At 56.3% G+C, this 48,822-nt stretch carries 48 protein-coding genes; 14 read left to right on the forward strand and 34 right to left on the reverse strand.

All coding sequences use genetic code 11. From position 1 onward, the window contains the following. From QRD42_RS16405 to cmoB, 4 genes are all read left to right on the forward strand, one after another. On the forward strand, positions 1 to 735 hold a 735-nt coding region (locus tag QRD42_RS16405; RefSeq protein ID WP_321987632.1), incomplete at its 5' end, for a DUF72 domain-containing protein. A 54-nt stretch (positions 736 to 789) separates the two neighbouring features. Continuing rightward, positions 790 to 1,185 (forward strand): MAPEG family protein, encoded by a 396-nt coding sequence (locus QRD42_RS16410; RefSeq protein WP_072568851.1) that lies wholly within the window; start codon positions 790 to 792, stop codon positions 1,183 to 1,185. Positions 1,186 to 1,225: 40 nt separating this feature from the next. Further along, positions 1,226 to 1,969 carry a carboxy-S-adenosyl-L-methionine synthase CmoA gene (cmoA, locus tag QRD42_RS16415; RefSeq protein ID WP_072568852.1) on the forward strand — a complete coding sequence of 248 codons (744 nt, stop codon included), beginning with the start codon at positions 1,226 to 1,228 and terminating at the stop codon, positions 1,967 to 1,969. Continuing rightward, a complete protein-coding gene (gene cmoB / locus QRD42_RS16420; protein ID WP_321987633.1) occupies positions 1,966 to 2,937 on the forward strand; it encodes a tRNA 5-methoxyuridine(34)/uridine 5-oxyacetic acid(34) synthase CmoB in 972 nt (323 codons plus the stop codon). Before cmoA ends, cmoB begins: the two co-directional genes overlap by 4 nt. Before the next feature lie 273 nt (positions 2,938 to 3,210). Here the strand turns inward: cmoB and cutC are convergent, their stop codons facing one another. Then, complete coding sequence (gene cutC / locus QRD42_RS16425) at positions 3,211 to 3,957, reverse strand: copper homeostasis protein CutC (RefSeq protein WP_321987634.1); 747 nt, start codon at positions 3,955 to 3,957, stop codon at positions 3,211 to 3,213. A 23-nt stretch (positions 3,958 to 3,980) separates the two neighbouring features. After that, entirely contained in the window at positions 3,981 to 4,541 is a 561-nt protein-coding gene (locus tag QRD42_RS16430) for a VOC family protein (RefSeq protein WP_321987635.1), read from the reverse strand. 245 nt (positions 4,542 to 4,786) lie between these two features. Here QRD42_RS16430 and argS point away from each other — a divergent pair, with 245 nt between their 5' ends. Then, complete coding sequence (argS, locus tag QRD42_RS16435) at positions 4,787 to 6,520, forward strand: arginine--tRNA ligase (RefSeq protein ID WP_321987636.1); 1,734 nt, start codon at positions 4,787 to 4,789, stop codon at positions 6,518 to 6,520. Positions 6,521 to 6,622: 102 nt separating this feature from the next. On the opposite strand, the gene QRD42_RS16440 is transcribed toward argS, so the two are convergent. The 28 genes from QRD42_RS16440 to QRD42_RS16575 all read right to left on the reverse strand — a co-directional run bounded on the left by QRD42_RS16440 (position 6,623) and on the right by QRD42_RS16575 (position 38,647). Next, on the reverse strand, positions 6,623 to 7,762 hold the full coding sequence (locus QRD42_RS16440; protein WP_321987637.1) for a glycoside hydrolase family 105 protein: 1,140 nt from the start codon (positions 7,760 to 7,762) through the stop codon (positions 6,623 to 6,625). Next, entirely contained in the window at positions 7,763 to 9,349 is a 1,587-nt protein-coding gene (locus QRD42_RS16445) for an MFS transporter (protein WP_072568858.1), read from the reverse strand. A 273-nt stretch (positions 9,350 to 9,622) separates the two neighbouring features. Further along, the gene (gene flhE, locus QRD42_RS16450) at positions 9,623 to 10,015 is read right to left on the reverse strand and encodes a flagellar protein FlhE (RefSeq protein WP_072568859.1); all 393 of its coding nucleotides are present in this window, start codon (positions 10,013 to 10,015) and stop codon (positions 9,623 to 9,625) included. Next, positions 10,015 to 12,093 carry a flagellar biosynthesis protein FlhA gene (gene flhA, locus QRD42_RS16455; RefSeq protein WP_072568860.1) on the reverse strand — a complete coding sequence of 693 codons (2,079 nt, stop codon included), beginning with the start codon at positions 12,091 to 12,093 and terminating at the stop codon, positions 10,015 to 10,017. Before flhA ends, flhE begins: the two co-directional genes overlap by 1 nt. Beyond that, positions 12,086 to 13,234 (reverse strand): flagellar biosynthesis protein FlhB, encoded by a 1,149-nt coding sequence (flhB, locus tag QRD42_RS16460; RefSeq protein ID WP_321987638.1) that lies wholly within the window; start codon positions 13,232 to 13,234, stop codon positions 12,086 to 12,088. The genes flhA and flhB overlap by 8 nt, the downstream gene beginning before the upstream one ends. Before the next feature lie 212 nt (positions 13,235 to 13,446). Next, positions 13,447 to 14,091: a protein phosphatase CheZ gene (gene cheZ, locus QRD42_RS16465; protein WP_072568862.1), complete on the reverse strand. Its 645-nt coding sequence runs from the start codon at positions 14,089 to 14,091 to the stop codon at positions 13,447 to 13,449. Between the two features lie 13 nt (positions 14,092 to 14,104). Next, positions 14,105 to 14,494, reverse strand: coding sequence for a chemotaxis response regulator CheY (cheY, locus tag QRD42_RS16470; RefSeq protein WP_072568863.1), 390 nt, complete (start codon positions 14,492 to 14,494; stop codon positions 14,105 to 14,107). Positions 14,495 to 14,510: 16 nt separating this feature from the next. Further along, positions 14,511 to 15,560 carry a protein-glutamate methylesterase/protein glutamine deamidase gene (gene cheB, locus QRD42_RS16475; RefSeq protein ID WP_321987639.1) on the reverse strand — a complete coding sequence of 350 codons (1,050 nt, stop codon included), beginning with the start codon at positions 15,558 to 15,560 and terminating at the stop codon, positions 14,511 to 14,513. Further along, complete coding sequence (cheR, locus tag QRD42_RS16480) at positions 15,557 to 16,423, reverse strand: protein-glutamate O-methyltransferase CheR (RefSeq protein WP_072568865.1); 867 nt, start codon at positions 16,421 to 16,423, stop codon at positions 15,557 to 15,559. The genes cheB and cheR overlap by 4 nt, the downstream gene beginning before the upstream one ends. A 19-nt stretch (positions 16,424 to 16,442) precedes the next feature. Next, complete coding sequence (gene tap / locus QRD42_RS16485; protein ID WP_318364206.1) at positions 16,443 to 18,041, reverse strand: methyl-accepting chemotaxis protein IV; 1,599 nt, start codon at positions 18,039 to 18,041, stop codon at positions 16,443 to 16,445. 39 nt (positions 18,042 to 18,080) lie between these two features. Continuing rightward, positions 18,081 to 19,742 (reverse strand): methyl-accepting chemotaxis protein II, encoded by a 1,662-nt coding sequence (gene tar, locus QRD42_RS16490; protein ID WP_321987640.1) that lies wholly within the window; start codon positions 19,740 to 19,742, stop codon positions 18,081 to 18,083. A 92-nt stretch (positions 19,743 to 19,834) separates the two neighbouring features. Beyond that, positions 19,835 to 20,803: a spore coat protein U domain-containing protein gene (locus QRD42_RS16495; protein WP_321987641.1), complete on the reverse strand. Its 969-nt coding sequence runs from the start codon at positions 20,801 to 20,803 to the stop codon at positions 19,835 to 19,837. Beyond that, positions 20,803 to 23,196 (reverse strand): fimbria/pilus outer membrane usher protein, encoded by a 2,394-nt coding sequence (locus QRD42_RS16500; protein ID WP_415877719.1) that lies wholly within the window; start codon positions 23,194 to 23,196, stop codon positions 20,803 to 20,805. Before QRD42_RS16500 ends, QRD42_RS16495 begins: the two co-directional genes overlap by 1 nt. Further along, positions 23,172 to 23,930, reverse strand: a complete 759-nt coding sequence (locus QRD42_RS16505; protein ID WP_321987642.1) for a molecular chaperone — start codon at positions 23,928 to 23,930, stop codon at positions 23,172 to 23,174. Before QRD42_RS16505 ends, QRD42_RS16500 begins: the two co-directional genes overlap by 25 nt. A gap of 15 nt (positions 23,931 to 23,945) precedes the next feature. Next, complete coding sequence (locus QRD42_RS16510) at positions 23,946 to 24,416, reverse strand: spore coat U domain-containing protein (protein ID WP_318364203.1); 471 nt, start codon at positions 24,414 to 24,416, stop codon at positions 23,946 to 23,948. A gap of 95 nt (positions 24,417 to 24,511) precedes the next feature. Then, positions 24,512 to 25,081 (reverse strand): spore coat U domain-containing protein, encoded by a 570-nt coding sequence (locus QRD42_RS16515; protein WP_318364202.1) that lies wholly within the window; start codon positions 25,079 to 25,081, stop codon positions 24,512 to 24,514. 477 nt (positions 25,082 to 25,558) lie between these two features. Then, on the reverse strand, positions 25,559 to 26,062 hold the full coding sequence (gene cheW / locus QRD42_RS16520) for a chemotaxis protein CheW (RefSeq protein ID WP_072568873.1): 504 nt from the start codon (positions 26,060 to 26,062) through the stop codon (positions 25,559 to 25,561). Positions 26,063 to 26,083: 21 nt separating this feature from the next. Further along, positions 26,084 to 28,117, reverse strand: a complete 2,034-nt coding sequence (cheA, locus tag QRD42_RS16525) for a chemotaxis protein CheA (protein ID WP_072568874.1) — start codon at positions 28,115 to 28,117, stop codon at positions 26,084 to 26,086. Between the two features lie 4 nt (positions 28,118 to 28,121). Beyond that, positions 28,122 to 29,051, reverse strand: coding sequence for a flagellar motor protein MotB (gene motB / locus QRD42_RS16530; protein WP_072568875.1), 930 nt, complete (start codon positions 29,049 to 29,051; stop codon positions 28,122 to 28,124). Continuing rightward, positions 29,048 to 29,935 (reverse strand): flagellar motor stator protein MotA, encoded by an 888-nt coding sequence (motA, locus tag QRD42_RS16535; protein WP_072568876.1) that lies wholly within the window; start codon positions 29,933 to 29,935, stop codon positions 29,048 to 29,050. Before motA ends, motB begins: the two co-directional genes overlap by 4 nt. A gap of 122 nt (positions 29,936 to 30,057) precedes the next feature. Beyond that, positions 30,058 to 30,636 carry a flagellar transcriptional regulator FlhC gene (flhC, locus tag QRD42_RS16540; RefSeq protein WP_072568877.1) on the reverse strand — a complete coding sequence of 193 codons (579 nt, stop codon included), beginning with the start codon at positions 30,634 to 30,636 and terminating at the stop codon, positions 30,058 to 30,060. A 3-nt stretch (positions 30,637 to 30,639) separates the two neighbouring features. After that, positions 30,640 to 30,993: a flagellar transcriptional regulator FlhD gene (flhD, locus tag QRD42_RS16545; protein WP_199775931.1), complete on the reverse strand. Its 354-nt coding sequence runs from the start codon at positions 30,991 to 30,993 to the stop codon at positions 30,640 to 30,642. Positions 30,994 to 31,825: 832 nt separating this feature from the next. Beyond that, positions 31,826 to 33,250, reverse strand: coding sequence for an alpha,alpha-trehalose-phosphate synthase (otsA, locus tag QRD42_RS16550; RefSeq protein ID WP_318364201.1), 1,425 nt, complete (start codon positions 33,248 to 33,250; stop codon positions 31,826 to 31,828). Continuing rightward, a complete protein-coding gene (otsB, locus tag QRD42_RS16555) occupies positions 33,225 to 34,034 on the reverse strand; it encodes a trehalose-phosphatase (protein WP_321987643.1) in 810 nt (269 codons plus the stop codon). Before otsB ends, otsA begins: the two co-directional genes overlap by 26 nt. A gap of 162 nt (positions 34,035 to 34,196) precedes the next feature. Further along, positions 34,197 to 35,177 carry an L-arabinose ABC transporter permease AraH gene (gene araH, locus QRD42_RS16560; protein WP_072568881.1) on the reverse strand — a complete coding sequence of 327 codons (981 nt, stop codon included), beginning with the start codon at positions 35,175 to 35,177 and terminating at the stop codon, positions 34,197 to 34,199. Between the two features lie 14 nt (positions 35,178 to 35,191). Continuing rightward, positions 35,192 to 36,706, reverse strand: coding sequence for an L-arabinose ABC transporter ATP-binding protein AraG (gene araG, locus QRD42_RS16565; RefSeq protein ID WP_072568882.1), 1,515 nt, complete (start codon positions 36,704 to 36,706; stop codon positions 35,192 to 35,194). Positions 36,707 to 36,780: 74 nt separating this feature from the next. Beyond that, positions 36,781 to 37,770 carry an arabinose ABC transporter substrate-binding protein gene (locus tag QRD42_RS16570; RefSeq protein ID WP_072568883.1) on the reverse strand — a complete coding sequence of 330 codons (990 nt, stop codon included), beginning with the start codon at positions 37,768 to 37,770 and terminating at the stop codon, positions 36,781 to 36,783. A 319-nt stretch (positions 37,771 to 38,089) separates the two neighbouring features. Then, the gene (locus tag QRD42_RS16575; protein ID WP_321987644.1) at positions 38,090 to 38,647 is read right to left on the reverse strand and encodes a DJ-1/PfpI family protein; all 558 of its coding nucleotides are present in this window, start codon (positions 38,645 to 38,647) and stop codon (positions 38,090 to 38,092) included. Positions 38,648 to 38,846: 199 nt separating this feature from the next. On the opposite strand from QRD42_RS16575, the gene QRD42_RS16580 reads away from it, so the two are divergent. Next, a complete protein-coding gene (locus QRD42_RS16580) occupies positions 38,847 to 39,350 on the forward strand; it encodes a non-heme ferritin-like protein (protein ID WP_321987645.1) in 504 nt (167 codons plus the stop codon). Positions 39,351 to 39,531: 181 nt separating this feature from the next. Beyond that, entirely contained in the window at positions 39,532 to 40,875 is a 1,344-nt protein-coding gene (locus QRD42_RS16585) for an anaerobic C4-dicarboxylate transporter (RefSeq protein WP_321987646.1), read from the forward strand. Positions 40,876 to 40,975: 100 nt separating this feature from the next. On the opposite strand, the gene QRD42_RS16590 is transcribed toward QRD42_RS16585, so the two are convergent. Together QRD42_RS16590 and azuC are read right to left on the reverse strand one after the other, a co-directional pair. Then, positions 40,976 to 41,227 carry a DUF2766 family protein gene (locus QRD42_RS16590; RefSeq protein WP_072568888.1) on the reverse strand — a complete coding sequence of 84 codons (252 nt, stop codon included), beginning with the start codon at positions 41,225 to 41,227 and terminating at the stop codon, positions 40,976 to 40,978. Positions 41,228 to 41,344: 117 nt separating this feature from the next. Then, positions 41,345 to 41,428, reverse strand: coding sequence for a stress response protein AzuC (gene azuC, locus QRD42_RS16595; RefSeq protein ID WP_088218881.1), 84 nt, complete (start codon positions 41,426 to 41,428; stop codon positions 41,345 to 41,347). Between the two features lie 214 nt (positions 41,429 to 41,642). On the opposite strand from azuC, the gene QRD42_RS16600 reads away from it, so the two are divergent. Further along, the gene (locus QRD42_RS16600) at positions 41,643 to 43,064 is read left to right on the forward strand and encodes an MFS transporter (RefSeq protein ID WP_321987647.1); all 1,422 of its coding nucleotides are present in this window, start codon (positions 41,643 to 41,645) and stop codon (positions 43,062 to 43,064) included. A 33-nt stretch (positions 43,065 to 43,097) separates the two neighbouring features. Here the strand turns inward: QRD42_RS16600 and QRD42_RS16605 are convergent, their stop codons facing one another. Continuing rightward, the gene (locus QRD42_RS16605; RefSeq protein ID WP_072568890.1) at positions 43,098 to 43,736 is read right to left on the reverse strand and encodes an RpiB/LacA/LacB family sugar-phosphate isomerase; all 639 of its coding nucleotides are present in this window, start codon (positions 43,734 to 43,736) and stop codon (positions 43,098 to 43,100) included. A 248-nt stretch (positions 43,737 to 43,984) separates the two neighbouring features. Here QRD42_RS16605 and yecR point away from each other — a divergent pair, with 248 nt between their 5' ends. The 3 genes from yecR to tyrP all read left to right on the forward strand — a co-directional run bounded on the left by yecR (position 43,985) and on the right by tyrP (position 46,375). Next, positions 43,985 to 44,320 carry a YecR family lipoprotein gene (gene yecR / locus QRD42_RS16610; protein WP_072569470.1) on the forward strand — a complete coding sequence of 112 codons (336 nt, stop codon included), beginning with the start codon at positions 43,985 to 43,987 and terminating at the stop codon, positions 44,318 to 44,320. A gap of 199 nt (positions 44,321 to 44,519) precedes the next feature. Further along, the gene (gene ftnA, locus QRD42_RS16615; RefSeq protein WP_321987648.1) at positions 44,520 to 45,017 is read left to right on the forward strand and encodes a non-heme ferritin; all 498 of its coding nucleotides are present in this window, start codon (positions 44,520 to 44,522) and stop codon (positions 45,015 to 45,017) included. Between the two features lie 146 nt (positions 45,018 to 45,163). Further along, positions 45,164 to 46,375 carry a tyrosine transporter TyrP gene (gene tyrP / locus QRD42_RS16620; protein WP_321987649.1) on the forward strand — a complete coding sequence of 404 codons (1,212 nt, stop codon included), beginning with the start codon at positions 45,164 to 45,166 and terminating at the stop codon, positions 46,373 to 46,375. Between the two features lie 61 nt (positions 46,376 to 46,436). Here the strand turns inward: tyrP and QRD42_RS16625 are convergent, their stop codons facing one another. Further along, the gene (locus QRD42_RS16625; RefSeq protein WP_321987650.1) at positions 46,437 to 47,102 is read right to left on the reverse strand and encodes a YecA family protein; all 666 of its coding nucleotides are present in this window, start codon (positions 47,100 to 47,102) and stop codon (positions 46,437 to 46,439) included. Positions 47,103 to 47,256: 154 nt separating this feature from the next. Here QRD42_RS16625 and QRD42_RS16630 point away from each other — a divergent pair, with 154 nt between their 5' ends. The 3 genes from QRD42_RS16630 to QRD42_RS16635 are packed head-to-tail and all read left to right on the forward strand — an operon-like array spanning position 47,257 to position 48,821. Further along, on the forward strand, positions 47,257 to 47,847 hold the full coding sequence (locus QRD42_RS16630; RefSeq protein WP_321987651.1) for an AraC family ligand binding domain-containing protein: 591 nt from the start codon (positions 47,257 to 47,259) through the stop codon (positions 47,845 to 47,847). A gap of 22 nt (positions 47,848 to 47,869) precedes the next feature. Further along, positions 47,870 to 48,088 (forward strand): helix-turn-helix transcriptional regulator, encoded by a 219-nt coding sequence (locus QRD42_RS19625; RefSeq protein WP_199775933.1) that lies wholly within the window; start codon positions 47,870 to 47,872, stop codon positions 48,086 to 48,088. Then, on the forward strand, positions 47,982 to 48,821 hold the full coding sequence (locus tag QRD42_RS16635; RefSeq protein WP_321987652.1) for a LysE family translocator: 840 nt from the start codon (positions 47,982 to 47,984) through the stop codon (positions 48,819 to 48,821). Before QRD42_RS19625 ends, QRD42_RS16635 begins: the two co-directional genes overlap by 107 nt. Position 48,822: the final 1 nt, after the last annotated feature.

Genomic DNA, 48,822 nt, shown 5'->3' on the forward strand with positions numbered 1-48,822 from the left:
GTCAACTGCGTGGAGGGTAACACCACCCTCTACGCCCTGCCGAAAGCGGAGATTGTCGCCCGCTGGCGCGAGCAGACTCATGATGATTTTCGCTTCTGCTTTAAATTTCCGGCCACCATTTCCCACCAGGCGGCGCTGCGCAACTGCGACGATTTAACCCAGGAATTCTTCACCCGCCTGTCCCCTCTTGCCGATCGTATGGGACAGTTCTGGCTGCAGCTTCCGGCGACTTTTGGCCCGCAGGCATTACCTGCCCTGTGGGAATTTCTGGATGGCCTGCCGAAAACCTTTACCTATGGCGTGGAAGTGCGGCATGGGGAATTTTTCGCCAAAGGCGAAGCAGAAACGCAGCTTAACCGTGGCCTGCATATGCGTGGCGTTAACCGGGTGATTTTAGACAGCCGACCGGTGCACAGCGCGATCCCGAGTAACCAGGCGATTATTGACGCCCAGCGGAAAAAGCCAAAGCTGCCGGTGCACGCGGTAGTCACCGCGCAGGATCCCATGGTGCGCTTTATCGGCAGCGACGACATGGCGCAAAACCGCGCGCTGTTCGACGTCTGGCTGCAAAAGCTGCCGCTGTGGGAGCAAAGCAGCACGCCCTGGCTGTTTTTACACACGCCGGATATTGCCCAGGCCCCGGAACTGGTGGACATCCTCTGGTCGTCTCTGCGCGCGGCCATGCCGTCCGTCGGCGCCGCGCCCTCAATTCCACAACAATCCTCTCTTTTCTGAAGCAGTCGCGCTATCATAGAGGTGTGCCATCTTTGTACCTTTAACGGAGTTGTTATGGTTAGCGCGCTGTATGCCGTGCTGAGCGTTTTGCTGTTGATGAAGTTTTCCATGGATGTTGTACGGTTACGCATGCAGTACCGCGTCTCTTTGGGTGACGGCGGTTTTAGCGAACTGCAAACGGCGATCCGTATTCATGGCAATGCGGTGGAGTACCTCCCCGCCGCCCTGATCCTGCTGCTGTTTATGGAAATGAACGGCGCAGAAACCTGGATGGTACATTTTTGCGGCCTGCTGCTGGTTATCGGGCGGCTGATGCATTACTACGGGTTGCACCACCATCTGCTTTTCTGGCGTCGTTCTGCCATGAGCGCCACCTGGTGCGCGCTGATCCTGCTGGTGCTGGCTAACCTGTGGTATATGCCCTGGGAGTTGGTTTTCTCCCTGCATTAGCGCACAATACGCCACTTTTGTTTTCTCGGATTTTTACGTTATGCCTCACCGCGACACGCTTTTTTCTGCGCCAATCGCCAGCCTGGGCGACTGGACATTTGATGAACGGGTAGCCGAAGTCTTCCCGGATATGATCCAGCGCTCCGTTCCGGGCTACTCGAATATCATCTCCATGATCGGCATGCTGGCCGGGCGTTTCGTCACGCCGGATACCCAGGTCTACGATCTGGGCTGTTCTCTGGGCGCGGCCACCTTGTCTGTCCGCCGTAATATCGCCCATGAGGGCTGCAAAATCATTGCCGTGGATAATTCACCGGCGATGATCGAACGCTGCCGCCGCCATATTGAAGCCTTCAAAGCGCCGACGCCGGTAGAGGTTGTGGAAGGCGACATCCGCGCGGTGCGTATCGAAAACGCCTCAATGGTGGTGCTGAATTTCACCCTGCAATTCCTTGAACCTGCTGAGCGCCAGGCTTTGCTGGACAACATTTATCAGGGCCTCGTCCCTGGCGGCGCGCTGGTGCTGTCGGAAAAGTTCAGCTTTGAAGATGCCCAGGTCGGCGAGCTGCTGTTCAATATGCATCACGACTTCAAGCGTGCTAATGGCTACAGCGAGCTGGAAATCAGCCAGAAGCGCAGCATGCTGGAAAACGTCATGCTGACGGACTCGGTGGAGACGCACAAAGCACGCCTGCGCAAAGCCGGTTTTGAACACAGCGAGCTCTGGTTCCAGTGCTTTAACTTTGGTTCGCTGGTGGCGCTGAAAGCCGGGGATGCGCAATGATCGACTTCGGCAATTTTTATCAGCTTATCGCCAAAAATCATCTCTCCCACTGGCTGGAAACCCTGCCCGCGCAGATCGCCAGCTGGCAGCGCGATGCCCTGCACGGCCAGTTTAAACAGTGGAATAACGCCGTTGAGTTTCTGCCGGAAATGACCCCTTACCGGCTGGATCTGCTGCACAGCGTCACCGCCGAAAGCGAGACGCCCTTAAGCGACGGTCAAATCAGACGCATCGAAACGCTGCTGCGCAATCTGATGCCGTGGCGCAAAGGGCCATTTTCCCTCTACGGCGTGGATATCAATACCGAATGGCGCTCCGACTGGAAATGGGATCGGGTACTGCCGCATCTGTCGGATCTGACCGGGCGCACCATTCTGGATGTCGGCTGTGGCAGCGGTTATCACCTGTGGCGCATGATCGGCGCGGGGGCGCATCTGGCGGTGGGTATCGATCCGATGCAGCTCTTTTTATGCCAGTTCGAAGCGGTGCGTAAACTGCTGGGCAACGATCAGCGCGCACATCTGCTGCCGCTGGGCATTGAGCAGCTACCGGCGCTGAACGCTTTTGACACCGTGTTCTCGATGGGCGTGCTTTATCATCGCCGCTCCCCGCTGGAGCATCTGTGGCAGCTGAAAGATCAGCTGGTGAAAGAGGGCGAGCTGGTGCTGGAAACCCTGGTCATCGAAGGGGATGAAAACGCCGTGCTGGTGCCGGGGGATCGTTATGCGCAGATGCGTAACGTCTACTTTATCCCGTCGGCGCTGGCGCTGAAAAACTGGCTGGAAAAATGCGGCTTTGTGGATGTGCGTATCGCCGACGTCAGCGTGACCTCCATTGAGGAGCAGCGCCGCACCGACTGGATGATCACCGAATCCCTGGCGGAATTCCTCGATCCTCGTGATGTAAGCAAAACGGTGGAAGGTTACCCTGCGCCGCAGCGCGCGGTATTGATTGCCCGCAAACCGTGATCTTGTGTCGGACGCTTGCCCGGCGGCGCAGGCTTGCCGGGCCTACACGTTAACTTTACATCTTTTTCCAAACGGGTTCGGTTTGCAACAAGGCGGCGACGCAGCAAATCCCCGGGAGCTTACATAAGTAAGTGACCGGGGTGCGCGAGGAAAGCCAACGCAGTGGCAGGCCGAAACAGGCAGGAAAAAGATAAAAAAAGGCCCCTGTTGAAATTGCAGGGGCCTGGTACAAGCAAGCATCACATTGGGCGACATGATGCGCGGTAAAAAGGGTTAACGAAGGCGATGACGGGCGATCATCGCTTTCATCTCAGAAACCGCGTCGCCATCAACGCCATAACGGGAATACTCATCCGCGCTGGCATCCGAAGACATCGACAATCCTGAATGACGATAACGCATTGGTGACGGCGTCCATCTTCCCGCTGAACTGTGAACCTCCGCGATACCCGCGTCGAGAAACAGTTCAAGGTTGGAAGGGCGAACGCCAGCACCGGCCATAATGATTGGAACACGGGAGTGTGCTTTTAGTTCCGTAATAAATGAAAGTCCTTGCTCCGCCGACGCCTGCTGACCCGACGTAAGGACGCGCGCCACGCCTGAATCCGCCAGCTTTTCAAAAGCTTCGATGGGGTTCTGGCACATATCAAATGCACGATGAAAAGTTACCGCCATCTCTCCGGCAGCAGCCATTATTTGCCGCATCCGCGGCAAATCGACGTTGGCGTCCTCGTCCAGCACGCCGGTGACCACGCCCGGATAGCCCAGCGATTTGATGAAACGGATGTCTTCCAGCATGGCGCTGAATTCCGCCTCGCTGTAGCAAAAATCCCCGCCCCGCGGACGCACAATCGGATGCACCGGAATAGACACGCTTTCCCGCACGCGTTTTAACACGCCGTACGAGACGGTCAGCCCGCCCTCTTTCGGCGCGGCGCACAGTTCAATACGATCCGCGCCGTGCTGTTCGGCAACGATCGCGCACGCCTCGCTGTAACAACAGATTTCCAGTAATGCCACGGTTTTCTCCTTAAACGCTGTGATTAATGCTCGCTGGCGACGATCTCCTCAATCGACCAGGGATGGAATTTGATCGTCACCTTGCCGTCGCTGACCGCCAGCGTCGGATTCGGCAGACGCTCGCGCTCCCCTTTTGGCGAACTGGTTTTCACAACAATGCCCGGCTGGCTCAGGCCCTCGTCCGCCAGTAGCGCCAGCGCACGGGCGTTAAGGCTTTGCGGATCGCCGGGCAGGACGATTTCGATATGCTCCCAGCCCTCATGGGGATAGCGTTTTTCGCCGGGCCACGGCAGCTCCACCACCTTAAACTGCCAGTGCGCTACCGTCATCGGTTCGTGCAGCTTAAACAGGCAGATGGGGCGTCCGTTGATCAGCGTTTCGCTGAGTAACTCGCCGCACTGCTCAAGGCCCGTCCGCCAGCGTTCAGCAGTGGCGTTCTGATGACAGCGCAGGGAAATGTGATCGGCATCAAGGGGGGCGATATCCAGACCGAGCCGGGTGGCAAGTTCTGTTAACGCCAGGGTGAAGCGCGGTAAATCCGCGGAAATATCATGCAGTTCATCAATTGTCTGCCAGTGTGCCATCGTCAGTGCCTTTCACGGGTCGCAAAACCGCTAATTTACCCTGTTGCCGCTGGCTTACCAACCGCTGATTCACAGCAGGCGCAACTGAATGATTATTCATGGATCTGCGGCGATTTATTTGCGCATTCCGCACCCGGTCGCAGGGCTGACGGCACGGGCCAATTGCAGTATACTCCCGCCTTTGATGATCAACATCCGGGCGCAGCCAGCCCTTACGCGCTGCGCCATTAACCAAAGGTATCACGGTGAATATTCAGGCTCTTCTCTCAGAAAAAGTCAGTCAGGCACTGATTGCCGCAGGCGCGCCTGCGGATTGCGAACCCCAGGTTCGTCAGTCAGCAAAAGTACAGTTTGGCGACTATCAGGCTAACGGCGTGATGGCAGTTGCTAAAAAACTGGGTATGCCCCCACGACAAGTTGCAGAGCAGGTGCTGACTCATCTCGATCTCAGCGGCATTGCCGGCAAAGTGGAAATCGCCGGACCTGGCTTTATCAACATTTTCCTTGAGCCTGCGTTTCTGGCGGCCCAGGTGGATCAGGCGCTGGCCTCCGATCGCCTCGGCGTTTCCCGCCCTGAGCCGCAAACCGTGGTGGTCGATTACTCCGCGCCTAACGTCGCCAAAGAGATGCACGTCGGTCACCTGCGTTCAACCATTATCGGCGATGCCTCGGTGCGCACGCTGGAGTTCCTCGGCCATAACGTCATTCGCGCGAACCACGTCGGCGACTGGGGCACCCAGTTCGGCATGCTGATCGCCTTCCTGGAGCTGAAGCAGCAGGAAAACGCCGGTGAAATGGCGCTGGCGGATCTGGAAGAGTTCTACCGCGCCGCCAAGACCCATTACGACGCCGACGCCGCCTTTGCCGAGCGCGCGCGTAACTACGTGGTGAAGCTGCAAAGCGGCGATGAATACTGCCGTGAGATGTGGCGCAAGCTGGTGGACATCACCATGACGCAGAATCAGATCACCTACGAGCGTCTGAACGTGACCCTGACCCGCAAAGACGTGATGGGCGAAAGCCTGTACAACCCGATGCTGCCGGGTATCGTGGCCGATCTGAAAGAGAAAGGTCTGGCGGTGGAAAGCGAAGGCGCAACCGTGGTCTTCCTTGACGAGTATAAAAATAAAGAAGGCGAGCCGATGGGCGTCATCATCCAGAAAAAGGATGGCGGCTACCTCTACACCACCACGGATATCGCCTGCGCGAAATACCGCTATGAAACCCTGCATGCGGATCGCGTGCTCTATTACATCGACTCCCGTCAGCACCAGCACCTGATGCAGGCGTGGACCATCGTGCGTAAAGCCGGTTACGTGCCGGACAGCGTGCCGCTGGAACACCATATGTTCGGCATGATGCTCGGCAAAGACGGCAAGCCGTTTAAAACCCGCGCGGGCGGCACGGTGAAGCTGGCGGATCTGCTGGATGAAGCGCTGGAGCGCGCGCGTCGTCTGGTCGCGGAGAAAAACCCGGACATGCCGGCGGACGAGCTGGAAAAACTGGCCAACGCCGTGGGTATCGGCGCGGTGAAATACGCGGATCTCTCCAAGAGCCGTACCACCGACTATATCTTCGACTGGGACAATATGCTGGCGTTTGAGGGCAACACCGCGCCCTACATGCAGTATGCCTACACCCGCGTGCTGTCGGTATTCCGTAAGGCCGGTCTGGATGAAAGCACGCTGAGCGACGCGCCGGTGATCCTCACTGAAGATCGCGAAGTGCAGCTGGCCGCCCGTCTGATGCAGTTTGAAGAGACGCTGACCGTGGTCGCCCGCGAAGGTACGCCGCACGTGATGTGTACTTACCTGTACGATCTGGCGGGGCTGTTCTCCGGCTTCTATGAGCACTGCCCGATCCTGAGCGCGGAAAACGAAACCACGCGCCAGAGCCGCCTGAAGCTGGCGCTGCTGACGGCCAAAACCCTGAAGCTGGGTCTGGATACCCTGGGTATCGAAACCGTAGAGCGGATGTAATAAAAAACCCCGGTTCGCCGGGGTTTAATTTTTGCAGGTCTGATAAGCGAAGCGTCATCAGGCGTTTTCCCCGGCGGCGCGTGGCTTACCGGGGCTACAACCTCAGAAGTATTTCCGCAAATACTCCGTCAGGCATAACATCGCCATCGCCTGGCCGTAGGGCATGGAGGTGCGCGGAATATTGCGGTAAAAATCCAGATCCGATCCCATTCCGGTACCAAACGACGTCTGCAACAGCTCCCCTTCCGGCGAAATGTTATTCACGATACCTTTAATGGCCTTCTCCGCCACCTCTGCATATTCCTGGCTGATATAACGCTTACGTACCGCCTTCAGAATGCCGTAGGCAAATCCTGCCGTCGCTGACGCCTCCAGATAAGAGTGCGGATCGTCGAGCAGCGTATGCCACAGGCCGCTGTCATCCTGGCATTTCGCCAGCGCCGCCACCTGCGCGTTCAGCACCTGCACCAGATAACGACGCACGGCGTTGTTTTCCGGTAGATCCACCAGCTCCAGGAAATCCGGGATGACGATGGTCAGCCAGCTGTTGCCCCGCGCCCAGCGCGCTTTCGCAAAGTTATGGTTGCCTTCGTAATTCCAGCCGTGGAACCACAGCCCGGTTTCCCTGTCCATCAGGTTCTGCACGTGCAGCAGGAACTGATACACCGCCTCTTCCACATAGGCCGGGCGATCCAGCAGCTTGCCGATTTTCGCCAGCGGCAGCACGGTCATCATCAGCGTGTCATCCCACATCTGCTGATGATTTTCCTCTGCCAGGGTGATGTGCTGCATGCCGCCGTGTTCCGTACGCGGCATGTCGTGCATCGCCCACTCCGCCCAGCTTTCCAGCCACGGCAGATAGGCCGGATTACGGTTTTCCTCATAGCGGTACGCCAGCGTCAGGAACGGCGCCATGGTGTTGACGTTTTTGGTGGTCGCCCCTTCCGCAAAGCGGTCGGCAAACCAGGCATCGATAATATCGCGCATCGCCAGATCGCCGGTCTGCTGGTAGTACTGCCAGATCCCGTACAGACCGACACCGTGCGTCCACTCCCAGCCCGCCCAGCCTTTGGTATCAATGACGCGCCCGTCATCTAATCGCAGTAAAAACTCACCGGATTCATCCCGAATGTTGACCAGGTTATGGGTCACTTTCTGGATCAGTGCCTTCAGCTCATCCCGGGCGATAAAACGCTCCGGCTGTCGCAGTAAAGGGCTATATTTGACAGGATAAACAATCATTTACTTCACCTCCTGAGTATTGTATTCAGTCGCTGCGCGGGCTTTAAGAGAGCCCGGGGCTGGCTTATTGCGATTCAGATAGCCAATGTTGTTATTGCCCCACAGGGATTCGAACGGCATACCCGCCAGCATTTCCACGGTTGCACGCGCCTGCGGGGTGACGGTTTCCGGCATCACGCGGCCTGTCTGGCGCATTTTTTCGGTTTCTTCCCGCAGCACGCTATGGGTTTTCAGATTCAGTTTGAAGCGCAGTGAGACCAGGAAGCCGCACAGCAGCACCGCCACCGTACCGAAGCAGAGGATCATCAGAATGGTATGGCTGACAGATTCCACCTGGGTCTTCTGACCAGAAACAAAGCCGGACGCCTGCATGATGATCCCCACCAGCATAATCGCACCCGCCTGGGAGGCTTTACGTGTCAGGGTCATGATGCCCGCGAAGATACCTTCACGACGCTGCCCGGTGATCACCTCATCCACGTCAGCGATGTAGGTATAGGTGTTCCACGGCACGTAGTTGATGCCGCCACGTCCCAGACCAGCAATCGCAGAAATCAGCAGCAACAGCGAATAAATGTCGCTCATCCCGGCGTAATAAAGCACGGCGTATGAAACAGAGCTGAGACCGAACAGCACCACCACCATGCGATAAGACGGCGCCGGTCCGAAACGGATACACAGCGGGATCATCATGATGACCGCGATGAACTGGAAGATCGCCATGGTGCCCAGCAGGTTCGACGCCATTGACGCATCCTGCATCAGCACGAACACCACATAGTAAGTAAAGACGGCGTTGAAGACGTCCTGCGCGATATAGCCGCCCAGGTACATGCCCAGGTGCTGACGGAAAATCTTGATGCGCAGGGTGGAGCTTAACTCCGTAAACAGACGGCTCATGCTCTGGCCGAAAGTAAGGTGTTTTTTCTCCTCTTCTGCACGCAGCGCCGCTTCGGTCCAGTCTTCACGCGGCCGTTCCCAGGTGAAGAACCAGACAAAGGTGAGCATCAGCGCGCACAGCACCGAGAACACCAGGCTGGCGTAAAAGAAGGAAACCGGATTGTCTTTACCGAAATGGGTTAACAGAATGCCCGGCAGGAAGGAGGCCAGAATAGCGGACATCTGCGCCATACCGATACGCGCGCCGGAGAATTTGGTTTTCTGTTTGAAATCGTCGGTCATCTCCGGCACCAGGGTTTCATAAGGCACGAGGATCATGGTGTAGACGATGTCGAAAATCAGGTAGGTCAGCAGGTAGTACCAGAATCCCATGTCGCCGACCCACATAATGGAGTAGCTGAACACGGCGGGTATACCAAGCAGGATAAAGAACTTGCGACGACCGAAGCGTTTACCCAGCCAGGTCGAACCAAAGTTATCGGTTAAAAAGCCCATCAGCGGACTGATCACCGCGTCCAGTACCCTTGCGGTGGCAAAGATAAAGGTGGCTTCGATAGGCGTTAAGCCGCAGAAGGTGGTGTAGAAGTACAGAAGCCAGGCCGCAGTCAGCGCTGTGGTGCCCGCCCCAAGAAAGTCACCCGAGCCGTAGGCCAGGTAGTTTGCCAGTCCAATTTTACGTGTCTTCATTGCCGCAAACCCTTTTTGTTATTGGGAGCTCTCAGGCAATTGGCGTAGCCTGAAAGGAACATTACACGGCTAAAGTAGAATTATGTGATGAGAGAAACCTTTCTGTTTCTGCCAGGGTACTGACGCAACTGGCAAAAATGCAAAGAGTCTCATCATGCGTGTCACTGATTTATAAAACAGTGTTTCTCGCGGTTCAAAAGGCGGGGCCAAAATATGAGAGCCAGCCACCGGATTGCGGAAGAAATCACCAGTGGCGGGTTAAAAGACGGGCATTTAGCGGTAGTTAACAATCACTTCGTTGCGGCTGACTTTCAGCGCCGGGATTAGCCTGCCGCCGCCGGGCACTTCCCAGATAAAGCGTAACGGCTCGGCCGCCGGAACATTGGCGAAGCCCATGGTCGTACCGCTTTCGCCGTCCAGCTCCACGCAGCGCGATTGCGAACACAGGCGCACCAGCAGGCCCGCCGGGGTCGGGCCGTTAAGTTCGTAGCGCCAGGCCACCAGCGTCATCAGACCGCTGGCAGGCTGCGGGGCGGACAGCGGCTGCGATGACGCCGCCTGCCCACGGTGACTGAGCGTGATGCCGATACTGCTGGCCTGCCACGCCCCCTCACCCGCCGCCTGGGCGAACAGCGGCAGGGCGATTAACCAGGCAAGATGACGCATTATTTGCCTCCGATGGTGGCGGTCATGCGGATGCTGCGGTTATCCGACAGCTCCATGTTGGACAGCACCACCAGCTGCGGCAGACTGCGGCGCAGGAAGCGCGACAGCAACGGACGCAGGGCATGGTTGACCAGCAATACCGGCGGCGCGCCAAGCATCTCCTGACGCTGCAGGGCTTCCTGGGTTTGCGCCAGCAGGCGATCCGCCAGACCCGGCTCCAGACCGCCGCCGCCCTGCAGGGCCTGCAACAGCAGACGTTCAAGGGGCGTATCCAGACCAATCACCTGCACTTCCCCGCTGCCGGGGAACCACTGCTGGGTAATGGCGCGACCCAGCGCCACGCGCACGACCGTCGTCAGCTCATGGGGATCGTTCTGTACCGGCGCATGTTCCGCCAGGGTTTCCAGAATGGTGCGCATATCGCGGATCGGCACTTTTTCTTCCAGCAGATTTTGCAGCACTTTATGCAGCGTGGTGAGCGTGACCACGCCCGGCACCAGATCTTCCGTCAGCTTAGGCATCTCCTGGGTAACACGATCCAGCAGTTGCTGCGCTTCCTGACGGCCAAACAGCTCAGATGAATATTGTCCGATCAGATGGTTAAGGTGAGTTGCCACCACGGTGCTGGCTTCCACCACGGTATAACCCTGGATCTGCGCCTGCTCTTTCAGGGCGCTTTCGATCCAGATCGCCGCCAGGCCAAAGGCCGGATCGACGGTCTGCTCGCCCGGCAATGTGCCCGCCGCGGTGCCAGGGTTAATCGCCAGCCAACGGCCCGGATAGGCGTCGCCGCTGCCGATCTCCACCCCTTTCATCAGAATACGGTAACGCGCGGGCGGCAGATCCATGTTGTCACGGATATGCACCACTGGCGGCAGAAAGCCCATATCCTGCGCAAATTTCTTACGGATACTGCGGATACGGCCTAACAGCTCGCCATCCTGCTGCATATCCACCATCGGGATCAGGCGATAACCCACCTCCATGCCCAATGGATCTTCCAGTTGCACATCGCCCCAGGTTGCTTCCACCGCCTGAGTATTTTCCGGCAGCTTCACAGGCGCGGCTTCCACCGGTGCCTGCTGCTGGCGGCCGCGCAGCCACCAGGCGAGACCCAGTAACGCGCCGGTAAACAGCAGGAAGACAAAGTTCGGCATCCCCGGCACCAGGCCCAGCAGACCCAGCACCGCGGCGCTTAACACCATCACGCTCGGATTGGTGAACAGCTGGCCCACCATCTGCTGGCCCACATCTTCATCCGTAGCCACGCGGGTCACAATGACACCCGCGGCGGTGGAGATCACCAGCGCCGGGATCTGCGCCACCAGGCCATCACCGATGGTCAGCAGCGTATATGCTTCCGCCGCATGACCGACATCCATACCGTGTTGCAGCACGCCCACCAGCAGGCCGCCGATGACGTTAATCACCATGATCAGGATGCCCGCGATGGCATCGCCGCGCACGAATTTACTCGCACCGTCCATTGAGCCGTAAAAATCCGCTTCCTGGGTAACTTCAGAGCGGCGCTTTTTCGCCTCTTCTTCGCCAATCAACCCGGCGTTCAGATCGGCGTCGATAGCCATCTGTTTGCCCGGCATCCCGTCCAGTACAAAGCGCGCGCCCACTTCTGCAATACGCCCGGCACCTTTAGTGATAACCATAAAGTTGATGATCACAAGGATGATAAACACCACGATACCGATGGCGAAGTTACCGCCCACGAGGAAGTGACCGAAGGCTTCAACCACTTTACCCGCCGCCGCGCCGCCGGTATGTCCGTCCATCAGGATGATACGGGTGGAGGCGACGTTCAGCGCCAGGCGCAGCAAGGTGGTGAACAGCAGGATGGTCGGGAAAGCAGCGAACTCCAGCGTACGCTGGGTGAACATCGCCACCAGCAGCACCATGATCGACAGCGCAATGTTGAACGTAAATAACAGGTCAAGAATGAACGCCGGAAGCGGCAGCACCATCATCGACAAAATAAGCATGATGAGGATCGGTCCGGCAAGGATCTGCCATTGAATCGACTTCATGTTGCCAGGCAAACGCAACTTTGCCACCAGATTATTCATCAGTGTCCTTCTCGTTCATAAAATCCAGCGCTTCAGGCACCGGAAGATTTGCAGGTTTAACAGGTGCAGTACCCCCCGCCAGACGCCAGCGTTTCAGCTGCCATACCCAGGCCAGCACTTCCGCCACGGCGGCATAAAGCTGGCCGGGGATCTGCTGACCAATTTCCGCATGGCGATAGAGCGCACGCGCCAGCGGAGGGGCTTCAAGGGTGGGAATTCGGTTTTCGTTGCCAATTTCACGGATGCGCAGGGCCACCAGCCCTGCCCCTTTGGCGATCACTTTCGGCGCGCTCATTTTGTTTTCGTCATACTTCAGCGCCACGGAGTAGTGCGTCGGGTTGGTGACGATGACATCAGCCGTCGGCACATCAGCCATCATGCGACGACGCGCGGCGGCGCGCTGCATCTGCCGGATGCGCCCTTTCACATGCGGGTCGCCTTCGGTCTGTTTGTACTCATCGCGAATATCCTGACGGGACATGCGCAGTTTCTTAAAGTGGCTGTAGAGCTGGAAGCCCACGTCAAAGCCGACCATCGGGATAATGCTCAGCACCACCAGCAGCACGCACATGCCCACCAGATCGAGGGCATTGTTCATCGCCGTGGTCGGCGCTTCGCTGACCAGACGCATAATTTCTGGCCACTTATTCCATAAATAGAGTGCGGCGACCCCGCCCATCAGCACTGATTTAAGGACGGCTTTCAGCAGCTCGGCCCCGACCTGCGCGGAAAACAGGCGTCCGATACCGGTAATAGGATTGAGTTTGGAAAATTTAAACGCCAGGGATTTGGTGCTGAAAATCAGCCCGCCGAGCAGCACCGGCGACACCAGCGCAATGATCACCACCCCGGTGATCAGCGGCAGCAGCGCATAAATCGCCTCTTTCACCAGCAAAATCACCTGGCCCAGGATCAGCTTCTGGTCGTTAATGATGCCGTGGTCAAACCGCAAGCCTGACGCCAGTAGCCCCGCCAGCCGTCGGGCGATCGACTCTCCGCCAATCCACACGATACTTACGCCCACCACTAAAATCAGCAGTGACGTCAGTTCTTTGGATCGGGGGATCTGCCCTTCCTCACGCGCCTTGTCCAGTCGTTGGGGTGTGGGGGCTTCTGTTTTGTCGTCGCTATCTTCTGACACAGCCGAAGTTCCGGAGATATAGGTTTGTAGCATGATGCCAGAGACAGGCCGCCGCAATGGGCAGATAAACGCGACTAAAAGGCGGTTTTTTCAGGCGATAAGAACCCTGCGGCGTGTCACGCAGCATTGGGATAATGCAGAGGGTGGAGGGCAAATCCATTAACCCCACTGCCCGCCTGCCGGAGTGCGCAGGCGGAAAGCGGGATTGTCGATCAGAAACCGAGGCTGTCCAGCAGGTCGTCGACCTGATCCTGGCTGGCGACGACGCCTGCTTTGGTGGTGTCCAGTTGCGGACCGTTCAGCAGGCTGTCGTTTTCACGTTTGGCGCGTGCTGCCGGTTCCGGCATGTTATCGAGCAGCACCATCAGCAGCTGACGCTCGATTTCCTGGATCACATCCATCATGCGCTTGATCACCTGACCGGTCAGATCCTGGAAATCCTGCGCCATCATGATGTCGAGCAGCTGGGCGTTGGTGAAGCTGGTATGACCCGGCACGTCGCCCAGATACTGACGTGTATCTTTCACCAGTTCTTTGGCATCCGTCAGCTCGATAGGATTCTCGAACCACTCATCCCAGCGTTTGGTCAGGGATTTCGCGCCGGATTCCATCGCGTCCTGGTGCGGCTGCGAGGCTTCAACGCTGTTCAGCGCACGTTCGGCGGCCTGGGCCGTCATCTGCACAACGTAGTCAAGACGGTCGCGCGCATCCGGAATGGCTTCTGCCGCTTCGGCAATCGCCTGGTCCAGACCCAGCTCACGCAGGCTGTCACGCAGCATACGCGTCAGGCTGCCGATGCGGGCGATAATGTCTCCGGCAGCGTTTTCGTCTGCCGGTTTAATCTGCGATTGATGCATCATTATCCTGCCCTCACATGCCAAGTTTCTCGAAGATCTTGCCAAGTTTCTCTTCGAGTGTTGCAGCGGTGAACGGTTTCACCACGTAGCCGCTGGCGCCTGCCTGCGCGGCCGCAATGATGTTCTCTTTTTTCGCTTCCGCCGTGACCATCAGCACCGGAAGCGACGCCATGTTACCGCTGGCACGAATGGTTTTTAACAGTTCCAGACCGTCCATGTTCGGCATGTTCCAGTCAGAAATGACAAAACCGAAACCACCCGCCTGCAGTTTATTCAGCGCGTCAACGCCATCTTCTGCTTCTTCGACGTTGTTGAAACCCAGCTCTTTCAGCAGGTTGCGCACGATGCGACGCATGGTGGAAAAGTCATCCACAACCAGAAACTTGAGCTCTTTGTCCGCCATAAAACTACACTCCTCTTTAAATACGTATTGCCTGTCCGGCACTGATTTTTGCCAGCATCTGCTGGCTTACCTGGCTAAGATCGACCACTTCGCTAACGCCACCCATATTGATAGCCTCGCGCGGCATGCCGAACACCACACAACTTGCTTCGTTTTGTGCAATGGTCCAGGCGCCCGCCTGGTGCATCGCTAACATACCGGCCGCGCCGTCGTTGCCCATACCGGTGAGGATCACCCCCACGGCATTACGACCCGCGAACTTCGCCGCCGAATGAAAGAGTACGTCCACCGACGGGCGATGGCGGTTAACCGCCGGGCCGTCGTGGATCTTAATTTGATAGTTTGCCCCACTGCGCGACAGCTCCATGTGCCGATCACCGGGCGCAATATAGGCGTGTCCTGGCAATACACGCTCGCCGTCCTCTGCTTCTTTCACGGTGATCTGGCACAGCTTGTTCAGACGCTCGGCAAAAGAACGGGTAAAACCCGGCGGCATATGCTGGGTAATGAGTACCGCCGGGCTGGAAAGCGGCAGCGGTTGCAGCACATGACGGATCGCCTCGGTGCCGCCGGTGGATGCGCCGATCACCAGCAGTTTTTCCGAACTGAGCAGCGGCCCGGCTTTTAAGGTGGCAGGCGCTGCCGTCGGCGTATGCGCCGCCAGTTTCGCCCGGGAAGCGGTACGCACTTTTTCAGCGATCATTTCGCTGTAGGCCAGCATGCCTTCGCGGATCCCTAACTGCGGTTTGGTGACGAAATCAATCGCCCCCAGCTCCAGCGCACGCAGCGTCACTTCTGAACCCTTACCGGTTAATGAGGAAACCATCACCACCGGCATCGGACGCAGACGCATCAGCTTTTCAAGAAAATCCAGCCCATCCATGCGCGGCATTTCAACATCCAGCGTCAGGACATCGGGGTTAAATTTTTTGATTAAATCCCTCGCCACCAGCGGGTCCGGCGCGGTTGCCACCATCTCCATATCGCTGTGACTATTGATGATTTCCGTCATTATCTGGCGCATCAGTGCGGAATCATCAACGGACAATACCCTGATTTTACTCATGCTTTTTCCTTACTCAGCGCATAAACAGTCTGCCCACGGAGGGTGAACTCACGCGCGAGGTTGCTAAAATTCTCCGAGTGCCCGGCAAAGAGTAATCCGTCGGGCTTAAGCAAGGGTGCAAACCGACGCAGAATGTCCTGCTGAGTCGTTTTATCAAAATAAATCATTACGTTACGACAAAAAATCGAGTCGAACGGCCCCTGCACGTTGTACTGTTTGGCGAGCAGGTTAAGCGGGGTGAATTCAATGTAATTCGCCAACTCCTGACGGACGCGCACCAGCCCTTCATGCGGTCCGGTGCCGCGCATGAAATAACGCTGTAGCTGCTGGGGCGACAGCGTTTTCAGTTCGTCCACGCGGTAGATGCCGCTTTTGGCTTTCTCCAGCACTTCGGTATCGATGTCGCTGGCGATCACTTTAAAGCGCCCCGGCGCCATACCGAGCGAATCCGCCAGGGTGATGGCAATGGAGTACGGCTCTTCCCCGGTGGAGGCCGCCGCGCACCATACGCGATACTCCCCGCTGCGTTTGCGGGCGTGGTCAGCCAGCACCGGGAAGTGGTGAGCTTCCCGGAAAAAAGCCGTCAGGTTGGTGGTCAGGGAGTTAATAAACGCCTGCCACTCAGCATTACTCTGATTCGCCTCCAGCATGCTGAGATAGCGACCAAAATCATCCAGGCCCAGCGCGCGGAGGCGACGGACGAGACGGTTGTAAACCATGTCACGCTTATGATCAGCCAGTACAATCCCTGCACGCTGGTAAATCAGTTCACATATCCGACGAAAATGCGTGTCGGACAACGCCAGACGTTGTGTCATCTGTAACAGCAGCGATGTTTGCCCGGTGGGCGTGGATGAGGTCATAGCGCCTTCTTAATTACTCTCAGGTTACAACGGGCACGGCTTCAGCCAGTGCACCAGCAGGTGTTGAATGGTGTTCATCGAGCTTAAATACGGCGACCAGCGATGTCAGATGGTCAGCCTGGTTAGCCAGTTGTTCGGTGGCGGCGGCCGCTTCTTCTACCAGCGCGGCGTTCTGTTGTGTCACCTGATCCATCTGGCTGACAGCAAGGGCGACCTGCTCGATCCCGCGGCGTTGTTCATCCGACGCGGACGCGATTTCGCCCATGATGTCGTTTACCTGGGTAACGGATCGGACAATGTCCGTCATGGTCTGCGCGGCGGTACCCACCAGCCCGGAGCCTTGCTGTACGCGGGAGACTGATTCTTCAATCAGGCCTTTGATCTCTTTTGCCGCCTGCGCGCTGCGGCTTGCCAGATTACGGACTTCTCCTGCCACCACGGCAAAGCCGCGGCCCTGTTCCCCTGCTCTCGCGGCTTCGACGGCGGCGTTCAGCGCAAGGATATTGGTCTGGAAGGCAATACCATCAATCACGCTGATGATGTCGCCGATTTTCTGCGAGCTGGCGGCAATATCCTGCATGGTTTGCGCCACACGGGACGTTTGCTCGCCGCCTTTACGCGCGGTTTCTGCCGCGCTGGACGCCAGTCCTGACGCCTGACGGGCGTTGTCGGCGTTCTGCCCGACGGTGGCGGTCAGCTGTTCCATACTGGCGGCGGTTTCCGCCAGCGACGCGGCCTGCTGTTCCGTACGCGCCGAGAGATCGTTATTACCGGCGGCGATCTCCGCGATGCCGGTGTGCATGGCGTTGCTGCCGTGACGCACTTCGGTCACGGTGCCGCGCAGCGCGGTCTGCATGTTTTTCAGGCTGGCAAAAATTGCCGAGATTTCGTTACGGCCATACACCATGACCGGTCGCGCCAGATCCCCTGCGGCGATGCTGTCGAAATGGCTGCTGATGATCGCCAGCGGTTGCACGATCATTTTGCGTGACCAGAACAGCGCGCTGGTGGTCAGCATCGCGGCGATGATCACCACGGCGATAAAGATCGCCGCCGACATATGGTAATTTTTCTGCCCGTCGACGCTCGCGGTCTCCACGAAGCTGTCGATATGCTTCTGCCAGGCCATAAAGTTGTTATCAAAAGCCGCCTGAGAGGTCTCAACCGGCGCGGTCATAAAATCCGACAGCTGGTTATTTTCAAGCCAGGTGGCCTGATGGCTTAAATCGTCATGCCATGCCGCAAACGCAGTTTTGGTCTGCTCTTTCAGCGCCTTGCCGTCGGCTGACAGCGTGTCAATCGCCAGGAAGGTTTTCAGCTGGTCCTGCGCCTGTTGCAGACTGTTATGCGCCGTAACCATCAGCCCTTTAATATCTTCCGGCGGATAGGCCAGCGCGGTCAGCGTGCCCGCTTTGTTCAGCGCGATACCCGCCTGTAACATCGTGGTGCGCATTTGCGCCAGGGTGTTACGTTGCAAATTACTCTTTTCGAGCTGTTCCAGATGCTGATAGCCATCGCGAAACGCCCAGAACGACAACCCGTTACTACCGACCTGCAAAATGCCGCAAACAATCAAAATCAGAAAAAGTGTGGTCGAGATACGAATACGATTAAACATTCACGCTCCCATCAGGTGGCATTGCCACATTGCTGTCACTTAAAAAGTTTCCCAGTTAGCATCTTGTCCGGTGTGGGTCTGACGCGGAACTGCCGCCTGCGGGATCGCCGGCGACGGCGCAACGCCTGGCTTTGCCGGTATGCCGGGTACAGTGGCAAGACGGAAAGCGGATACGGCCATATTCAGTCGACTGGCTTGTTCTTCTAATGCCGCGGCAGCTGCCGCAGACTCCTGTACCAGTGACGCATTCTGCTGCGTGACGCGATCCATCTCGGAAATCGCCAGCGCAACCTGATCGATCCCGCGACTCTGTTCATCAGACGCGGAAGCAATTTCACCCATGATGTCGGTCACGCGGGTCACCGCGTTGACGATCTCGTTCATGGTTTCCCCGGCGCTTTCCACCAGCACCGAGCCGGTATCCACGCGCGCCACGGAGTCTTCAATCAGCGCTTTGATCTCTTTTGCCGCCTGAGCGCTGCGGCTGGCGAGATTACGCACTTCACCTGCCACCACGGCAAAGCCCCGACCCTGCTCACCGGCGCGGGCCGCTTCCACCGCCGCGTTCAGGGCGAGAATATTGGTCTGGAAGGCGATGCCGTCGATCACGCTGGTGATGTCAGCAATTTTCTTCGAGCTGCCGGCGATGTCCGACATGGTTTTCACCACACGATCCACCACCTGGCCGCCCCGCCCGGCGGTATCCGAGGCGCTATGCGCCAGCTGCGACGCCTGACGGGCATTGTCGGCGTTCTGCTTCACGGTGGCGGTCAACTGCTCCATGCTGGCGGCGGTTTCTTCCAGCGCCGACGCCTGCTGTTCGGTACGGGAGGAGAGATCATGGTTACCGAGAGCGATTTCGCTGGTGCCGCTGTAGATGGCATCCGAGCCCTGACGCACACGGGTCACGGTATCGGTCAGCGACTGCTGCATGTGGTTCACGCTGTCCGCCAGATCAGTCATTTCGTTGCGGCCTTCCACTGCCAGGGTTTGCGTCAGATCGCCCTGGGCGATCTCGCGGATATGGCGGATCACGCGATTAAGCGGATCGAGCAGGATTTTACGAATGCCGAACCACACCACCGCCAGCACCAGCACTAACGCCAGCGCGAGGGTCGCCATCTGCCATTTGGCAAACTGGTAGTCGCTGACGCTTTGGGTAAAGGCATCCTGATACAGCGACGCGCTGAGCGCCGCGTACGCTTTCATGGCATCGCCCATGCCGTTCTGCATGCCCTGGGTCGGCTGCGCGAAATAGGCATCCATGTTGCCGCTCTCCAGGAACTGGATCAGCTCATTAAGCGCTGCCGCGTAGGCGCGGTATTTCTCATCCAGCGTCAGGCTGGCCTGTTCCATGGACGGCAGCGTCGGCAGGGCTTTGTAGGCGTCGTAGTGTTTCGCCGCGTCTGCCAGCGAGGCATGGGCGTTTTTCAGCAGATCCGTTTTGGCGCTGCTTTGTTGATTATTCGGATCCATCATCATGCGCGCCGCCGAGCGGCTTAAGTTGATGCGCGTTTGCAGCATCAGCTCCCAGGCGCTGGTCAGCTCGGTCTGTTGCGAGCGGAGATCGTTGGAAACGGCGAAGCTCTGCTGGTTCTCTTTCAAGGAAGAAAAAAGCAGACCACCGGAAACCAGCTGCAAAAGTGCGAAGACCACCAGCACCATCATCAGCATGGTGACAACACGGATACGGTTCAACATGCAACAACACCTTATTGATGACTTATTAACGGTGTTATCGGCACGCCTTAAGGGAACTTTACATTTGCGAAAAGTAAAAAATCAGCGCAGTCCTAAAAAGCGACGTCAACGATCACCGTATCTTCATAAGTCCCGCCAGGGGGCGTTGCCTGGGTGGTGAGCACTTTGGCGGTGTAATTGAAGGTGCGCGTCAGGGCATCGGCGCTGATCAGTGATGAGGCGCTGCTTGCCCAGCGCTCGGTGCCGGTGCTACCCCAGCGGCTGGTGGTGTTGCCTTTATAGATCTCATAGCTCAGGCGGTTATTGCCGCTCGCCATGTTGCGCACCGTGCCGTTCGCGTACAGCCCGTTGTTCAGCCCGACGGTATAGGTGCTGCCTTTGGTACAGGTCAGCGTCACGGCCTGGGAGATGGTCGGGAAGTTCTGCACCAGCGGCGAGCTGCCAAAATTGACCGCCGGGGCGGTGATGGTAGAACAGTCATTGGTGACGGTGCCGTTGACCTGCAGGGTGGTGGTCAGGGTGCCGCTTTGCGGCGTTCCGCACAGCCCGAGCGCCCCCAGCGCACAGATGTTGTAGTTGATGCTCAGGTTCAGGGTGACCTGATACGGCCCCGCAGAGACGTTTTGCCCGGCGACGGTACGCAAATAGATCGGCAGCGTATAGCGCTGTGAGCCCAGTAATCCCAGCAGCGCCGAGGCGTTCCAGGTATAGGGCGTGGCGTTGATGGTCACTTCGCTGTTGTTATTGCAGCCGGACTGCCCGCACACGCGAATGGGGATGAGATCGCTCACCGTCAGGTTATCGGTGCGCCTCATGGCCGCGCGGTTACTGGCGGAGGACGAGGCGGTGGGCATGCTCACGGTGATGGAGTCGTTAGTAAGCAAACCCAGCACGCGATCGCACTGCACGATCAGTTGTCCGGTGGTGGCCTGCTCGGTACTGTTGAGCGCAAAGGACGTCACCGGGCCAAAGGAGGCCGCCACAGTGCTGGCGGAACAGGCCGCCAGCGCCTGTGGACTGAAGGCCATAAATAAGATCAGTAACAGACCGGCGCGTAGCATCAGCGTTTCTCCTGACAGGTGAGAGGCCCAAAGGTTTGCAGTTTATGGCCGGGGTTGTCCCCTACCTGCAAAGTCGTATAACAGGTTTTGTTGTCCGGGGTGGTGACGCGCAACGGGTTGACGCCGTCGAGGTTTTCCAGCCAGGCGATCCCGTCGTAGCCGACGATGGCGGTCGGTTTGCCGTCGCGCCACACCTGGCTTGCCAGCGGCAGCGCCTGGCCTTGTTCATCGTGCAGAATGACGCTGGCCACCCGCTCCTGCACCATCGGGAACTCCACCAGATAACCGCTCTGACGGCGCAGGGCCACCCGCCGCTCCGTCTCTTTCAGCCGCGTATCTGCGGGTAAATTCAGCGTATTGATGCTGTAACTGGCCGGATAATATGCGGACACGCCGCTGATCAGCAGATAGCCGTTTTCATCCGTGGTGCCCACCGGCTGGTTTTCATAGTTGACCGGCACGCCGCCATTACCGCTGGTGCTGATCACCACAAAAGCATCGTTGATTTTGTTGGCGGCAAACACCTGGTTGTCCATCAGCACCAGCGACCCCATCGCCTCGCCCCACCAGGTGAACATATCGGTTTCGCCATAGCCGCCGCCCTGAAGTTCCACATGATTATTACGCCAGCCGAGAGTGGCCTGTTGATAGCTGTCTGCCTGAGACTGACGGGCATACGCCATGTTCCAGCTGAAGCCGCCATCGGTCGGCATCGCATGGCTGTAGTTCACCCGCTGCGAGTTGCCCGACCAGGGCCGGTTTTCAATGCTGACGGCGGCGCTGTCGCGTTCGCCCAGCGGGATTTGCAGCGACAGGCCGAAGGTCCAGTCACCCTGCTGATTATCCCGGCTGGCGGCGAGGTTAACGCTGCTGCTGCCCCAGAGGTTGCGGCTCCACGACAGGTTTAACAGTTCGGTTTTCTCATTGTCGAAACTGCGCACGCCAATCCACGCCGCGCCGACGTTGCCGAAATCCCCGAGGTTGAAGGTCAGCGAATACTGATCGGTGTTACGACTGAGCGAGGCGACCGGCTGGCGATTGTTATCATCATACTTATAGAGCGCCGTCTGGTCGTAAAGCGCCAGGTTGCCAAAACCGCGCTCGCGACGGCTGTGCTGGGTGGCGATGCTGAACTGGCTGGTGCTGTACTGATAGCCCCAGTTAAACTGGCTGCCGCTGTTGCCGCGCATCCGGCTCTGCGTCCAGGCGGAATTGACCACGCCGAACTGCCCCAGTTTTAACACCGTCCCCGCCCCGCCGAGCGCCAGCTCCTGGGCGGCTTCCGTATGGCCTTCCAGCGTCAGGTAATCGGTCAGGCCGTAGCGCAGCGTGCCGCTTCCCGCCGCCGGGCCGTAATCAAAATTGTCGATACCGTAATCACGTCGCAGGCTGCCGACGGAGAACGCGCCATCGCTGAGACCGCTTTTCAGCACTTCGCTGGCGACATAAAACGGCAGCGTGGTGCTGACCTGGCGGCCGAGCGCATCGGTGGTGACCAGCACCGCGTCCCCCGCGCCATTGACGTAAGGCAGATTGGTCAGGGTGAAGGGGCCGGGTTGCAGACGGGTGTTTCCGGCGCGATAGCCGTTGATAAAGACGTCCACTGAAGTGGGTACCGCCGCCTCGCCGGAAAACTGCGGCAGCGGCCAGGTGACCAGATCCGGGCGCACGGAGAAATCGCGCCCGTAGCGGATCCCGCCGAGGCGCACGCTGTTGCTCCAGCTCAGGGAATCGGAAATCACATCCCCGACGTTCCACACGGTGGCGTCATCTTCATTGACCAGGGTTAAGGTGGTGTCGTAGCGGATATAGCCCTCCTTTTGCTGTAAATCGCCGGAGAGATTCTGCCGCTGGGTGCCGGTGGAGCTGAGTACAGCGTTTTGTTCAAAGAAGCGCAGCTCATGCCAGAGGGCGATCTGGCTGCCGATATTTTCCGTCTGGCTGGTATAGATGTCATAGTTCAGTAGCGCACCGCGCCCGTACATCGGCTCGCTGCGCTCGCTGTCGCCGGTAAAGGAGGTGCTGCTATCCCCTACCCATTCGCGCGGCACAAACAGCAACAGCCGCTGGCCGCTGCTGTCATAGTCAGCGCGCACCTCCGGCAGGGTCGACAGGTTAACGTCTCCTGGCGGTAATTTATCCGCAGGCAGTCCGGCGCGCTTAAGGTTTTCGCTGTCGATAAAAAACGCGTTCTGGCGGCGGATCACCGGCACCACCTGATTCGTGTCACGGTAGTTCACCACCAGCGCCAGGTGGAAGGTCGCCTCGTCGTTCAGCGCCCGGGCATCAGGAGGCGGCGGCAGGGCGTCGTCCCCGTCGGCAGCCTGCACGCTGCCTGTACTGCCGAGGCTCAACATCGCCATGGCGATCAGCGCGCGGGGGCCGACTGCCATGTCGTATCCCTGGCGTTAATGGTTGCCGTCATGGCTGAAGGGGACGTCACGCCCGCCGGCAAGGGCCAGCTGCGGGTGCTACCGGGCAGAACATAGCCCAACAGCCCCTCCGCCAGGGTGCGCCTTTGCCCGCCCTGCTGCACTTTCACATCGCTTAAGCGCACATGCACATCGCTGCGGTTAGTGACTTCCAGGGCCGGTTTGCCACCATCGCGGGTAGTGCGCCAGCTCAGATCGCGGGTTTCCACCAGGGCATGATTCGCCCCTTCGCGGTAAGTGGCAACCCCCTGTCCGTATGCAAAGAGTGGGATGGAATAACGCATCTGGATCTTGAGCCCGATTTGCGGGGTGTTATCACCCTGCGGCTGGGGGATCTCATCGACGATAATGCGGTAGGCCTGCTCGACGCCCGCGGGTACCGTGGTCTGTTTGATCAAACGGATCAGCTGCTTACTGCCCTTCTCGATGCGCACGATGGGCGGACTGGCGACCACATCCTGTTGGGCCTGGTAGCGCTCATTACCGCCATCCTGACGCCAGCGCACAATACGCACCTGCATAGTGGTCGGGGTGTCGCCCTGATTCTGGATCCACAGTTCAGTGGCCGGGGTATCCGCCGCCAGCCAGGGATCGATAGGCCATAATAAAATGGAGGCCGCCGCCTGTGCCTGCGGCGCGCTGATGGTCAGCGCGGAGGCGAACAGCAGCGCCGCCAGACGAGAATTTACGCTCATATACTTCTCCCTGTCTCACCAGGTAAGGGTCACGGTGAGTTGATCGCTATAAGTGCCTGCGGGACTGAATCCCGTCAGCTGCGCCGCGCCAAACAGCGAAAGCGCAATGTTATTACTGTTGCTGTAGGTGACCGAAACTGACTGGTTCTGGGCGATCTCCGTATTGGCAGCCAGCGTGCTGCTGCTGTACAGGCGATACGGCACGACCTCGGTGCCACCGCTGCGGCGCATATTACGCACGCTGGTATAATTCAGCCCGCCGTTGATGCTCATGGTCAGCGCCACGCCGGGGGTACAGGCCAGCAGGAATGAAGAGTTGGGCACAAAACTGGTGGATACGCGCCCGCTCTCCACGCCGGTACGGGTGCCGAAATTCAGCGTCCCGAGTACGCCGCCGGTGCCGCTGGTGACCGAGCAGCCCGGCGTTATCGTCGCTCCCACCCTGAATGACTGGCTGGTGACAGCCAGGGCAGTTCCCTGCATCATGAGCCCTGCCAGCGCCAGCCAGAAAATTGGGCGCAGGGCTCCCCGGCTTCCCCGCAGGGAAGCTGGCGTTCCTTCAGATTTCATCGTGAGGGGCGTTAGTAAATAACGCTCACGTTTATCGTATCGGTATAGGTACCCGGCACGACCGTCACGCTGTTACCGCCCCCCTGAATACGACCATAAAGGGTATAGTTATTGACGCCGCCGGTGGTTGAGGCGATAGGCAGCGGCGCGTTGTTGGCCACCACGTTACTGAAGCCGCTGTCGCTGTAGAGGCTGTAGGCCACGCCCTGCGCGGTATTGGTGGTATTCACCAGAAAGCGCGCGGGCGTCCCTGTGGTCCCGACCACTGTTGCCGGTGGGGTGGAGTTGGTATTGCCGGTGATTTGCACGGTATAGCTGTCGGTGGTGCACTGAATGCCGAAGCTGTTACCGCCGCCCACGCCGGTAAGCTGGGTGGTCAGCGTAGAGAAGGTTGCCGGGTGTTCACCAAAATTCAGCGTACCGAAATTGATACCGTTCTGGTTGGGAGATCCGTTAATCAGGCAGCCGTTGGTTAACGTGAGGGTTGCGCCAATAGTACCGTTACTGGTTACCGCCTGAGCATTCTGCCCGGCGAATAACAACGCGCTACCCGCGAGGATAATACGTAATTTTCTGTTCATGTTATCGCCTCCAGTAAATAAGCATTCCGCTTATTGCGATAATGGTTTAGCCGCCGTAAACATTCTCCTGCTGATGAAATAACAGGATTAACAGAAATTTAGCTCAGGGAAAGGGAAAGAACTACCAGGCGAGGCGCGGGTCATCAGGGTGCCTGATTGACATAAATTATCATTAATTTTCAATGCATTAAAAAATAAATCAAGATGTAAATAAACGTATCAACAAAGGATATATTATGTTGCGCGTGATCTACATCACAATAAATCATTAGCGTTGCTGTTGTTTCATTTATTTTCCGTTAACCGAAGTTAACCGCACCTTAATTATTACGGTCGGCGATAATAATATATTTGAGCTATTTTGTTTTTTGGGCGGGAATTTATTTAAAAGCGGGCGGGGAAATTAAAACGCTCTCGCGAGGGAGAGCGTTTTTTGTTTGCCGGGTGGCGCTGACGCTTACCCGGCAAGGTGAAGCATCAGGCGACGTGCGTGGCCGCCACGTCGAGCAGCGCCATTTCTTCGCTGTTCAGCAGTTTTTCGATATTCACCAGGATCAGCATACGGTCGCCGAGCGCGCCGAGGCCGGTCAGGTATTCAGTGGACAGCGTGACCGCAAATTCCGGCGCGGGGCGGATCTGATCCGCCGCCAGCGACAGTACGTCGGAAACGCCGTCAACCACGATCCCCACCACACGCTGACCGAGATTCAGCACGATCACCACGGTGTTTTCGTTGTACTCCACGTCCATCTGGCTGAACTTCACGCGCAGATCGACGATAGGCACAATCACGCCGCGCAGGTTAGTCACCCCTTTAATGAACTCCGGGGTGTTAGCGATGCGGGTGACCTGATCGTAACCACGGATTTCCTGCACTTTCAGAATATCGATCCCGTATTCTTCACCACCGAGAGTGAAGACCAGGAATTCCTGACCTGATGGCTCGCCAGCCAGTTTCGTTACATTACTCATACCGGTCATGTTTATACCTTCTTACCTAAATCAGGCGGCTGTATGCGCCATACGTTGTTCACGGTTTAATCCCTGTAACGCCGAAACATCCACGATCAGCGCGACACTGCCATCGCCGAGGATGGTCGCAGCGGATATGCCCGGCACTTTGCGATAGTTGCTTTCGAGGTTTTTCACTACCACCTGATGCTGACCGATCAGCTGGTCAACCAACAGGGCGTAACGACGTCCCGCGCTCTGCACGATCACCACGATACCGGCGGTGGCTTCGGTTTTCGCGCCCTTGACGTCAAAGACTTTCCACAGTTCTACCAGCGGCAGGTACTCGCCACGCACTTCCAGAACGCGCTCGCCGCCGGCCAGCGGGTGCAGATCTTCTTCACGCGGTTGCAGCGATTCCATCACGGCATTTAGCGGCAGGATAAAGACTTCTTCGCTGACCTTCACGGACATGCCGTCGAGGATCGCCAGCGTCAGCGGCAGCAGGATACGAATGGTCGTGCCCGCGCCCTGTTTGGATTTGATTTCGACGTGGCCGCCCATCTCCTGGATGTTACGTTTCACCACGTCCATACCCACGCCGCGGCCCGACACATCGGTCACCTGCTCGGCGGTGGAGAAGCCCGGCGCGAAGATCAGCATGCCGACTTCTTCGTCAGACATGTTTTCGCTTACCGCCATGCCCTGCGATACGGCTTTGGCGAGGATGCGTTCGCGGTTCAGACCCGCGCCATCGTCGGTCACTTCAATACAGATATTGCCGCCCTGATGTTCGGCGGACAGCACCAGATTACCCACGGCGGATTTACCGGCGGCGACGCGCACGTCCGGCAGTTCGATACCGTGGTCGAGGCTGTTACGCACCAGGTGCGTTAATGGATCGATAATGCGTTCGATCAGGCTCTTGTCCAGCTCGGTCGAGCTGCCGACCAGCGTCAGTTCGATCTGCTTGTTCAGTTTGGTGGCGAGATCGCGCACCAGACGCGGGAAGCGGCTGAAGACATATTCCATCGGCATCATACGGATGGACATCACCGATTCCTGCAGGTCACGGGCGTTGCGCTGCAACTGGCCCATGCTGGTGATCAGATCGCCATGGGTGACCGGATCCAGTTCGTTGGAACGCTGGGCCAGCATCGACTGGGTGATCACCAGTTCGCCCACCAGGTTAATGATCTGGTCTACTTTTTCCACCGCCACACGGATGCTGGTGGACTCGCTGGCGCGCGCCGGTTTTTCACGTTCCTGACGGCCTGCGGCGGCCTGCTCTTTCGGTACGGCTTTCAGTACCGGGGCGGCGGCTACTGCCGGCGGCTGCGGTGCGGCCTGGGCTACCACTTCTGCGGCCGGTTCGGCTTTAGCCGCGGCGGGCGCGGTTTCGAAAGCAATCTGATCCGGTTCAACCACGAAGCAGAGTACGGCAATCAGATCGTCCTGGCTCACGCCGCCATCGAGGGTGGCGCTGAGGGAGTCGCTGCCTTTGACCACGTCACTTAAGGTGGCGAGGTTTTTGAGTTCATCTTCCAGCAGGCCGACTTCGTTCTCTTTCAGACGCGAAATCACGATGCGCAGCTTATCGTTGTTTGCCGGGGCGGCAGCAACGTCAGCCTGTTCGTCCTGCGCCTCGACCACCGTCAGTTTTGCGCCGCTGGTTGCAGGCACCACTTCGCCTTTCGCTTCCAGCGCCAGCTGACGCAGGGCATTGCAGATATATTCAAAGCTGGCGGCATCGGGCTCCTGAGAGCTTTTATAGGCGTCGAGCTGTTCCTGCATAATATCTTTAGTTTCCAAAAACAGATTGATTATATCGGTATTGAGCTGCATCTCTCCGCGCCGGGCTTCATCAAGCAGGTTTTCCATGAGGTGCGTGGTTTCCTGCAAAATGGTGAAGCCAAACGTACCTGCGCCGCCTTTTATGGAGTGCGCTGCACGAAAGATGGCATTCAGTTGTTCGGAATCCGGGGCTTCAGGCACCAGATCCAACAAATGCTGCTCCATGTCGGCCAACAACTCGTCAGCTTCATCAAAAAACGTCTGATAAAAATCGCTAATATCCATGCTCACGCTATCACCTCGGATCGGGTTGTGGCGATGTGGGAACTGTCGCCTGGGGCAACGCCTCTGGCTGTTTTAATAAACTTACTGGCTCGTTCTGGCTCTCGGCATTTTCGTGCAAAATTGCCTGTTCCGCCTGCCGGTTGAGAACCAGGAGACTGATGCGGCGGTTAATCGCATCATCAGCGCCTTTGTCGCTAAGGCGCATGGTCGCCGCCATGCCCACGACACGCAGGACTTTACCGTCGTCCAGGCCGCCGATGACCAGCTCGCGACGCGATGCGTTTGCGCGATCCGCGGAGAGTTCCCAGTTGCTATAGCCGCGTTCGCCATTAGCATAAGGGTAATCATCGGTATGGCCTGACAGACTGACTCTGTTAGGAATGCCGTTCAGCACCGGGGCAATGGCGCGTAAAATATCGCGCATATACGGCTCTACTTCGGCGCTGCCGGTCTTGAACATCGGGCGATTCTGGCTGTCGATGATCTGAATACGCAGCCCTTCCTGCACGAGGTCGATCTTCAGATGCGGACGCAGGGCGCGCAGTTTCGGATCGGCTTCAATCAGCTGGTCGAGATCGCCGCGCAGTTTGCTCAGGCGGTTCTGTTCCATGCGTTTACGCAAATCTTCCACGTTCGGCTGACGCTGCACTTCCCCCTTCTGCTGGGTGAAATCATCACCGCCACCAGGGATTGGGCTGTCGCTGTTCGAAATACGCGGTCCGCCGGTCACCGCCGTCGCCAGCGGTGTGCGGAAATATTCTGCGATCTGAATAAGCTCTTTAGGACTGGAGATGGAAATCAGCCACATGACCAGAAAGAACGCCATCATTGCCGTCATAAAATCGGCGTAGGCAATCTTCCACGATCCGTGCGAGCCGCCTCCGTGTCCTTTATGTTTACGTCGTTTGACGATGACAATGGGATGGGCCTGGTTTTTCATGCGTCCTCAGTCGTGGTCTGCTGGTTTGGGTTTCTGACCGCGCGCACGTGCTCTTCCAGTTCCACGAAGGAAGGACGTTCGCTGGAGTACAGGGTTTTACGACCAAACTCAACGGCAATCGGCGGTGCATAGCCGTTCAGATTAGAGAGCAGCGTGATCTTGACGCACTGCATCATCTTGGTGGTTTCGGCGCTCTTCTGCCGCAGCACCGTCGCCAGCGGCGAGATGAAGCCGTAGGCCAGCAGGATGCCGAGGAACGTCCCCACCATCGCATGGGCAATCAGCGCCCCCAGTTCAGCCGCCGGGCGATCCGCCGAGGCCAGGGCGTGAACAACGCCCATTACCGCCGCCACGATCCCGAACGCGGGCAGTGAATCACCGACCATCGCCAGGCTGTTGGCGGGCACTTCCGCTTCGGCTTCATGGGTTTCGATTTCTTCGTCCATTAGCGCTTCGATTTCGAAGGTGTTCATGTTGCCGCTGATGATAAGACGCAGATAATCCACGATAAATTCGAGCATCACCGGATCGGCAAGGATACGCGGGTAGCTGGCGAAAATTTCGCTCTCTTTCGGACTTTCAATATCACGCTCCAGCGAGAACATGCCCTGTTGACGCGATTTCGCCATCAGGCGATAGAGCAGCGCCAGCAAGTCCATGTACATGCTTTTGGTGTATTTTGAACGGCGAAACAGCAGAGGAAGCGCTTTCAGCGTTCCTTTGATGGCTTTGCCGTTGTTGCCCACAATAAACGCACCTACGCCCGCACCACCGATGATAATAAGTTCGGCAGGTTGATAAAGTGCCCCAAGGTGTCCGCCGGTCATCATATAACCGCCGAAGACTGTACCGAGAACAACCAGGTAACCTAATAAGATCAGCACGACATCATCCTTCACTGTTGACTAAGGCGAGGAGAAACAGATTTGCGTTTGGCGCGGCGGCGGGGCAAAAAAAAGCAGCGGTAATCGCTTACCGCTGCTGGAGTGTTGCTCACACCGTTCGGTCAAACAGCCTGATTAATCTGTTCATCCAGCAGTTGTGAATTACTATCGGCAACTTCCGGGGAAAGTTTACGTCTTTTTACTGCCCTGGAAGGCGGCTGACACAAACTACAGGCGAAGCTTCCCACGGGCTGGTGCGCATGGGTAATAAAATTGCCGTCGCAGCAGTTACAGCGTGAAAGCTGCAGCATTCCGCTTTCGACGAAACGGACCAGCGTCCAGGCGCGGGTCAGGGCCAGCAACGGCCCCTCTTCCTGTTGCGGACACTGTTCTAAATAGAGACGGTAAGCTTTGATCACGGCGTCAACGCCGCTGCAAAGGCCCGTTTTCAGTAAAAACTGCCAGGCGTTACAGAACATGGAGGCGTGGATATTCTGCTCCCACGTCATAAACCAGTCGGTCGAAAACGGCAGCATGCCTTTCGGCGGCGGGCTGCCGCGCAGTTCTTTATAGAGTTTGATGAGTCGACCACGGCTGAGCTGCGTTTCGCTTTCCAGCATTTGCAACCGCGCGCCGAGCGTAATCAGTTCCATGGCCAGCTGAATATCACGCGCTTCCTGAACAATGCTTTTACCGGTCATAAATCAGGCCCTTTTCTTCCGGGCAGGCGTATCAACAGTCTGACCAGCATCGCTGAGTAAACGTGTCGACAGCAAAATACCCGTATGCACCTGCTGCAAATCGTCTACACGGGATTCCTGCGTCAGACGGGTGATCGTCTGGTGGCTGTCAAAGCGGAACTGGCAAATCAGCTGATTGGTTTCAGCCAGTTTTACCATTTGCGGCAATGTCAGCTCGACCATGGTGGATGCCATTTCTTCACTCATCCCCAGACGAAACATGGCTGAGGCTTTGTCCTGACTAATCAGACGCTGTGCAAGAAGGAGATATGACAAATTGATGTCATAAACGTGTTTCAGCAACTCGGATGTATGCATTTTTCCCATCCAGAATAACCAACGAAAATCTTAAGCGGTCAGACCGCACCCCGTGATGTCGCCGGGAAAAAACCCGGTAGAATAAAAAGAAAAGGCAAAATGCAATACTACGATTCAGGGATGTGACGCGGAGGCCTTCGCCTCTTTGGGCGACCTGGTCCTTCGCACGCTGCCATCATTTCTTACGCTAAACTAAGATTTTTCCTAAATCGAGGCAACTGTACTCGCGGACACTCAGACATACAATGTGAGCAAGTAGTATTTTGAAAATAATGTGATCGACGTCACATAATTTAAGCGAATATTCCGAATAAATCCATCAATAAGACTATTGCTTTGCGTCTTTTTTGTTCTATTGAATCTGTTTTCTATTCCTTTCGCACGAATAGACATGCAAACACCTCTGACCTGTGCGTGAAAAGAATGCACTGCTTTTCAAAGCAACGGCTTAGCGTAAATGATCGATCTCTATTGTAGAGACAAATTAATAATAATCTTATAAAACAACACATTATGCAGGAAGATAAAAAGCCCGGTCGCTTTTGTTAACGATTACAAAATTACTAATCCTCAGGATTATTAAAACAGCAGCCAGGGTTTTTTATCGCGAAGATTTGGGTTAAGAAGCGGTATTTTTGCAAAATGGTTACGTTGTGAACTATTCCAGTAGTAAGAATAATTAATGAATATTTATTAACTCTGTCATAAAACTAACATCTTTTGTAGTTGCACTGAAACATAAAAAAGAGTATGGGAGTGGCAAAAACGAGGAAGCGGGAGGCGTATCGGGCAATAAAAACACGTGCTCCCGCCTGCGCGGGAGCACGTGTTATCAGGCTAGTTTCGGAAAGGTCGCCACGTTATTTTGCAGCAAACTTTCTGCACTACGTGGCGTTATGCGCTTTAGGTCGGCGATAAACCTCTTCTGCCAGGCGTCGATGTCATTTTTCTGGATAATGTCCAGCATCTCGGCGTGGCGGGAAATACGTTCAGCCAGCGGCATTGTCAGCGCACGGTCCATCGCCGCCGCCACATCATCGCGATCGTACGGGTTCACCAGCAGCGCGGACGTCAGCTCGTTGGCGGCACCGGCGAAACGGGAAAGGATCAGCACGCCCGGATTCGCCGGATCCTGCGCGGCCACGTACTCCTTCGCCACCAGGTTCATGCCGTCACGCAGCGGCGTGACCAGACCAACGTCGGAGTAGCGGAAGACTTTCATCAAAAGCTTGCGATCAAAGTGCTGGTTGAGATAGTACAGCGGCGTCCAGCCCAGCTGGCCGTATTTACCGTTGATGCGCCCTGCTTCGGTTTCCAGCTGATGACGAATATCCTGATACGCCTGCACATCACCACGGGAAGTCGGCGCAATCTGCGTATAACGAATTTTGCCGTGATGCTCGGGGAATTTCTCCAGCAGCGTTTCAAAGGCCGCAAAACGCTCCGGCAAGCCTTTGGAGTAGTCCAGACGCTCAACGGAGAAGATATTTTTAACGCCTTTCAGCTCTTCTTTCAGCTGGGCCATTTTTGGCGGCAGCGGCCCGGCGGCAGCCTGGGCGATCTCTTTTGGCTCAATACCAATCGGATAGACTTCAGTGGCGAAGGTTTTGCCCCAGGCGGTATGGGTTTTCTTGTCTTTGGCGATCAGACGCGTCTGGCTGGCGATGCTGTCGAGGAAGGACACACGGTCGCTTTCCGTCTGGAAGCCCAGCAGATCGTAATCGCACAGCTGTTCTAACAGCTCGGCATGGGGCGGTAAGGCGTTGAAAATTTCCGGCGTCGGGAAAGGAATATGCAGGAAGAAACCGATCTGGTTTTTCACGCCGCGCTGACGCAGCTCATGGGCGAACGGTAGCAGATGGTAATCGTGGATCCACAGCACATCGTCTTCTTCCAGCAGCGGCAGCAGTTTGTCCGCCAGCAAAGCGTTTACGCGCTGATAGCCTTCCCAGGATTCACGCTGGAACTGTACCAGGTCCAGACGATAGTGGAACGCAGGCCAGAGCACCGCGTTAGAAAACTGGTTGTAATACTCTTCGTAATCCTGTTCGCTGAGGTTAAAAGAGGCCCAGGTAATATTACCGCGCGTCTCTTTCTTTAAAGGTTGATCTTCATTGCCTGTCTCACCGCTCCAGCCAAACCAGAGTCCCCCGGTGGCTTTCAGCGCGCCTAAAATCCCGACAGCCAGACCACCTGCGCTTGCTTTTTTATCATCCGGCGGTGCAATGCGATTAGATACTACGACTAAGCGACTCATAGCCATCTCTCCTGTTTGTTAGCGCTAATTTTTCTTGTTGTAAGTGATGATCAATCATCTGTTCGAGCCACTGGTGTACAGCAGAAACGCCGTCCAGTCGCCATTGTGCCTGGGTGTCCCCTAAGCCGACTTTGATCGAGACGCCGCCTGCGCGGTTCACGACCTTAAATCCTTGTTCATCGGTGAGGTCATCGCCCAGGAATACGGGTGTTCTGCCCGCAAACGGGGTTTCCTGCATAAATGCGTCGATGGCGGCGCCTTTACTGATGCCGCGCGGTTTCAGTTCAACAACGCATTTGCCTGGCTGTAAGGCCAGTTCATCGTGTTTTGCTTCCAGCGCCTGTGCCAGCGCGTAGATAGCGTCTTCGTGGTGCATGGCCTGACGGTAATGGAGTGCAAATGCCATTCCTTTTGCTTCGAGTTCGGTGCCCTCAAGACCATCCAGCCCGGCAATCAGCTCCAGTTCAATCTGCTTTACCAGCTCAGACGGCAGCGTCACCACGTGGTGTTCGCCATTGCTGTCACGGCGTTCTGCGCCGTGGACCCCCGCAAGGGGAAAGCGATATGGACTGGCAAGCGCATCCAGCTCACGCATCGAACGGCCGGACACCAGAGCTACTGCGCCCTGGTTAAGCTCAGCAAGTTGATGCAGCTGGTCCCGCACCCTGGCGGGGATGGCTACCTGATCGGGATGGGGTTTGATGTCAGCGAGGGTTCCGTCGAGGTCAAAAAAGAACGCAAAATTACCAGAAAAAATCGGCGGTACAGTTAACTGGTCGGCCACTCTGGTCTCCTCCTTACAGTTCAGATGGTCTGCTCCAGCAGACGCATCGCATTATCATTAGCTCTGTAAGTATAGACAGTGTGACGACGCTCGCCATTTTAAGAAGGCGTTGCCAGCCATCGGGACGGCTGGCAACGGGGGAGATAAACTTAAAGGTTAAGCTTAAACGGTACGCTTCGCTTTTTGCTTGTAGCGGTCGAAAATCACTGCCGCAAGCAGGATCAAACCGCGCACCACATACTGAGAGAATGGCGAAATATTGAGCAAATTCATGGCGTTCTCCACCGTGCCCAGAATCAGGATCCCGGCCACCACATAGGAGATTTTGCCAATGCCGCCTTTCAGCGACACGCCGCCCAGCACGCAGGCTGAGATGACGATCAGCTCATAACCGATAGAGGTCATTGGCTGTCCACTGGTCATGCGCGACGCCAGAATAATGCCCGCGATGGCGGACACCAGACCCGACAGAATAAAGATGATGATTTTGGTGCGAACGACCGGCACACCCGCCAGGCGAGCCGCCTCTTCATTGCCACCGATCGCCAGCGTATTTCGACCAAAAGTTGTACGATTTAGTAAAAATCCGAAAATGGCCAGACAGATAACGGTGAGCCAGATAGGCGCCGGTAAACCGAGCCAGTTAGTGTAACCGAGGGCGAAAAAACGCTCATCTTCAATGCCGACCGCCTTGCCATCGGAAATGATATAGGCCAGCCCGCGCACAATCTGCATGGTCGCCAGCGTGGTGATCAGCGCGTTGATTTTCAGCCGCGCGATGACAAAGCCGTTTACCAGACCGCTGAGCACGCCGAGCATCAGCCCGGCGAAGATACCGATCCACAGGCTTTCGGTCATGTTGATCACCACAGCGGTGGTGACGCCCGCACAGGCAATGACCGAGGCGACGGACAAATCGAAATCCCCGGAGGCGAGGCAGAACAGCATGCCGCAGGCCACCATGCCGGACATGGAGATTGCCAGCCCCAGCCCTTTCATGTTCACAAAGCTGGCAAAATTGGGCACAAAAATGGCGCAGCCGATAAACAGCACGGCGAACACCACCAGCATGCCGTACTGGTCCCAGATACGACCCAGATTGAATGGCGACTTAGGCGCGCCGGAAGTGGTTAAAGACGACATCATATTCTCCTTGCTCAGGCGACAGCCTGGCTAACTTTTGGCATGGCAAGGCTTAACGCCTGCTGTTCATCCGCCTGACCGTGTAGTAATTCACCGGCGATCTCCCCTTCGCGCATCACCAGAATGCGGTCGGCGAGGCCGAGCACTTCGGGCAGGTCGCTGGAGGCGAACAGCACCGCCACGCCGCGTGCCGCCAGCGCATAAATCACGTTATAGATTTCATGTTTCGCGCCGACATCGATGCCGCGCGTCGGCTCATCGAGCAAAATGACCTTCATCTCTTCGGATAACCAGCGCCCGAGAATGGCCTTCTGCTGATTACCGCCGGAGAGATTCATGATCAGCTGCTCAGCGCCGGGGGTTTTGATATTCAGTGAACGAATATGGTGGTCGGCGTTCTGCACTTCCCAGCCGTCGTTGATCAGGCAGCCTGCACGGATGTATTTGCGACGGGCGCTGATGTTGATGTTATCGCGCACCGAATGCACCGGAATAATCCCCTCGGCTTTGCGGTCTTCCGGGCACAGCATCATGCCCGCGGCAATGGCGTGGCCGGGTTTCTGGATGTTGATGGCCTTGCCATCGATCCACACCTGGCCTGCGGTGATGCGCGTGCCACCAAACAGTCCTTTCATCAGTTCGCTGCGTCCGGCGCCCACCAGCCCGAACAGGCCGACGATTTCGCCACGCTTCACCGACAGGCTCACCGGTTTACGCACGCCAGGCGCTTTAACCTCATCAAGGCGCAGCATCTCTTCACCGGTCTCACGCGGCTGCCAGCCATAGATATCGCCCAGATCGCGGCCTACCATCGCTTTCACCAGTGAATCATGGTTGACCTTCTCCATGTCGTCGAAGGTGCAGACATAGCGACCATCTTTAAATACGGTAATGGCATCGCTTAAGGCGAAAATCTCCTCCATGCGGTGCGAAACATAAATAATCACCCGCCCTTCGTCGCGCAGTTCGCGGATGACGCGGAACAGGTTGTCGATTTCACGGGCCGACAGCGAACTGGTTGGCTCATCGAAGGCGATCACTTTGGCGTTACGCGCCAGCGCTTTGGCTATTTCCACCATCTGCCATTGCCCAATTGACAAGTATTTCAGCGGTGTTTGCGGATCGATATCGAGGCCGAGATGCTCCAGCTGTAGCCGGGCTTCGTAGTTCAGCAGCGAACGGTTAACGAAGCCGCCTTTATGGGGCAGTTGTCCGAGATAAATATTCTCCGCCACGGTCATTTCAGGCACCAGGTGCAGTTCCTGATAGATAATGGCGACGCCGGCATTCAGGGCAGCGGGCGTATCCGCAAAGGTGACGTCTTCGCCGCGCAGGGCCAGGGTGCCGGTAGTAGGGGCATAGTTGCCGCTGAGGATCTTCAGCAGCGTGGATTTTCCCGCGCCGTTCTCCCCCATCAGGGCGTGAACCTGGCCTGCATAGCAATCAAAGCTGATGTCGCTGAGCGCTTTTACGCCAGGGAAGGTTTTGCCAATCCCCCGGAAAGACAGGTATGGAGTTGACTGTTGCATAACATCTCCGAAACGCTTTTCAGTGTACGACTGGCCCTCCACCCGACGGGTGAAGGGCACACTTGCCACGCGTATTACTTAACGCCGAGTCCTTTTTTTGCCAGCTCTTCTTTGAAGTTATCGCGGGTGATCAGCACCACGTCGGTAACGGCGGTGAATTTCGGCGGCTCAACGCCCTTCTCCACCCAGTTGTAAAGCATTTCGCTGGTTTTATAGCCGTGCACGTCCGGGCTTGGCAGCAGCGAACCATAGAAGCCGGTGCCCTGCGCTTTCGACAGTTCGCTCACCGCATCCACGCCGTTAATGCCGATACCGATAACATCAGCCGCTTTAAAGCCCTGCCCTTCTGTGGCGCGCACACCGCCCAGCACGGTGTTATCGTTCATACCGACCACCAGCCAGTGTTTCACTTCCGGATGCTGCACCAGCAGGGAGTTGCCGGCGTCAAACGCGCCCGGAATATCGTTCGCTTTGGTCGGCACCTGGTAGATCTGTTTTTCCGGGAAGCCCGCGGCTTTCAGCGCGTCCATGGAGCCGGTGGTACGACGGCGGGCGGTGTCCAGCTCGTCGGCGGTAATGGCCATCACCGCGGTATCTTTCACGTCCCAGCCGCGTTTTTGCATCTCTTTATAGAGTTCCTGCCCCTGGCGCGCGCCGATTTCACTCGCCGCCATCATCACCAGCGGCACGGATTCCATCGGTTTGCCTTTTGCGGTCACGAACTGGTCATCAACGGCGATGACCTTCATGTCATAGCCTTTGGCTTTCGCCACAATGGCTGAACCCAGTTTTGGATCCGGCGTACAGATGACGAAGCCTTTCGCGCCGCTGGCCGCCAGGCTGTCGATGGCGTTCAGGGTTTTCTCCCCATCCGGTACGGCGATTTTGATCACTTCAAAACCCAGATCTTTCCCGGCTTTATCGGCGAACTTCCATTCTGTCTGGAACCACGGCTCTTCCGGCTGTTTCACCAGAAAACCGAGTTTCATGGTTTCTGCGATAGCGGATTGTGACATAACGGCAGCCAGACCGATGGCTGCCAGCGCTTTAGTGAATTTGTGCATGGTTAACTCCAGCTTTAGCGTTCTTTTATGTAGGGAAAAACGGTTTTTCTGTTCTTTAATCAGACAGAAAACAAAGCATTAGCCGATACTGTTCAGGATATGCTTCTGCTGGAGAGTAGTTTTAGCGGGAAATTAATCATCCATAGGAGAGCGCCATCACACCGCAGAATTACAGTAATTGCGTACATAAATTCAGCGGAAAATGACATAAAAAAAGGCGCATTTGTCGGACAATTGCGGCGGGTGCCAGCTAAATTATCCATAACGTCAGCCAGCTTATCCTTGTCGCCCGGATGCGTTGCACATCCGGGCCTGTTCACTACCAGGGATAATAGATATGTTCGGCGTGTTCGCGCACCGGCGCGTCGTCACCCAGTAAGCGTGCCGATACCGTGAGCGCAAAATCAAATACGTGCCCCAGGCCTTTGCCACTGATCAGATTGCCGTCTTCCACCACCGGCGCATCCACATATTCGCCGTTTTTCACGCCCTGCCACAGATCGCCGGAGCAGACGTAGCGCCGCCCGTTCAGCAGATCGTTACCCCCCAGTACGCGTGCCGCCGCCGAACAGATCGGGCAAATCAGCTTACCCGCGGCATCGTGCGCCTTCACAAACTGGATCACCTCCGCACTGGCCGCCAGATTGACGCTGCCCTGCGGCCCGCCCGGCAGCACCACGGCGTCGTACAGTGTCTCCAGCCGCTCAGTGAGGGTGCTGTCCGCCACCATCGGGATAGCATGATAGCTTTCCACCGCGCGGGTGTCAGCGCAGGCCAGGGTTTCCACCTCAATATGCAGACGACGCAGAATATCGATGGTGACAATGGCTTCGGCTTCTTCAAATCCCGGTGCGAGTAATACCGCCACATTTTTCATTTTTTATTCCTTCAGGTAAGAGTTAACTTCACCATAAACTTAATTTCAGTAAAATTAAACTGCCAGTTCAAAGCTATCGCACCTAGACCTTATCGCCGGTAAATTTCTGCCGTTTCGCCTTAGTGCCTTCCAGGTCACAGTAATTATCCGTGCGATCTTTCTATGCTGTAGTCAGTTACTCATAACAAGGATATTTGCTATGGCTATTGTCGGAATGGTTCAAAAACTCAATACGCAAATGAATCTTGAGTTTCAGGCATCCAGTCTTTATTTGTCGCTCAGCGAATGGTGCGCAGGGCACAGCCTGAACGGAACTGCCACTTTCCTGCGTACCCAGGCGCAGGGCAATATCACGCAAATGATGCGCGTGTTTGAATATATGAAACGCGAAGGGGCGAATCCCATCGTAAAAGCTGCCGAACCCTACCATGACGACTATTCCACCCTTGAAGATCTGTTCAAAAAAATGCTTGAGGAGTATTCGCAGCGCTGCGCCACCCTCGCCCGCTTAACGGCGGAAGCGGCGGCCATGAACGATGCCTGTACGCTGGAATTTTTGCGGCAGCTGGAAAAAGAGCAGCAGCAGGACGGCCTGTTGTTGCAGACCATTATGGAAGAAGTGCATAACGCGCAGCAGTCGGGTATGGGTTTACCGCAAACCGATCAGCATTTACTTAATATCGTTAATTTCCGGCAGCATTAATCTGCCACTGAAAATCAGCCCCGGCCCGCGTCGGGGTTGTTATTTTTTGCAGCTCAATGTTGCAAAAATGTATATAAGCCATTGATTACCCGCGTTTTAACAAAGTCGATCTGGCTCGCAAAGATTAACCTTACAAAATGCAATGATTTAGAGCATCAATGTTTAATTACACAGGTGCTTCATGATCACTCTTGAATTTATTGTCATTATTCTCTGCCTGCTGGTGGGTACCCGTTTCGGCGGCATGGGCCTCGGCCTGATAAGCGGTATCGGCCTGTTCATACTGACCTTTGTGTTTGGCCTGCAACCGGGTAAACCGCCGGTTGACGTGATGCTGACTATCCTGGCGGTGATCGGCTGCGCCGCCACGCTGCAAACCGCCGGCGGGCTGAACGTGATGATGCAGTTTGCCGAGCGACTGCTGCGTCGCCACCCGCAGCACATTACATTGCTCGCGCCCTTCACCACCTGGACGCTGACGTTTTTGTGCGGCACCGGGCATGTGGTCTACACCATGTTTCCCATTATCGCCGATATCGCACTGAAAAAAGGTATCCGCCCGGAGCGCCCGATGGCGGTGGCGTCGGTGGCTTCACAAATGGCCATTACTGCCTCGCCCGTTTCGGTGGCGGTGGTGTCGCTGGTTTCTATTCTGGCGGCGCAGCACGGCATCGGGCAGGCCTGGAGCATCCTGGAGATCCTCGCCGTCTCAGTACCGGCCTCGCTGTTTGGCGTGGCCGTCGCTGCGCTGTGGAGCCTGCGCCGGGGTAAGGATCTGGCGGAGGACGCGGAGTTCCAGCAGAAATTAACCGATCCGAAACAGCGGGAATTTATCTACGGCAGCAGCGACACCTTAATGAATCAGCGCTTCCCGAAGCAGGCGTACTGGTCAACCTGGATCTTCTTCGCCGGTATTCTTGTGGTGGTATTACTGGGCGCGTTGCCGGAACTGCGCCCCTCATTTGAGGTGAAGGGCAAAATGACGCCGCTGTCGATGAACCTGGTGATCCAGATGATGATGCTGATTGCCGGGGCGGTGATGCTGATCGTCTGTAAGGTGAATGCGTCGACCATTTCCAGCGGCGCGGTGTTTAAGGCCGGGATGGTGGCGATTTTTTCGGTGTTTGGCGTGGCGTGGATGAGTGACACTTTCTTTCAGGTGCATCTGGAGGAGTTAAAAGTGGCGCTGGAGGGCGTGGTGCAGAATCATCCCTGGACCTACGCGATTGTGTTATTCCTGGTGTCCAAGCTGGTCAACAGCCAGGCGGCGGCACTGACTGCCGTTGCGCCCATGGCGCTGATGCTGGGCGTCGAGCCAAAAATGCTGCTGGCGTTTTTCCCGGCGTCATACGGCTATTTTGTACTGCCGACCTATCCGAGCGATCTGGCCTGTATCGGCTTTGACCGTTCAGGCACCACCCGCATCGGGAAATTCATCATCAACCACAGCTTTATTATTCCGGGGCTGATTGGCGTCAGCTGTGCCTGTGCGGCGAGCTATGCGCTGGTGATGGCGCTGTTCTGATCCTGCCGGCGGGGTCGCCCCCGCCTTTTTTCAGCGCGGCTTCCGCGCCCGATCTTCGAAAACATCCGTTTGAATAATTCAAAACGAAGGTTTACTTTAGCTAGTGCGCCTCGCCCTGCGGCGTGAACTTCAGCTCAATCAGCGCAATGGCTTTCTGTATGGCGCGGCGGGTCACCGGATCGGCGGCAGCCGGGTGGGTGGTGAAATCGATGGTTTTCAGCTGCTGCGACATTTTCTCACGCACTTCAACCGGCGCGATAACGTCAATGATGTCGAGGATTTGTTTGATCACCAGCTGGCAGGCGACAACGTCAGATACCAGTTCTTGATCGGCACTCAGGGATTCAGACATGGAAGGCTCCTTTCAGAAAGGACGCCATAGTAGCGGGAAGCGCTGCGAAAAGGTAGTTTGCCCGGCCTGCACAGCGTACATCAGATATAAAAAAACCTGCCGCAGCAGGTTTTTTTATCAGAACATCGCGCCAGGCGGGACGTCTTTGAAAGTTTTGCAGTAGGTTTCAAAAATGCTTTTCAGGATCTTACGCAGTTTCATCTTTTGCTCCGGAGAAATTTGTTATGCAGGTGTTATGTTTCTGTGTGCACATAATATGACCTGCATCACAAAAATCAACCAGTTTGTGAAGCCCATCACATTAAAAAATGCATTGATATTTTAGTTTTGTTAAAAAATGCACGATAAATCCGTAAGTTACGGATATTTCATTTCTGTAAAAATTTAAAATTTTTTTTAAAATGGCAGACCAAAAATGAGTGACAGCACCCAACCGGAGGCCAGACGCGGCGTTTCTCCCGCCGCGCTGCTGGTCGCCGGGGCGTTTTTTATGGAGTTTCTCGACGGTACAGTGATCGCCACCGCCCTGCCGGACATGGCGGAAAGTTTCGGTGTCGACGCCGTCGATCTGAATATCGGCATCAGCGCCTATCTGATCACCCTGGCCGTGTTGATCCCGGCCAGCGGCTGGATCGCCGACCGCTTTGGCGCGCGTAAAGTCTTTGCCTCGGCGCTGGCGATCTTCACCCTCGCCTCGGTGTTCTGTGGCCTCGCGGTCAGCGTGGAGTGGTTTGTCGCCATGCGTATTTTACAGGGCATCGGCGGCGCGCTGATGGTCCCGGTCGGACGGCTGGCGGTGTTGCGCACCACCCCCAAGCATCTGCTGATCACCGCCATCGCCACCCTCACCTGGCCCGCCCTGGTCGCGCCTATCATTGGCCCGCCCCTCGGCGGTTTTATTACCAGCTTCGCAAGCTGGCGGTGGATCTTCTTTATTAACGTACCGCTGGGGCTGATAGCCATTGCGCTGGCGCTGCGCATCATTCCGGATATTCGCGAGGAGGAACGGCGGCCTTTCGATATGCCCGGTTTCCTCTCCACGGCTATTGCGATGGTCAGCCTGGTGTATGCCATGGAATCGCTGGGCGCGCAGCAGCCGCAGGGGTGGCTGACGGCGGCGATGTTGCTGCTGGGCGCGGGCACGCTGTTTTACGCGCTGCGCCATTTTCAGCGCGCCCGCTGGCCGATGATCCGTCTCGATGCCATGCAGGTGCCGACCTTCCGCGTGACCATGTATGGCGGTTCGCTGTTTCGCGCCTCCATCAGCGCCGTGCCTTTTCTGTTACCGCTGATGTTTCAGGTGGGCTTTGGTATGGACGCCTTTCATGCCGGGCTGCTGGTGCTGGCGGTGTTTGTCGGCAATCTGACGATAAAACCCGCCACCACCCCGCTTATTCGCTGGCTGGGATTCAAAAAACTGCTGCTGATCAACGGCGCGCTCAATGTGCTGGCGTTGCTGGCCTGCGCCTTCCTGACGCCCACGACGCCGGTATGGGTGATCCTGCTGGTGCTTTATCTCGGCGGCGTATTTCGTTCAATACAGTTTACCGGCGTCAGCACGCTGGCCTTCGCGGATGTGCCGTCAGCGCAAATGAGCTATGCCAATACGCTGTTCAGCACCGCGACACAGCTGGCGGTGGGGCTGGGCATTACGCTGGGGGCGATTGGCATTCGTATCGGCGAACGGATCGGCGACTGGCTTTCTCTGGGGGAGGTGCCGGGGATCAGTTTTCGCCTGGCATTCGTGGCGATCGCGCTGATTTGTCTGGTGGGAATGGCAGATACGCTACGGCTGACGAAAGATGCCGGCAGTGCGGTGTCGAATAAAAAGGGATAAAAAAAGGCCAGCGAACGCTGGCCTTTCGGGATGTTATGCGAGCATTTCACGTACGAAGGCTTCGATCTCTTTATCCTGGCAGTTTTCGAAGAAACACTCCTGGAAACGCTGACCGGAAACGGCGGTTTTCACCAGCTCCGGATCGATGGCGCGCAGGGTGTCCAGATAGTTGTCTTTCACTACTGCTGCTTTCACCTGATTAAGGATCCCGGCGTTACGCACCTGCGGCTCTTTACGCTCCGGCGGATACCCTTCGCCTTTGCGGCCGGTGAAGGCTTTTTCGAAGATAAAGCGCACGTTCAGCTCTGCGCCCCAGCCAAAACCTTTAGCGAACGGCAGCGCCAGCGCGTTACCGTTGTTGATCTGCGCGAACAGGAAGGCATCTGCCGGATCGATGCAGTAGCCGCAGTTCACGCCCGGATGGATATTCAGCGACATCAGCGCGCCCTGACCGGTGCCGCAACCGGCGATCACGAAATCAACGGCTTTGGAGTTCAGCAGGATGCTGGCCATGATGCCTAAGTGGATGTAGGTCAGATGATGGTCATTCTCGTCGCTCATGCCGACGTTGAAAACCGGGAAGTTCTTCTCATCCGCGACGGTTTTCAACTCTTTAAGGATAATGGCGTTTTTGGCAGCCTGGCTGTTTTCCATCATCAGTGCAATTTTCATTGTGTCTTCTCCTGAAGCGTTGCGGGATGTCCCGCCGTGAATAGCGAACGTTTTAGAAACCTTACTACTAAGCAAACATACTTTCAAATTTAGTGAAAAATCGTTTTAAAAAGTTGCGAGGTGCTCACAGTTTTTCCCGCTTCGCTGGCCGTTACAATTAGTAAGGCCAGAAAATCCGGCTATTCAGGCTATTGGCGGGAAACAGAGGTTGTAGGATGAGAACATCGAAACTGAATCAGAGCGATACCATGAAGAGTATGCTTTTAGCCGCCGCAGTCCTGCTGCTGGCAGGATGCACCATCACTAAAGAGCCGCAGGTGAGCGAGGTCATTCAGACCACCGGTGTGGTACGACTGAATTTTAACGAAGCCATGCTGCAAAATGCGCGCTTTGATGAGTATACCACCCACGGCACCGCCACGCGTCAGTGCCAGCAAATGGGCTATGCCACCGCCGCCGCGTACGGTCAGCCGATCCGTACCTGTAGTGTATTCAGCGGTTCACTGTGCCTTAATGAAAAGATCACCCTGCAATACCAGTGTCAGGGGCTGGCGCTGTCGCCTGCCGCCACCGGCTATTATTAATCTTTACCACCTGCGTTATTACGCAGGTGGCGCTTATTTATAATAAAAAGAATTATTCTCAGGTAATTTAACCTTCACATCTAATGCGTATTATTCACATTACCATTCAAATTAATTATTCTATTTTACCTTTTGCAAATAATTAAATAACAAATTATAGTGGCGCCATTATTCATTGCGCACTCCCTGGAGCCGTATCATGCTTAAAGCAGAAATGATCGAAAAATTAAATGAGCAAATGAATCTGGAGCTTTACTCCTCTCTGTTTTATCAGCAGATGAGCGCCTGGTGCAGCTACCACAGCTTCGAAGGCGCGGCAGCCTTCCTGCGCCGCCACGCGCAGGAAGAGATGACCCACATGCAACGCCTGTTTGATTATCTGGCCGATACCGGCAGCCTGCCGTGTATTAATACTATTCCGTCGCCGGTTGCGGAATATGCGACTTTAGACGATCTGTTCCGTTCCACTTATGAACACGAACAGCTGATCACGCAAAAAATTAATGAACTGGCGCACGTGGCAATGACCACGCAGGATTATCCGACCTTTAATTTCCTGCAATGGTATGTGGCCGAACAGCACGAAGAAGAAAAATTATTTAAATCCGTTATCGATAAATTATCGCTGGCGGGTAAAAGCGGTGAAGGCTTGTATTTCATTGATAAAGAACTTTCCACGCTCGACGCGCAAAAGTAATACTGCCGGCGGTGACACTGTCACCGCCTTAAACCTCTGTAAATATTAAATTACACCTTCTGTAACGCCTGTTTGACGAGACTGTCATTTTCCCTTACTCTGCGCCGCATATTCGAATGTGCAATGGTTTATGGGCAGAGGAAAGCGTGAAGAATCGGACGCTGGGTAGTGTTTTTATCGTCGCGGGAACGACAATCGGGGCCGGTATGCTGGCGATGCCGCTGGCGGCCGCCGGGGTGGGATTTGGCGTAACCTTAGTGCTGCTGTTCGGCCTGTGGGCGCTGATGTGTTATACCGCCCTGCTGTTGCTTGAAGTGTATCAGCACGTCCCTGCCGATACCGGGCTGGGCTCCCTGGCGCGTCGCTACCTGGGCCGCTGCGGTCAGTGGCTCACCGGTTTCAGTATGATGTTTCTGATGTATGCCCTTACCGCAGCCTATATGACAGGCGCGGGCGAACTGCTGGCGGCAAGCCTCGGCTCCTGGCTCGACATCACCGTTTCACCGGTCGCCGGTGTGCTGTTGTTTACCCTGATTGCGGGCGGCGTCGTCTGCGCGGGCACATCGCTGGTTGATCTGTTTAACCGCTTTCTGTTCAGCGCCAAGATCCTCTTTCTGGTGATCATGCTGGCGCTGTTAATGCCGCACGTACACAAAATCAATCTGCTGACGCTGCCGCTGGAGAAAGGGCTGGCGCTGTCGGCAATTCCGGTAATTTTCACCTCCTTCGGTTTTCACGGCAGCGTGCCAAGCATCGTCAGCTATATGAATGGCAACATCCGTAAGCTGCGCACGGTATTTATTACCGGCAGCGCCATTCCGCTGGTGGCCTATATTTTCTGGCAACTGGCGACGCTGGGCAGCATCAACTCCTCCACCTTTATGGGGTTACTGGCGGATCAGGCCGGACTGAACGGGTTATTACAGGCGCTGCGGGAAGTAGTCGCCTCGCCGCACGTTGAACTGGCGGTGCATCTGTTCGCCGACCTGGCGCTGGCCACCTCCTTCCTGGGCGTGGCGCTGGGCCTGTTTGATTACCTGGCGGATCTGTTTAATCGTCGCAATAACGTTGCCGGACGTTTACAGACCGGGGCGATCACCTTCCTGCCGCCGCTGGCTTTTGCCCTTTTTTATCCGCGTGGGTTTGTGATGGCGCTGGGTTATGCCGGTGTGGCGCTTGCCGTGCTGGCGCTGCTGATCCCGTCGCTGCTGGCGTGGCAAAGTCGTAAACATAATCCGCAGACGAGTTATCGCGTCAGCGGCGGCAAGCCTGCATTAGTGCTGGTGTTTTTGTGTGGGATCGCCGTGATTGCCGTGCAGTTCTGTATCGCTGCCGGTTTGCTGCCTGAGGTGGGTTAATAGCGCTTCGTTTATCGCCGGGTGGCGCTGCGCTTACCCGGCAAGCTGGTGCAAGTGACTATCAGTGCAGGCAGCACTGCTTGAATTTTTTACCGCTGCCGCACGGGCAAGGGTCGTTACGGCCCACTTTTTCACCGGCGGTGAACGGCTTCGCCACTTCAATTTCCTGCTGATTGTCTGCCCAGTAGTCATACAGCGCCAGCGCCGCAGGTTTAATCGCCTCGATGCTTTCTTCAAAGGCTTCCGGCGTCATCTGCTCCACACGTTCGAAGTTCTCTTCTTTACCGTGCAGTTCAATAGCCGCCAGCGCTGGCTTTAACGCATCCGGTAAGGATGACCAGTCGCTCAGGCTGACGCCGCGCAGGTAACCGAAGCACCACTCTTCCACAATGGTCAGCTCCTGATCTTCCACGTCGCGCGTTCCAAACAGTGGTTCAAACTGTTCCGGATACCCGGCCAGACGATCGCCGATATCGTCCATATGCTGGAAAGCGAGCATCATGAAACGCTCCATCTCCTTTTCCGACGACCAGTTCGGCACCTTATCAGCACCGCCCCACAGCGCCACCAGCCACTGGCTCGGCTCAACCGGCACCGGCGAGCTCAGTACCGCAGTGAGTAAGCCATCCAGCTCTGAGACATCCATAATGGACGCTTCCGTACCGTACTTCATCAGTACGTCTTCCAGCCATTCCAGCTCTTTCTCGTTCAGGGGTCCGGTTTTCATTGTGCATATTCCTCGGTGAGGTGCGAAATACGCACCGTAAAAAAGGAATTTTAACACAGGTGGGGAGCAAAATTATTGGCGATACAGAGGTAACTGTGTTCTCCTTTCTACCCTGCACAAATAGTTACGCCGATCGGTTTAAGGATCTCACCCTATGTTCAACAGACACAGCTACCATTCTGCTGAATTCTGGCGCGATCCGGCGATGGAGCATGTAGAGACGCGCCGCGCCTGTCATAGCCGGGCGTGTTATAAGGCGCACAGTCATCCCACCTTTTCTGTTGGCGCAGTGGATGCGGGCGGAAGTCATTTTACCGGCGTGTCAGGCGGCCCTTCTGCATTGCATCCCGGCATGATGGTTTTTATTCCCGCGGGCTGTGTTCACGCCTGTAATCCCCTGCCCGATGATTGCTGGAGCTATCAGATGCTGCATCTGGATGCTGACTGGCTACGCCAGTTACTGGCAGAAACTGGTCCTTCCTCAGCAGGCCTTATTCGCGAAAATGAAATTCGCCTCACGGATAACCAGACGGTCTATACCCGGTTTTGCCAGCTTAATGACACCCTCTTTTCAGCAGCCACTACGGAAGACAAAAATGCCGCGCTAATAGAATTTATCGGTGACTGCGCCTGTGAGAATGATCGGGTGGAAACTTTCGCCGCACAGCTACCCCAGGGCAACGGGGCACTGGCGCGGGTGATCAGCCAGTTGCAGGAAATTGAAACGCCCGCCCCTGCCGCTTGAAGATTTGGCGAAAATCGCCGATATGAGTCGGTATCAGCTTATCAGAGCTTTTCGTGCCGTCACCGGTATGACACCGCACGCTTATCAGCTCAACAGGCGCGTGAATCAGGCGCGGCAGTGGCTGCAGTCAGGCAGTGAAATTACCGATATTGCATACCGACTGGGTTTTGCCGATCAAAGCCATTTTCAGCGCGTATTTAAGGCGCATACCGGCGTCACGCCAGGCTGTTATCGGGCCTGAGTCCCTGCAATTTTATTCAATACAATCATTCTGTCAGCCTGCACCCTGTAGGAAAAATTTCTTAGAGGGTGATGGCATGATGCAACAATTTCTTCTGGTGGCAACCGCACATTTTCTGGCGCTACTTTCCCCCGGCCCGGATTTCTTTCTGGTTGCGCGTACCTCAATTAAAGCGGGCTGGCGTCATGCCGCCTTTGTCTGTCTGGGAATAGCCGTCGCAAACGGGGTGTTTATTCTTGCGGCTTTCAGCGGGATCACGCTTTTCCGCGCGGGCAGCGCAGGGTTTATCGCCATTCAGCTCGCTGGCTGTGGCTATTTGCTGTATGTCGGCCAGCTTTTTATTCGTTTTGCTGGCGCAAGCTCCCTCACCGGACACAAGATGACTCCGCAAGCCGCTTTGACAGAGAAGGCTGATCTCGCAGATCGCTGGCGTGAATTCGGTATGGGCTTTATGTCGGGCATTCTCAATCCTAAAAATGCGCTCTTTTATGTCAGTCTGGCGACGTTAATCGGCGGTGCTGGTACTACGCCCGGCCTGAAAGTTGTCTATGGCGTGTGGATGTTCAGCGTTGTGCTATTGTGGGATTTGCTGGTGGCGATCTTTATCGGGAATGATGCAGTGCTGCGCACTTTTTCGAAAGTGTTACCCGCTGTGGAGCGTATTTCGGGCGTGATCCTGATTTGTCTGGCACTGAGCGTTATTGTGGTCAACGTACTGCAACTGTTACGATAAG

This window comes from Enterobacter sp. PGRG2, assembly GCF_030291195.1.
In the GTDB taxonomy this organism is placed as follows: domain Bacteria; phylum Pseudomonadota; class Gammaproteobacteria; order Enterobacterales; family Enterobacteriaceae; genus Enterobacter_D.

Bases quoted from the DNA above. Each gene is read 5' to 3' on its own strand.
- QRD42_RS16410 (WP_072568851.1), top strand. From the start codon at position 790: ATGGTTAGCGCGCTGTATGCCGTGCTGAGCGTTTTGCTGTTGATGAAG.
- cmoA (WP_072568852.1), top strand. From the start codon at position 1,226: ATGCCTCACCGCGACACGCTTTTTTCTGCGCCAATCGCCAGCCTGGGC.
- cmoB (WP_321987633.1), top strand. From the start codon at position 1,966: ATGATCGACTTCGGCAATTTTTATCAGCTTATCGCCAAAAATCATCTC.
- QRD42_RS16430 (WP_321987635.1), bottom strand. From the start codon at position 4,541: ATGGCACACTGGCAGACAATTGATGAACTGCATGATATTTCCGCGGAT.
- QRD42_RS16440 (WP_321987637.1), bottom strand. From the start codon at position 7,762: ATGATTGTTTATCCTGTCAAATATAGCCCTTTACTGCGACAGCCGGAG.
- QRD42_RS16445 (WP_072568858.1), bottom strand. From the start codon at position 9,349: ATGAAGACACGTAAAATTGGACTGGCAAACTACCTGGCCTACGGCTCG.
- flhE (WP_072568859.1), bottom strand. From the start codon at position 10,015: ATGCGTCATCTTGCCTGGTTAATCGCCCTGCCGCTGTTCGCCCAGGCG.
- flhA (WP_072568860.1), bottom strand. From the start codon at position 12,093: ATGAATAATCTGGTGGCAAAGTTGCGTTTGCCTGGCAACATGAAGTCG.
- cheZ (WP_072568862.1), bottom strand. From the start codon at position 14,091: ATGCATCAATCGCAGATTAAACCGGCAGACGAAAACGCTGCCGGAGAC.
- cheY (WP_072568863.1), bottom strand. From the start codon at position 14,494: ATGGCGGACAAAGAGCTCAAGTTTCTGGTTGTGGATGACTTTTCCACC.
- cheB (WP_321987639.1), bottom strand. From the start codon at position 15,560: ATGAGTAAAATCAGGGTATTGTCCGTTGATGATTCCGCACTGATGCGC.
- cheR (WP_072568865.1), bottom strand. From the start codon at position 16,423: ATGACCTCATCCACGCCCACCGGGCAAACATCGCTGCTGTTACAGATG.
- tap (WP_318364206.1), bottom strand. From the start codon at position 18,041: ATGTTTAATCGTATTCGTATCTCGACCACACTTTTTCTGATTTTGATT.
- tar (WP_321987640.1), bottom strand. From the start codon at position 19,742: ATGTTGAACCGTATCCGTGTTGTCACCATGCTGATGATGGTGCTGGTG.
- QRD42_RS16495 (WP_321987641.1), bottom strand. From the start codon at position 20,803: ATGCTACGCGCCGGTCTGTTACTGATCTTATTTATGGCCTTCAGTCCA.
- QRD42_RS16500 (WP_415877719.1), bottom strand. From the start codon at position 23,196: ATGGCAGTCGGCCCCCGCGCGCTGATCGCCATGGCGATGTTGAGCCTC.
- QRD42_RS16505 (WP_321987642.1), bottom strand. From the start codon at position 23,930: ATGAGCGTAAATTCTCGTCTGGCGGCGCTGCTGTTCGCCTCCGCGCTG.
- QRD42_RS16510 (WP_318364203.1), bottom strand. From the start codon at position 24,416: ATGATGCAGGGAACTGCCCTGGCTGTCACCAGCCAGTCATTCAGGGTG.
- QRD42_RS16515 (WP_318364202.1), bottom strand. From the start codon at position 25,081: ATGAACAGAAAATTACGTATTATCCTCGCGGGTAGCGCGTTGTTATTC.
- cheW (WP_072568873.1), bottom strand. From the start codon at position 26,062: ATGACCGGTATGAGTAATGTAACGAAACTGGCTGGCGAGCCATCAGGT.
- motB (WP_072568875.1), bottom strand. From the start codon at position 29,051: ATGAAAAACCAGGCCCATCCCATTGTCATCGTCAAACGACGTAAACAT.
- flhC (WP_072568877.1), bottom strand. From the start codon at position 30,636: ATGACCGGTAAAAGCATTGTTCAGGAAGCGCGTGATATTCAGCTGGCC.
- flhD (WP_199775931.1), bottom strand. From the start codon at position 30,993: ATGCATACATCCGAGTTGCTGAAACACGTTTATGACATCAATTTGTCA.
- otsA (WP_318364201.1), bottom strand. From the start codon at position 33,250: ATGAGTCGCTTAGTCGTAGTATCTAATCGCATTGCACCGCCGGATGAT.
- araH (WP_072568881.1), bottom strand. From the start codon at position 35,177: ATGTCGTCTTTAACCACTTCCGGCGCGCCTAAGTCGCCATTCAATCTG.
- araG (WP_072568882.1), bottom strand. From the start codon at position 36,706: ATGCAACAGTCAACTCCATACCTGTCTTTCCGGGGGATTGGCAAAACC.
- QRD42_RS16570 (WP_072568883.1), bottom strand. From the start codon at position 37,770: ATGCACAAATTCACTAAAGCGCTGGCAGCCATCGGTCTGGCTGCCGTT.
- QRD42_RS16575 (WP_321987644.1), bottom strand. From the start codon at position 38,647: ATGAAAAATGTGGCGGTATTACTCGCACCGGGATTTGAAGAAGCCGAA.
- QRD42_RS16580 (WP_321987645.1), top strand. From the start codon at position 38,847: ATGGCTATTGTCGGAATGGTTCAAAAACTCAATACGCAAATGAATCTT.
- QRD42_RS16585 (WP_321987646.1), top strand. From the start codon at position 39,532: ATGATCACTCTTGAATTTATTGTCATTATTCTCTGCCTGCTGGTGGGT.
- QRD42_RS16590 (WP_072568888.1), bottom strand. From the start codon at position 41,227: ATGTCTGAATCCCTGAGTGCCGATCAAGAACTGGTATCTGACGTTGTC.
- azuC (WP_088218881.1), bottom strand. From the start codon at position 41,428: ATGAAACTGCGTAAGATCCTGAAAAGCATTTTTGAAACCTACTGCAAA.
- QRD42_RS16600 (WP_321987647.1), top strand. From the start codon at position 41,643: ATGAGTGACAGCACCCAACCGGAGGCCAGACGCGGCGTTTCTCCCGCC.
- QRD42_RS16605 (WP_072568890.1), bottom strand. From the start codon at position 43,736: ATGAAAATTGCACTGATGATGGAAAACAGCCAGGCTGCCAAAAACGCC.
- yecR (WP_072569470.1), top strand. From the start codon at position 43,985: ATGAAGAGTATGCTTTTAGCCGCCGCAGTCCTGCTGCTGGCAGGATGC.
- ftnA (WP_321987648.1), top strand. From the start codon at position 44,520: ATGCTTAAAGCAGAAATGATCGAAAAATTAAATGAGCAAATGAATCTG.
- QRD42_RS16625 (WP_321987650.1), bottom strand. From the start codon at position 47,102: ATGAAAACCGGACCCCTGAACGAGAAAGAGCTGGAATGGCTGGAAGAC.
- QRD42_RS16630 (WP_321987651.1), top strand. From the start codon at position 47,257: ATGTTCAACAGACACAGCTACCATTCTGCTGAATTCTGGCGCGATCCG.
- QRD42_RS19625 (WP_199775933.1), top strand. From the start codon at position 47,870: ATGAGTCGGTATCAGCTTATCAGAGCTTTTCGTGCCGTCACCGGTATG.